This is a genomic window from Enterococcus sp. AZ126 (assembly GCF_051714545.1).
Classification (GTDB): domain Bacteria; phylum Bacillota; class Bacilli; order Lactobacillales; family Enterococcaceae; genus Enterococcus_L.
In genome coordinates, this window is record NZ_JBIOSB010000001.1 from 2191510 (window position 1) to 2249180 (window position 57671).

The window sequence follows — 57671 nt, forward strand, 5'->3', positions numbered from 1 at the left end:
CAATTTCTTTGACATGGGATACAATCACTACACCATTACGCATCCAATACACCTGCTTCCATTAAAGATTGAAAGAAGTACAGACTGGACATCGCCCCTGGATCGATATGACCGATAGAACGTTCACCAACATAAGAAGCACGCCCTTTTGTTGCAGCGATATCTTTTGTTGCTTCTACAGCTGATTCCAATGTCGTTTCATTCAACTTATTATTCTTGATTGCTTCTATTACTGGCGCCCACTCATCCAACATCGTTTTTTCACCAGGTTTACTGTTCCCTCGCTTTTCGATCCCTGCTAACCCTGCTTCTAGAATAGGCAGTGCATCAGAAGTTGTCGCTGAGGCTTTAGCCATTTCCATCATCGCTGTTCCATAGAGCGGACCTGAAGCCCCGCCGACTTTGCTGATCAAAGCCATCGCTGTTAGTTTAAAAATATCTTGTATTGTTGCGGGTTCTTTACTCTGCAAACTCTCAGTCACGGCATCCATTCCTCGTGCCATATTATTTCCATGATCACCATCGCCGATCGGTGTATCTAATTCGCTTAAATATTCTTTATTCTTATCGATTTTTTCTTTGAATAGCTGTAATGATTTTTTTAAATTATCTACAGTAAACATTAAATTCCCCTCCGTTTTTCAAAATATAAACAACAACATCCAATCCATATCCGCCTTTACCAAGCTACTGTATCAACCTCTTCATTCAATGCTTCTATCCAATCAGCTTCTGCTTTCAATAACGTGACAGAAATGCCAGCCATTTCCAAAGAAGTCATATAATTCCCAACTTTTGAAAATGAAATCTCTACACCTTCTGCATCCAATAAACGCATTGCATCATCATAAAAAATATATTGTTCCATCAAGGGTGTTCCACCTAATCCATTGACCAAAATAGCAAAACGATCACCTTTATTCCAACTAAATGCTGCTGCTAATTTTGAAATCAATTCTTCTGCCATTTCTTTAGAAGGTTTGATTTTTTCCCGTTTGTAACCTGGTTCACCGTGAATCCCAACCCCAAATTCGATCTCATCATCTGCTAAAACAAATCCAGGTTTACCCACTTCTGGAACTGTTGCTCCTGTTAAAGCAACACCGATCGTTTTTAAATTTTTAACCACTCGTTCACCTAGCGCAACTAACTCTTCCACTGAGGCACCTTTACGTGCCGCTGCTCCTAAAATTTTATGAACCAAAATCGTCCCGGCTACCCCGCGTTTACCTTGAGTATAGGTGCTATCTTCAACCGCAATATCATCGTCTACAACAACTGTACCCACTTTGATATCTTCCATTTCAGCCAAGTCTTTCGCCATATCAAAATTCATAATATCGCCAGAATAATTTTTTACGACCATCACAACGCCTTGCCCCTGGTCAATAGCTTTGATTCCTTCAAAGATCTGATCTGGTGTTGGAGAGGTAAAGACTTGCCCACAAACAGCCGCCTGCAGCATTCCTGAGCCAACAAATCCTGCATGAGCTGGTTCATGACCACTACCGCCTCCACTGATCAACCCAACTTGTTTGGTTATTTCTTTTTGTTTCAAAACGAATGTTTCTGGTACTTGCTCAATCGTTTCGTGATGAGCACGAACAAATCCTTGTACCATCTCTGGAACTACATTTTGAGCTTGATTGATAATTTTTTTCATGACATTCCCTCCTGTTTTATCTCTGTTTGATGAGTAAGTTCATTTAGCTCTCACCATTTGTATACGTTTACAATACTCGCATCTGAAAAAAGTTGCAACGGACAAACAAGTTTATGTGTCCGCTTTCATTTTAATCTTTCACCAAACTATAGTTTTCACTAGAAAGACAGCGTATAATAAAAATAGATATTACGTAAAAGGAGCACGCCTAGATGAAACAATTGATCAATTCCAGTAGACACATTCGTCAACAATTATTGGCTGGCCTCACGTATACATATAATGACAGACTAGATTGGCAAAGAGAAACTGGCATCATCACTAAAAAAACGATTGCAGATGACAAAGTTGTCCTAATCAGCGGTGGCGGCTGTGGACACGAGCCAGCCCACGTCGGATATATCGGAGAAAATATGTTGGACTGCGCTGTGATGGGACCTATCTTTGAGCCGCCTGCCAGTAACGAAATTCTTCAAGCTATTGAACAAACATACAATGGACATGGGACATTACTGATCATCAAAAATTTTGAAAAAGATTTAGCTAGTTTTCTAGAAGCTGAACGCTTAGCCAAAGAAAAAGGATTAATGGTGACGCACATAATTGTTGATGATGATTGCTCTATCGAAATTGGTACATTTGAAAAACGTCGTCGTGGTGTTGCCGGGACAGTTTTTGTCCACAAAATTCTTGGGGCAGCAGCCTCTGCTGGTAAATCATTGAGTGAACTGCATGAACTAGGTCAAGAGTTGGTTCCAATGATCAAAACATTAGGTGTCGCTTTTTCACCTGCCTCTCCAATCGGTCTTATTCCACAACAATACGAATTGGCAGAAGATGAAATGTACTTTGGCATCGGCATTCACGGAGAACCAGGGTATCGCATTGAAACAATGCAATCTTCTGAACGAATTGCAATCGAGTTAGTCAATAAATTAAAACAGCAATATACACGAAAAACGTTCACTAAAGCAGCTGTTTTAGTGAACGGGCTAGGGGGAATCCCTCTCCTTGAACTTGGGATTTTCATGAATGATGTCCAACAGTTACTAGATATTGAAGATATTGAAGTGGTTTATAAACGAATGGGCAATTTCTTAACTGCTTACAATACAAACGGCCTTTCTTTAACGTTATTACTAGTCAAAGATGAAAATTGGCTAAAATACTTAAATGCACCGACTGACGCCTTTGGCTGGAAATAAGAACAAAGGAATGCAGTATCCAGCTCTTGAGCAAATTAAAAACGATCTATAAAGGCGTTCTTTGTCTTTACAGATCGTTGTCTACTTGATGATCAAACTGCTTCATGTAGCTGTGTTATAAACTCGTTCAGCTCTGACGAAAGAATTAAACAAAGATAATGAATACCTGTGCCGCTCCCGCTTACACACAAGTACTCATTATCTTTCTTCAAAACCCATTAAAAATGCGATTTTCATTTGTTCTGCAAAACGCTGTGAATCCACCTTACATCCGCCAATGATCCATTTTGTCGTTAAGGAAACCAATGCGTTCGCATAAAATTCTTCTAAAAACAAATGATCAGATTCTTTAAGTAACACTTTAGGTTCACTCTTTACAACAAGAACGTGACGGATCAACACTTTTAAATGCTGCGTATAAGATTCTTGAAATGAATTTTGACCTTCAAAAAGCAGAATATTTCGGTAAAATAGTTGATTTTCTTCAAAATAGACAAACAAATTTTCTAAAATGACCTTCCAGCCTTCATAGGCAAGATTATCTTCTATTTTTTCGATTGCCTCTTGTTGAAAAATCCAGTCCACTAAATCATATTTATCCTGAAAATAATCATAAAAAGTTTGGCGCCGTATGTGACTTTCCTGCATTATTTTTGCAATCGTTACTTTTTCAAAACCGATTTGGGCAACAAGTTTTTTAAATGTTTTAGCAATTTTCTTTTTTGTAATCAACGATCCGGTCATTTGCTTACACCTTTAATTTCTTTAGTCCTTTTATTGTACCAGTTAATCCGTATTTAGAAAAATAAAGATTCAAAAAATGAGAGAGGAAGCTGGACTTAGTCTGCCAGCCTTCTCTCTCATTTTTTTTACAAATTTTGTCTTTCTAATGTTCTTAACGAAATATAGCCAAAAACAACTATCGATAAAATCGTCAAGAATAATTGGAAAATATAACTTCCAGTTGTACTAAAATCAAATGAATAAGCTAACGTTTGTAATATTCCAGTTATCATACTGCTCAGAATATTGAAACCGATGAACAATAGAAATGAGAGATTTTTACCTTTCATGATGATACAAGACGTCGCAATCACCATCAGCATATTCAAGTAACCCAATAATCCAGAAACAATAAATTTCCCAAAACTCAAATCAGTATAATAAAAAGCCGAATTAAACCCTTCCGCAAAACTATCCCACACATCTAATTGGACTAATTTTACCAGAAACAATATCGTAGGAATCAATGCGATCATCAGCATCAACGCAATCGTACAGATAAATATAGCGCCTATTTTTGCAAAGAATAATTTTCTTCTGTTTACGCCAGAAGCGACCATCATCGCCATAACATTGTTTTTGTAATCCATAGAAATCATGTGAAATGGATAAACATAAGCAAAAATAACATTCCCAAAAAAGACAATTGCGCCAACGATTGCAACTGTTCCTATTAGCGATGCAGCAGCATTTGATTCATAATATGAATCCGAAAAATTTGACGCTAGACTTAAAGAAATCAGTGTTAAAACAATATTCAACACCCCTATAACTCCAGCGGTGATCAAAAAACTTTTATCTCGTAAAAATTTAAATAACTCCATTTTAAATATTAATTTTCCAGTCATTTTCGCCCCTCCTAATTCAATTTCTCATCTAAAATTTTCACTTTAGATAATTCAGAAATTTCAATTGATTCCTCTGTCAAACATTGTTTCACAAGTGCCCAACGTTTATCAGAGATGTCCAATTTAACGCCACCATCATCTTCTACCTGATAATAATAATTAGCGTCATCTAAAATTTCTATCAGACGACTATTATTTGTCGTATCAATACGGCGAATTTGTTTTTCTTTTTCAGCATTGATATCGATTGTTTCAGAAATTCGACCGCGATCGATCACATACACAATATCACACAATGCTTCTAAATCATTTTGGACATGACTGGAAATTACCAATGTTAATCCTTCTTCTGTCAATTGTTTCAAATAATGTTTAAACCATTTAACTGTGTCGATATCTAAACCACGAAATGGTTCATCTAGAATCAAAACTTCTGGTTTATGCATCAAAGCAATCAACAAAATCAACTTTTTCTGCATACCATAAGAATAAGTTTTTACTTTTTGATCCAACACGACATATAAATCCAATTCTCTCGCCAAATCTTTTGCTTTTTCTTCATCAAACATCCCACGTAAACCAGAAAAATACTGGATGTTGAACCAGCCTGAACGATTCGAATAGACAGACATGCCGTCTAAAACGATTCCTACATTCAGTAATACTTCGTTATGCTGTTTTACAGAAGTATCATCAATCAAAATATCTCCTTGATAATTAGAGATAATATTCGTCATACATTTAAATAACGTCGTTTTACCCGCACCATTGTGTCCAACTAAACCATATGAAGTACCTTTTTCAAAGTCTAATGAACGAATGTTCAAAACTTCAGCACGACCATAGCGCATAACCAGATCCCTTACTTTAATTTCCATAGTAAACTCCTTTAAATTTTTTGTTGTCTTTTTCACATTCAGAATGCTTAATGTGAAAAAAGATGAACAATATTAGTTTATCATGTTTTTTCTTATATATGGGGGTCGATTGAAAATAAATTTTTTTGCTAGCATGCTACTAAATTTAAGGATCCTGGCATATAAGAATAGAGAAGTTCCATATTTTCTTCTAAAAAAACTGTTACTAAATTATATCGATTTAGTTCCTAGAATTTGCTTTACTATTTTTAATTAACGCTCAGACTTCATTAAATTCAATTATTTATGTTTCAATTCAAATATAATATTACAATTTTTTAGAGTAACTAAATTTTTATTTTTTACATTTTTTATTAAATAGAAAAACTTTATAAAATTAATATCAAATTATCAAGGCTTTTATTTTTTAAATATATATTAATGATGTTATATTTAACTTGTCAAAAAAAAAAATTCAAGTGAAGGACGTGTTTTTTATGTGTACGAGTATTTTTACCGAAACCAAAGATAACAAACATTTACTGGCTAGAACAATGGATTTTTCATTTACGTTGGATCCCAACGTTTTATACCTTCCAAGAAATTATGAGTGGGTATCTGAAGCAGATAAAGAAAAACATCAGTCTAAATATGGACTTTTGGGAGCTGGTCGTTTACTAGGAACTTCTTATTTTGTTGCTGATGGTGTAAATGAACATGGTTTAGCTATCGCAGAATTATACTTACCTCAAAAAGCAGTTTATCAAAAAGAACTTGAAGATGACAAAATTAATTTAGCACCACACGAATTTATCACATGGGCTTTAGGGAAATTCAAATCCATCTCAGATTTAAAAAAAGAACTTTCTAAAGTTAATCTTTTTGAAGTTCCTGCACCACTTATAGATACCGTTACCCCTTTACACTGGATTCTAACAGATACAACTGGAAATTGTATGGTGATTGAACCAACTGGAAAAATGCTTCATCTTAAAGAAAATCCAGTCGGTGTTATGACAAATACACCTCTTTTAGAATGGCATATTGAAAATTTAAGTAATTATTTGAATGTTCGTCCTAAACAATACGATCCTGTACAATTTGGAACCTACACTTCTCACGCATTCTCTCAAGGAACAGGAACATTAGGATTACCTGGTGGTTATACTCCTCCTGAAAGATTTATTCGGGCAGCTTTCTTTAAAGAAAATATCGATCAACCAGCAATTGAAGTTGAAGCGGTAACAAACGCTGTCAAAATTTTAGCAACGGTTCAAATTCCTAAAGGGATTGTTGTTACAACTGAAGATAAAGAAGACTATTCTCAATATATTGGCATGATGTGTAATGAAAGTAAAACCTACTATTACACCGATTACAACAATACGCGTATTTCTCAAGTAACATTGACTAAAGAATTACTAGAAAGAGAAACACCAAAAGTGTTTGTGACTAAAAAGGCAGAGGATATCAGTATTCTTAACCAAGAAACTATATCACCAGAAGAAAAAGTTTCTAATCTTGAACAAAAAGAGTCAGCTGGACTAAATACATTAGATATGCTTCGTCAAGAACTAGCATTGGGCTTAAAAGCCGCAAGTGATGGCAGTTTGGATAATGATGCACATCAAACAATCGATCAAGCGATAGAACAACTAAAGCAATTAAAAAATAATATCTAGACTTATCTGACCGACTGTAACATTCAAATCTTTTCCCACAATTCCTAATGGGATAGTCTGAATAAGGCAGTTATATAACTGCCTTATTCAACTTAAAACAACCGAAAAAGCCGAAAAATTCATTTTTTTTAGCTTTTTTATAACATCCTAGCATCTATTTATGAAGTATTAAATATAGGAAATACATTAATTTTTTGTATTTAAAATAAATAAACTGGTCTATCTATTAGAGTTTTAAAACAAAAAAATTTGAAAGATTAAAAATATTAAATAAGGGGGGAATGAAAAGTGGATAAAAAGAGAAACATTTCCGCATTTGGTTTTTTCGCGATGACAGCTTCGTTGTTTATTACAGTTTATGAATATCCGACTTTCGCTGATTCAGGTAAAACATTAATTTTTTTCTTATTACTTTGTGGAGTATTTTGGTTTTTACCTGTTGCGTTAAGCTCGGCTGAACTTGCAACCATAGAAGGTTATCAAGAAGGTGGGATTTTTAGTTGGGTTGGTGAGCCGTTAGGCGAAAAATTTGGTTTTGCAGCTATCTTTTTTCAATGGTTTCAAATTACAGTTGGTTTTGTAACGATGATTTATTTTATTATCGGAACAGTATCAGATGTTTTGAACATCCCTATTTTAAATAATAATGTCGCTGTAAAATTTCTTTTTGTCATTTCAATATTTTGGTTACTGACTGTTCTTCAATTTAAGGGAACAAAGATAACCGAACGAGTAGCAAAATATGGCTTTTCTATTGGGATTGTCGTTCCAGTATTGCTCATGTTAGTTTTAGCAATCAAATATATTGCCTCTGGAAATCCGATTTCAACAAATTTTACGGATTCCCACTTTTTACCTGATAAAAGTAATATTGCCGCACTCGTTTCATTTGTACTCGCATATATGGGTGTTGAAGCGTCTGCTCCACACATTACTGATTTAGATAACCCTAAGAAAAATTATCCTAAAATCATGTTTGCTTTAGTTATTGTTGGGGTTGTTCTTAGTACAATCGGCGGTAGCGTTGTAGCCATGGTTTTACATGGAAATATTTCAGCCAATACAGGCGTTGTAGATGCACTAAAACAAATGATTTCACCAGGGAAAGAATCTCCCCTAGTCATTATTTTGGGTTTACTCGTCTCATTTGGTGTCATGGCACAGGTAAGCTCATGGATCGTTAGTCCCACAGAAGGATTGCAATTCGTTGCTTCAAAGGGTTTATTACCAAAAAAATATGAAGAAACAAATGAGCATGATGTTCCAGTCCCACTATTAATGGTTCAAGGACTCGTTGTAACTGCTTGGGCGGCTATTTTGACCTTTGGTTCTGGTAGTTCAGGAGGCAATGTTTCATTTCAAACTGCAATTTCATTAACGGTAATCATTTATCTAAGTGCCTATATTTTATTTTTCATCGCTTATCTAGTTGTCGTTTTCAAAAAGAAAGAACTGAAAAGAGATTACCAAATACCTGGTGGTCAAAAAGTTAAAATTTTTGTTGCCAGTGCAGGTCTATTGGTTTCGATCGCTGCTATTGTCACTGCATTCATAATACCTGATACAATGACAAAATCAGAAGGTAAAACGTATATAACCACATTGATTTTTAGCTACATCGTAACTGTCGTTGCTCCTTTTCTATTTTATCAGTTCTATAGCAAGAAAAATAAATTGAAAGGAGTGGTACATCATGAAGATGGCCAAACAAGAATGGATTAATTTATTCCGTAATAAAATATTATTAATTTCAGTCATCGCGATTACATTTATACCGATCTTATATTCATCTATTTTTGATAAGTCTGTTTGGGACCCTTATGGTCGGGCGAAAGATTTACCGGTAGCAGTCGTAAATGAAGATAAACCGACAGAATTATTAGGACAAAAAATGAATGTTGGTCAACAAGTTGTTGATAATTTAAAAAAAGATCATCAGTTAGATTGGCATTTTGTTTCAAAAGAAGAAGCCGAAAAAGGCATGAAGGATTTAAAATACTACATGATCGTTACAATCACTGAAGATTTTTCAAAAAATGCGGCTAGTATCATTAATCAAACGCCAGAAAAAATGGAAATTATTTATACAACGAATGACTCATTAAATTATATCGCCAATGAAATTTCAACAGTAGGTGCTACTGCTCTGGAAACGCAAGTTAGAGAACAAGTTGTTACAGCTTATGCAACTGCCGTTGTAGAGGCGGGAGAAAAATTAGTTGGTGCGCTTGGGCAAGCCGCTGATGGTGCAAATCAACTTGCAGGTGGTGGCAGTCAACTTCAAACAGGACTAAAACAATATACTGACGGTGTCTCTCAAGCAGATGACGGTTCTAATCAGTTAGCCGATGGAACAGGTCAATTAGCGAATAGTATTGGGCCATTAGCTTCAGGGGTCTCACAATTGGATTCAGGTGCGAATCAATTAAGCTCTGCCTTGAATCAAGCAAATGATGCTTTAGCTCCAGTCCAAAACAATATTACAGGTATTGACGCTGGTTTAACTCAATTGGCTGCTGGTACTCAGGATTTGGCCAATGCTTTGACCACATTCGAAAATAATTTAGATCCAAATGTAAAAGCCGTTCTAGACAATGATTTACAAAATATTCGTAATGAAATCAACTCCATTATTACAAATAAAGATAAACTATTAGGTATTTCCGGTGAAGCAACAGCTGTAGCGGATCAAGCAACAGTGGCTAGTAATAGTTTGAGTGGTGCCAATTTGGAGATTCAAAAAATACAAACGGATATTGATTCTTATGTCGCTGGATTACTTGCCAACACCACGATTCCAGAGGATGAAAAAGCCAATATCGTAAGTTCGATCACGAATAAAGTTGATACAATTTTAAATGAACAGATCGCTTCAGCAACAGCACAAATCAACACTTCTTTAGCAACAGTTGAATCCGAACTAGCTACTTTAAGTGCTAGAGCCGCAGAGTTATCCGCTTCAGCAAACGATATAAGCAATATAACAAATGCTATGGCAGCTTCTGCACAACAATTATCTGCTTCTGAAGCAAGTATCCAAGCTGGCGTCAATACGTTTGATTCCTTATTGAATCAAGTGCCAGGTTCATCAAATGCCGTAGGATTAACGAATGGTTTGTATGCCATCAGCTCTGATTTAAATCTTGTGGCTACTAAGCTACCTACTGCTTTAGCGGGAGTCAATCAATTAACAACAGGAAGCGGACAATTATCTTCTGGTTTAGATCAATTGCAAAGCCAAATCCCAACACTTTCAAGTGGGGTCAATCAATTAAATACAGGTGCCGATCAACTGCAAGCAGGATTAGCAGAATTAAATGAAAACTCACCTGAACTAATGAGTGGCATCGGTCAGCTAGAAGGTGGCGCAAAAGAATTAGCCTCCGCTTTAGATGAAGGAGTTAATGAAAGTTCAACTCTAAAAATTACGAAGAAAAATATTGATCAATTCGCTGCACCTACTTCGTTGAAAAATGATGAATATAGTAAAGTAGCAAATTACGGTGAAGCATTAGCTCCTTATATCATGTCACTTGCGCTATTTGTCGGCTCTATGTTGTTCAACTTTATCTATCCAATTAGAAAAATTTCTATAGCAGGACAATCCAGTGGAGCATGGTGGTTGAGTAAAGTCAGTCTAGGTTTTGGTGTTTCAAGTATGATGGCAATCATCCAAGCAAGTGTGATGTTATTGATTGGATTACACGTTGATAATGTTTTCCAATTTTTCTTAACAGCATTTGTTAGTGCCTGGTCATATATGGCTATTACAATGTTCTTAGCAATGACCTTCGACAACCCAGGGCGATTCGTAGCGATGATTCTCTTAGTGTTACAACTAGGCGGTGCCGGCGGAACATTCCCGATTCAATTACAAGCACCATTCTTTAGTATGATCCATCCTTATCTTCCAATGTCTTACTCCGTTTATGCGTTTAGAGAAGCCATCTCTGGCGGGATCGGGGCTCCATTATTTATAAAGAGTATCTTGATTTTAGTCGTATTGATGATCGTATTTGTCGCACTATTGCGCTATTCAATGCATATACTACAAAAGAAACACCTGCAAAATGTTTCTGAATTGAATGATAATCAAAAATTACAAGGTCTAGAAAATTAAAAGTGCCAATAAAATTTCGAATTGTAAATAATCGAGTTGATGAATTAAAATCTAACAAGTTACTAGTTTGTACTGTGCAAAGTTTATAAAAATAAACAGAGAATAGGATGGATTATTATGACAAACAAAGATTTTTCTACTCAAAAATTACCTTCAAAAACATTTTTTGAAGATGGTATTGGCTCTGAAGTTGCGTATGATGCGATTAAAAGTTACTTAATCGATGAAGGGAATTCAAGACAAAACTTAGCAACCTTTTGCCAAACTTACATGGATGATGAAGCAATCAAGTTGATGTCTGAAACCTTAGATAAAAATGCTATCGACAAGTCTGAATATCCAAGAACAGCTAAAGTCGAAGCCTCTTGCGTAAATATGTTGGCAAATCTCTGGAATGCACCGAGTGAGAATTTTATTGGTACTTCAACCGTTGGTTCAAGTGAAGCGTGTATGCTAGGTGGAATGGCTATGAAGTTTAGATGGCGCAATCTAGCAGAGAAAAAAGGAATTGACGTCACAAAAAGAAAACCAAACTTAGTTATTTCATCAGGTTTTCAAGTTTGCTGGGAAAAATTCGGTGTTTATTGGGATGTTGAACTTAGAGAAGTTCCTGTCGATCCCGAGCATTTAAGTTTAGATTTAGATCGAGTGTTTGATTATGTTGATGAGTATACGATCGGTATTGTAGGGATTTTAGGGATTACGTATACAGGTAAATTTGATGACATTCAAACACTAGACAAGATGGTCGAAGACTATAATGCAAAAAACAATGTTGACCTCGTTATTCATATTGATGGCGCAAGTGGCGGAATGTTTGTTCCTTTTGTCAATCCAGAATTAGTTTGGGATTTCCGCTTGAAAAACGTCGTTTCAATTAATACCTCTGGTCATAAATATGGATTAGTCTATCCAGGTGTTGGTTGGGTCATTTGGAAAGATCGTGAATATCTTCCAGAAGAGCTGATCTTCGATGTTAGCTATTTAGGTGGGCATATGCCAACAATGGCAATCAATTTCTCAAGAAGTGCCAGCCAAATTATTGGACAATATTATATGTTTTTAAAATTAGGTTATAATGGGTATCGTCAAGTTCATACTGAAACGAAAGACGTCGCTATGTATCTCGCTAAATCCGTTGAAGAAACAGGATTGTTTGAAATTTATAACGACGGTTCAAATATCCCGATTGTTTGTTATACCTTAAAAGAAGACGCTCAAGTGAAATGGACACTGTATGATTTAGCTGATCGTTTACTCATGAAAGGTTGGCAAGTTCCAGCATATCCATTGCCAAAAGATATGGACAATGTCATCATCCAACGCTTTGTCTGTCGTGCAGACTTAACTATGCCGATGGCAGAAGAAATGGTTGAAGATTTTAAAGAAGCAATCAAAGAGCTAGCAACTGCTACTGTTTTAGGTCATGATAGCGGTGAAAAAGTTCATGGATTTACCCACTAGTCATAAAATGTCTAACAGGATTTATTTTCTTTAAGTCCTTAAGTTATAAGCTTCTTTTAGAAATTTAGATGCTTTATCAATTAATACTGAGCGCCCATTATAATAGACACAAGGAAAAACAACCATTTTTCTAGTCTAATATAGTGGGGGTTTTTTATATTGTGTATAAAGCTTATGTTCATCAAAAAATTATAACTAGCATAAATTAAATTCTACTAAAATACGACGACCTAACGCCAGTAGAACTCTGGGTTATAGTCGTCGAATGATCCTCTTTATTTCATTTGAAAAGCATCGTTTTGTACTTTATTTAAACGTAACCTTGAATAATTCTTTTTCCAATGTCAACTTGCTAAAGTGTGATCCACTACTATCCTTCATTTTGTCGTGCAAGATACGCCTCCAGATATTCACTCAATAATTTATATCCTTCCATCTTTTGTTCCACTTCTTTAGGACAATAAATCCACTTACCCATAACTTTTCGTTTCTTGGACAGTATTTCTACTTCCTCTAAGAAGTCATTCAGATCGTCGATCAGCTGTTGACTACTTAATTCATTACCCAACAAAATATCTTTCTTTTCACGTTCATATACTGATGCCCACAAATACGGCAATACTTCTATTTTTCGAATATTCGCATAAAAAGAATCTTTAGGCATCATCCCTTTATGTCCCATCCCTCGTCCTTGTTGGAAAAACGAATGGATATCCCACTCTAATTTCTTCAAATGACGTAAAGACAATCCTTGTGCCTCTTCGGATTCATGACTATTTTGATTATATCCATCCTCTAATGCCCATGAACTTCTAGTTCCCACTGTCTGAGGATGCTTTTCTGAAACTCGATCAAGCATTTCTTCGATTGCTAGCGTAACGGTTGGCCTTTCCTCGTCTACCATAGGTCTTGTTGGTCGGTTTGCTTGTAGAAAAGCCTCTTTACTTGGGAAACTTCTGCTTTCTTGCACACTGGGCTTTTGCTGTGACGCTGTTGGAAGCGTTGGCTTAACAGCAGGTGGTGGTCCTATTATCGTGTTGTTCGTTCTTGCTACAGGAGTTTGCTGAACGATTGGAGCTGGTTCTTGTTTTGCGATTGGCGCCGCTTTTGTTGTTTGGCGCATTTTTTGTTCTAATTCAGCAATTTTTTGATGCGCTTTGATCAATTGAATATCAACTTTACCAACTGTTTGCGTTAATTTTTTTATTTCTGTAGCATTTGATTTTAATTGCTCTTGATCTTTTTGATGTTGTTCAGCTAATTTTTTAGCTGAATCACTTTTTGTTAGTCTGACTGTTGGTACTTTTTTCTTTTCATTTTTGATTGTTGTAAGCTCAGTTTCAACGGTCTGCAGTTTCATTGTTAATTGATTTATCACTTGATTTAATTTAACAGTCTCTGATGCTGTTTCTTGTAGTTGTCCATGATCTTTTTCTATTCTTGCCAATGCTTCAGCATCCGATTTTGTTTCAACTGTTGATTCAACAACGTTCAGTTTATCGTTTATCTGCTGTAATTGTTGGGCAATAGTTATAACTTCTTCATTTGTTGTCGCTAATTTATCCGCAAGCTTACTTTGTTCATCGATTGTCTTTTTAGCAATAGAAAAATTTAATTTCGGTCTTTTCACTTGTTTATTTTTATCGATTGTTTTATTCAGTTCTTTGACTTTTTGATCTGAAAATGCTAATTCTTGCGCTAATGCATCGATTCTCTTTATGGCGTCTTCTAAACGAGTTTCCATAGTCGGTCCTGATTCTTCACCTGAGCCAAATGTGATTTTGAATTTAGGTGGGATTTTGGGCTTGGGAATGGTCGCTAGTTTATTATTTACATGGGCTTTGAATAGTGAAAATTCTTCCGCTAATTGGGTAATTTTTTTAGTTGCCAAAGTTAGTTTTTGGGCATTTTCGGATTCCAATGCCTCTTTAGCAGCAACTTTACTCTGTATTACTTTGACTACTGGCGGTGTTCTCTTGTCTTTGACTGATTGAACTTCTTTGTAAACATCATTTAAGTTTTCACTAAATTGATTCATCATTTCTGTTAAAAGTAAGACTTCACTATTTGTTTCCTGCAGCCCTTTTATCATTTCGAGTGGAACTTCTTCAGTTACACTGGACACATGCTCTAAAGGCAATTCAGGCACTTCTAAGCTACTGATCCAAGTCCTTAGATCGCTGATTTGCAACTTACTTAGCGGATGTGCCAAGGCCAATAGTAGTGTGACATAAACGGCTTTTTGTGTCATACGTACATATAGATTTTTCGCAACACAATCTTCAAATTCATGATTAAACTCTTCTGGAAGCACTGTTAAAAGTGCTTCAAACTGTTCAGGTTGCTCATAATCTTCTGATAACTCAAATTTTCTTATCAGATAAACTGAATATTGACTCAGCACTTCATCTGAATAAATCTCTTCCCCTAATCGATTTGCTTCAATTTCTTTTCTTAAAAATACTTTTTTATTTACTGTTGTATTTTTTGTAAGATTCAACTTTTCCATATGTACTAACGGCCCCTTTTTATCTTGTACCTTACCTTTTTATTTTGAAACGCTCTTTTTCATTCAAAGAGGCTGAAACCAACGTATCGTTTTAAAAATCAAAACCCTCAACTTAATTATCATTCGCTTAACAGTCGATTAGATTAAATGAGTCATAAAGTGTCAAAACAATTTTCGCAGTAACAGTTTGATTGGATTGAAGCAACTACAAATAGCGCTATGCTACATATGTTCCAATTCCCTCTGCATCCTTTTTTTAATTATATGTTTATTACGTTCATTTTTTAACAATCATTTTTAATTTTACCTTAAAAACAACTGGATTTGTTTTCATAAAATGTCAGAATATCATAAAAAATTGAGAATAACCATAAAAAATCGATGCAGAATTTTTTTTAATGTCGGTTTATCTATTTATTTAACAAAATAAGGCTGGATTAACATTCCTGCTATCAATAAAATCTCCGACCTAAGCAATGGTAAATAAAATGACAATGCCCGTCTAAAGGTGGAGAGAAAATCAGCCTAAAGGTGGATTCCGTGTTCAAGAATTCTTGCTATACTTTATTCATAGAGAACAAGAAAAAATGGAGGATTTAAAAAATGAGACAACAATCAATGGTAATGAATATCGTAATGGTCATCGGGTTATTTTTTGTAGGAAGTATTGTTTTAAGTATTGTGCTTGGGCTTTTAGGTAGTCTATTGTGGTTTGCTATCAAAATCATGATTCCTGTAGCAATCGCCGTTTGGTTGGTTCGTGTGATTTCAGTTCCGTCAAATAACCGTCGTAGATATTATTAATCGTAGTAGTCAATTCAACTTTTTAGGTTTCATTATAAATCAAAAACGATTCCATTCTTAAATGAACGGAATCGTTTTTGATTTTATTTATACAGATTTCCACGGAAAGCTTGTTCCAGGCTATCAAAGTAATTGATCGATCCTTTTGTTTGAATTTCCATCTTCCCTTAACATTTGTTATTCTACTACAGTGGGGAGCCTGTTTTGTCTCAATCTTCTTGGGATTGGTGTAATTTTTTGAGAATTTAAGTTGATTTGTTGATTTTTTTTGCATACATTTTATCTCGATGAAGTAAAAGTTGCTGCTCTTTAATGTTTTCAATTGCCTGAACTGCATAAGCTACACCGCTATGATAGTCTTTATGAACTTGCTTAGAAACGGTTAAAAGGTTTGCTTCATGATCACTTCCACCTGCTGACACTAACACTAAGTGATGGATTTCCAGTTGTTGATTACTTGCTGGTATTCTGACGCCAAAACGATTTATCATTGCTAGATCTTCGCCTGTCACTCTACAATAAAATCGATCTCTGCTCGCAATCCTATAAGGTAACGTAGAAATTCCCCGTTTGAAAAACGTCGCTTTGCCATAATTACGACTACAACGGTCCGAACAAAAGGATCTTCTTCGTCCTTCTAAGGGGCGATTACACCATTTGCATAGTCCTATATCTTCTCGAAAATCAATCGTTTCAAAGCCGATTTTTTCACCAAAAACTTTTTCATATTCATATAGACTTAACCATCGTCTTACATAAGTATCTGATTTTTCTTCTAAACGTAATTGACTACCCTTCGCCTTATAAATGTATTTATCTGGTATTTCTTCCACTATTTCCTGAATTTCTTTTTTTCGTTCAATCGTAAAAGCCGAAAAATCATTTGTTGATAATTCTCCTACACCGAATTGCCCGATGGTCTTACATTTAAAGCAAATATAAAATTGCGGCGATAGTGAAGATTCTTCTGAAAAAAGTAGTTCGACTTTTCTGGAACATTTTGGACAATAGGCCTTAGGCAATTTAAAGCGATGATAGTTCATAGTGTCATTCCTTTATGTTTTTTTCTATTATAACGTACTTTTGAAATCAAAAGAGGCTAGCACATAACTCTACGAGTTATATCCTAGCCTTAAGGAATCCAAATAAACGGTGGGAGCAGAAGCAACTCCTTCGGAAATAGAGATTTCTGTCCCATCCTCCACTTGTATACTATTCAATCAAGAATCAGATATTAGCCTAATTCTTCTGTTTTTTTAACGATTTTTTTAATTTCATGAATAGCTTTCTTTTGTTCCAAGTAGCTTTTCACTTTATTTTCGTCTCCATCGATTTTACCTAAAGTTGTATCTAGTTTGTCGATTTCAGCATTGATTTGATAAACTAATGACTCTTGATCATCAATCCAGTTTTCAGCATTTTTAACTGCTTTATCTTCTGCTTTTTGTTCTTCTTTTTCGATTTTATTTTCTTTACGGATAATTGATTTCACTTCATGCAATGCTTTTTCTTGTTCAAAAAAATGTTTGACTTTGCTATCAGTGTCTTCCATTTTTCCAAGAGTAGTATCTAATTTATCAATTTCTTTACCGATTTTTTCTACTAATTTTACTTCTTTTTCTGCATAATTTGTCATGTTTATTTCCTCCTAATTTTTTATCTAAATGCATAAACGATATGCGTAATACCAAAAAGCATAAAATAAAATCCAACTAAAAAACTTAATGTTAGTGCAGAAGATAAGGGATTCATCAATAACATGATTCCTAAAATGATTCCTAAAACATCCACGACTAATGTAAACCAAAAATAACCAGTACTAACTGATTTCGCCAAATCTAAGGCGAATAGACCAAAAACAGAATCCAAGATAAACCAAATCGCAAATATGAATGGTAACGCTGCAACACCGATATTTAGGTTAAATAAAAAATATACCCCAATAATAATATCGATTACACCTAAAACGATTGGTGCATATGCTTTATACCCTGTTAATTCCTTCATTCTGTTACGAGCAAAAATTTCAAAAATTCCTTTTAAAATCGCAAAAATGGCAAACACCATCACGATTGCAATTAAGTTTCCGGCTGGATCTTGAAAAGATAGTAATGCTGTTAGAACAAATAGAATTCCCAGAATCAAAGATCCCCAGTCTATACCTTTTCTGCTTGTTTCGTTCATAATATTACACTCCTTTGTCATTCTCTCTACATTTTTATGGTACTCCTAAACTCTAATATAATCAAAAGATAACACTTAAATATCAAAATTCTAAACATTCTAAAATGATTTTGTTAAAAATATCATACTTAAGTTTTTAACAACTATTTCTAAGAAGATACCTTCAGGTCGATTACACCATTGGTTGACCATTTTAGGTGCCTCCATTTTGATAGGTTGGAATAGAAAAAAGCCTGGCAATATAACACGCCAGACTTTTTTATACCTATCCTTTTTTCTTACCCAACGAAAGAAACGCACGCTTGATCACATCAAAAAATCCTAAAGACTGCACCATATGATCCGGTGCTACATATTCCTGTATTTCCCGAAGCACTTTTTTTGGCTTTTTAGAAGAGAACGTAAACGTTCCATTTTTCTTTGTTTGGATTGCGTAGCGTGGAATCCATTTTCCCTTAAACATCACCGAAGCGATCACATAATCGACTTCTTCCCACGGAATTTGAACAAATTTTCGGCTATCACGAGAATTGTAAAATTCAAAACCTTTGTCACCGATCATAATTTTCCCATAATCCGTAAGTCCTGTAAAAGCGGTGGCATCCGTTATGAAATCTACTTTTGTATTTAGTGATTGAACCATTTTATTTGCCTCATTTCTTCAGTGATTTATCTTGTTCATTATACGTTTTTTCAAACAATTAAGCTATGTAAAAGAACTTAGGGCAAAACTGGGGAATCTTTTGCCCTAAGTTTAAAATTCAGATTATATTATAGTAAGCCAACGACATGACCAAGTACGCCGACTACGAACAAACCAAGAATAATAACGATCGGTGAAACTTTTTTCTTCAATAACCACATACAAAAGAATGTTAATAGTAATGCTGCTAGACCAGGAATCAATTGATCCAAGTTATCTTGTAAAGTCGTCACTTTCATTGCTGAGAGTGCTTTACCTGAGCCAACTTCTTCAAAAGCTTTTTGTAGTCCATCTCCACCAGCCGGAAGTTTGTCCCACTCTATATAGGCACCTTTGTCCAATTTAACAGTAGAAACGATTGGGAGAAACTTGATGGATACCCACCGTTGTACTAATGCTGCCAGTACAAACATCCCCAAAATAGAAGCACCTTTTGTTACATCTTGCAATAATCCGCCAGAAAGATCTTCTGTGATTTTAGAACCTGCTTTATAGCCAAATTCTTGTGTATACCACATAAATGACCAACGAATAATATTCCAAGCTAGGAAGAAAATGATTGGACCAAGAATGTTACCACCAATTGCAAGGGAAGCACCTAAGGCACCCAACATCGGACGAATCGTAAACCAGAATACTGGATCACCAACACCCGCTAAAGGTCCCATCATCCCAACTTTTACCCCTTGAATCGCTACATCGTCAACAGGAGCCCCATTGGCACGTTCTTCTTCCAAGGCTAAGGTTACACCAAGAATCGGTGACGCAATATATGGGTGCGTATTAAAGAACTCTAAGTGACGTTTTAAAGCTGCTGATTGATCTTCTTTTGATTTGTATAATTTTCGAATCGCTGGGATCATTGAGAAAGCCCAACCACCATTTTGCATACGTTCATAGTTCCAAGAGCCCTGAATGAATGTAGAGCGCCATGCAACGGCTAAACGATCTTTTTTGGATAATTCAATTTTTTCTGCCATGTCTCTTCTCTCCTCCTTCAGGATTAATAATCATTTAAAATATCGCCAAGTGGATCACCAGTATTGCTTCCACCGCCGCTACCATTTGAAGAACCGCCCATTTTAGAAAGATTCAAGTAGATCAACGCTAAAGCTACACCTAAAGCACCTAATGCGATTAATGTTAATTGAGAAATTGCTGCTACGACAAAACCAATGATAAAGAATGGCCATACTTCTTTTGTTGCCATCATATTGATTACTAAGGCATACCCTACAGCCACAACCATACCACCACCGATAGCCATACCTTCTGTCAACCATGCAGGCATTGATTCTAATGCTGATTGAACCGTTTCTGCTGGAATGAATAAAAGTGCTGCTGCTGGAATCGCAATCCGAATCCCTTGCATACATACAGCTAAAATATGAAGCATTTCGATTTTTCTAATGTCACCTTTTTCAGCTGCCGCATCCATCATGTGTACGATTGGGACAGCAAGTGTACGAACGATCATTGTTAAGAAAAGGCCTGCTACTGCAAGTGGTACAGCAATCGCGATTGCTGATGGAACACCTTTAACGCCTTGTCCACCTAATACTAAAATAATTGCTGATGCAACAGATGCTAATGCAGCATCTGGTGCTACTGCGGCTCCAATGTTCGCCCAACCAAGTGCGATCATTTGTAACGTTCCGCCAAGAACGATTCCGGCTTCTAAATTACCTGTTACTAAACCGATCAAGGTACACGCCACTAACGGTTGATGAAACTGGAATTCATCTAGAATCCCTTCCATACCAGCTAGAAAGGCAACTAAGATTACTAAAATAATTGATATAATAGACATGATAAGCCTCCTATTTTCATTTAAGATTTTGTGTTATTTTGAATGTGCTTGTGCTAACTCATGCTTTGCTTTTTTAAGGATTTCATCCATGTTGGCACTAGAATCATTCGGCACTTTACGAACATCAAATTTAATACCCAAATCTTCTAATTTTTCAAATGCCTCAACATCTTCTTGTCCCATTGACAAGACTTTACTTACGACTACTTTGCCGACTGAATGCGCCATAGAACCAACGTTTACTTCTTTGATCTCTACGCCTGCTTCAACTACTTTCACCACATCTTCTGGGTTTTCAAACAATAATAAAGCTTTCGTATTTCCAAAGCGTGGATCTTTCGCGATCTCAATCATTTTGCTGATTGGGATAACGTTTGCTTTTACGCCAGGAGGAGCTGCTTGTTCAATCAATTTTTTACGGAGATCATCTTTTGCTACTGCATCTGAAACAACGATGATTCGATTTGGTAAAACGGATTTTGTCCAAGCTGTCGCTACTTGACCATGTAATAGACGAGAATCGACACGTGTTAAAACAAACTTGATTTTGCCATCACCGACAACAGTTCCAGCAGGTAGCGCACCTTTTGGTTGTTTGTCTTCAACAACTGCTTTAGGCGCTTCTGTAGGTTCTAGTTCTTCTGGCTTGATTCTCACGCCTTCTTTGGCAGTTTCAAGGATATGTGTAGCGATTTCTTGCGCCGAATTCATTGAGAAACGTGATGCATAAGCTTCAATCAACATTGGTAAATTCAATCCGCTAACAATTGCCCATTTGTCTTTATGTTCTTCAAAAAGGCTATTTGCTTGGTTAAACGGTGTTCCTCCCCATAAATCGACTAAGAATAGTACTTCGTCTTCTTCATCAAACGTTGCGATTGCTGCTTTTAACTTTGCTTTTAAATCATCTGGGCCTTCGCTGGGCATCAATACAACTGCTTGTACTTTTTCCTGTTCACCAAAAATCATGGAACCGGATTGTAAAATGCCTTGCGCAAATTCTCCATGGCTAGCAATAATAATTCCTACCATAATTTGATACCTCCTATATTTTTTTCAATTACTTTGTCATGACTATTATCAACAGATGAAAACACTTACTAAAAAAATAGAAAAAGAAAAAATGCGTTACTCACCTTGTGTTATCAATCACTTCTTGCGATCTGTCAGATAATTTTTGATGACCACCTACTACTCAACGATCATTTCACGTATCAACTTTGATCGATCGGACCACTCCTTCCAATTTCTATGCATAAGATACGACAATCGATATTAAGCTAATCCGTCATGCCATTTATATAGAAGCTGAAAAAGAATCATACTAACTGTTCTTTTTTCAGCAATTCCATCAAATCTACTTGGTTGTCTGCAACCACTTTGCGAATTTCTAATGTAATACCTTGGTCATGTAAGTACTTGAATGCCATGATATCCTCTTCATTTACAGCAACAGCATTTGTGATCATACGCTTGCCGCTGGTAAAACTCATTCCACCAATATTGACAGAACTGAATACTACATTGCCTTCAATCACACGTTTTACATCTTTAGGATTCGTAAACAATAACATTACTTTTAAGCGATCGAAACGTTCATCCGAAAAAATTTCGATCATCTTTTCAACTGTAATAACATTTACTTTTACTCCAGGTGGCGCTGCTTGTACAAGCAATGCTTTTCTTAATGTATCGTGTGCAACAGCATCGCTAATGACTAAGATACGATTTACATTAGTACTTTTGGTCCAGACAGTCGCAACTTGTCCATGGATCAAACGATCATCGATTCGCACTAAACGAATATCCATCATGTATTGTGCTCCTCCTCTTGGTTAGTCGGATCAGTAAATGCTGGACTCGTTATTAATAAAATACTATGCCCTGACATTTATTGCCAAAATAACGACTAGCATCATAGCCAAATCATTACAAATGGACTGATTGAATAATAGACAGATTTTGTCTTGTGACTTATTTAAAGCAATTTCCGTGCCAAAATTAGTGTATTGCTAAAATAAATAGAAATCTAAGGGTTTTTTTAAGAAAATACACAAAGAAGATACACTAAAATAGTGTATCTTCTTTGTGTATTGGAGCTAGTGTATCTTCTGTATTTTGCGCTTGATTCAATTGTGTATTTTTGATCAGCTGAATAATATAATAAACTTCTTCCGGAGGTAACTCTAGTTTAAAGAGTTGTTTTAGATAGCGTGCTGCTTTCATTATGATTTCATAACTAGGTTCTATTGTGATTTGTCCTTGTTCTTCTTCCGTGATCGTTAGTGTATCGCGCTGTACTATTCTTTCTAGCATACCGGCTAGATGCATGACTAAATTAACATAAAACGAATAGTCCAACTGCAACTTAAGCTTCGTTCTGATAATGTCCGCAAATTCCCACAGAGGCTCGATCACTTTTTTAGGATTAATGAAGGTAAAACTTTCTTCCATATAATCAATACAGATTTTTTTGGCGACAGCTTCATCCATTTCTTGTATTTCTATATGAATTTCGCTATCCATCAATAGCTGATTGATCACAGACTCCGCTTCGCCAGAGAAAAAGGTTTCCATTGGAATAAATGGTCCTGAAATTTTTGGATCGGTGATTCCAGTTGTCGCGATCACACGGTATTCTTCTTGAATCGTAACGAGCTGGTCTTTCATATCAATAATGGATAACGGTAATACTTCTAATTCTAAGCCTAATTGCGGTGGAACAGCCGCTTCAATCATTTCTTTCATTCGTTTAGCTGTTCCTTCACCAGAAGCACAAATTGCAATGATTGCCCGTTTTTTCCAAGAAGACGAAGAATCAACTTCTCTTTCTTGATGGATATCCGCATATCCTTGAAAGTTTTTCAATGAATCATATAAGGTATCTAGCTGTGTATCGATTAGTGTCGTTTTTCTTGCTGTTTCTAAAACAATAGGGGTCGTGACCATATCGACGGTTCGTACTTCAATTCCAGTTTGGCGTGTGATTTCATCTGAAAAAGTAGCTAAAGAACCCATATCTACTAAAAGAATCACGCCACTGTCTTCATTGACTTCTTTCACTGCATTGATGATTTGACGCAGTGCTTCTTTTGGCTGCATCTCCAGCGGCATGTCAATCGCTCTTAAATTGTCGACATTCAACAGCTGAGATACCACTTGTACCATACTTGTGGCTGTACTTTTCCCATGAGCTGCAACGACGATCCCGATCCGTCCTGCATCTTTGTTTTCTCTCAGTGAGATTAGTAACACAGCTAGATAATACGTTTCAAATTCTGGAATCTTCATTTGATAATTGATTTCTATAATGCGTTTTATTTCTTGTGCTGTCTCAAATTCTACTGGATAATCCAACACCATATTCCGAATATTTTCGTTTAATTGATGCTGACGCTCTTCGCCATTTTGGATTCGTTTCAAAAATGAGCTAATGTGTAAGCTCATCGCGTAAATAAAATTGGACTGAAAATTGTAATTTAATTTTTGTTTGGCGAAATTGTAGATCTCTTTAGTGACATCGATAATACGCTGATCTACGATTTCTGCTAATTTGTTTTCAGTATCAAATGTAAAACCGTGATCTTTATAAAAAGATTTTAAATGGACATTAATGTCTGTCGTTATAAAATTATTGATCACTTCTTGTTCCAGTCCGTCTGCTTTTAACAGGGCTGCTTTATCTCCAATGATTTCATATAAATTATATGGTAGTTCATAAGAATCCGATTGTATCTTCACTAAAGGTTCGTTTGGCGTAACGATCATTTGTGGTTCTAAATATTTTGATAGTTCGGCCAACGCGTCACGATTACTTGCCAATTGCATCATGCCTTCTTTAATGCTATCCGTCAATTCATCGATCGTGATCGTCAGTTCATCTTGGTCAATATGGTTTAAAAAACCTCTAGCTGTCACTAGCTGAACATTCGACTTCAACTGCCCTACATTTCCATATGAAACACTCCCGATCAAGGCTTTCACTACATCCTCTGATAACGATATTTTTTTCTGGATACGAGAAGCTTCCATTGAAATCATCACTCTAAGTAAATCGATTTTCTCTTTTGCCGGCCGATCGATAAAATTAGGCAACTGAATGATGATCGGAATTCTACGGACAAATGTGTTCAATAACGAAGATGTTGGATTTTCAGTTGTTGCACAAATGATTCGTACTTCTGCACGGCGATTCTTAACGGTTTCACCTAACCTTGAATAGGTCCCATGATCCATAAAATAAAAGACCATCTCTTGTCCTTCTGGTGGTAAACGATGAACCTCGTCAAGAAATAGAATACTTCCATCTGCTTCATGGATGATCCCTTCTTTGGCTTTGGTTGCACCTGTAAATGCGCCTTCTGCATAGCCGAAAAGGTGAGACATCAATAGTTCTGGATTATGGGCATAATCTGCACAATTAAAAACAATAAGCTTTTTATCTGAGTCGATCACATGGTTAAGTAGCGCAAATTGGAACATCGCATGAGCAAAATAGGTTTTCCCAGAGCCAGTTGGTCCAGTAATCAAACAATTCAAGCCTTTGGGTGGGTATAAGATTGCAGCTTTCGCTTGTTCAACAGGCGTTCTCATACTACCAGTTGAACCAATCATGCCTTTAAAAATATCTTCTCCGGCAAACTTTTTAACTGGTTTATGCGTGCGAGTCACAGATGTGGAATGGTCTTCAATTAGGCTCTGTTCTCGGTAACTTTTTACAGGTTTCGTCAATGGTTGGTATTTGAAAATGGCTTGATCGACATATTTGACTGGACGTCCTTCTATCTTCTCCAATAATCCTTCACGAACCAGCTGATTCAAGTCTTTACTGGCATTCGTTCGTTGAATAGTCAAAGCATTGGAGACATCTTCTGTCGTCACACCGCTTCCAAAAGAAACATCATTTGATGTCAGATTTTCTGTCTGCTCTTTCACATAAAGATAAATTCGTTCGATGCGCTTCACCTATTATGTCTCCTTTCAAATTTAAAAGCTGAATAACAATAAACGATACACTAATTTTATGTGTATCATACAGTGTATCGTTTTAAAAGTACACTAATAACCTTTTATTAAATTGTTTCACATGAAACACTGTTTTCTTAAAAAGTCAGCTCATTTTGATAAAATCCATAAGGTATTTCTGAAAAAGTCTGAAATTCCTTGAAATATATAGCTTTCCTCGCTATAATGCAGAGAGGTTTAACTATTCTATATGAAGTGAGGAAATCAATTGATTACTGTAAATGATGTAAGTTTGCTATTTTCAGACCGCAAACTTTTTGATGATGTAAATATTAAATTCACCCCTGGCAACTGTTATGGGTTGATTGGCGCTAATGGTGCAGGTAAATCAACATTCTTAAAGATTTTATCTGGCGATATCCAACCAACGACGGGTAATGTTGCTTTAGGCCCTGATGAACGTTTGGCTATTTTAAAACAAAATCATTTTGATTTTGAAGATAATACTGTTTTAGAGACAGTTATTATGGGACATAAACGTTTGTATGAAGTCATGAAAGAAAAAGATGCTGTCTACATGAAAGAGGATTTCACTGATGAAGATGGAATCAAAGCGGCAGAACTTGAAGGTGAATTTGCAGAGTTGAACGGTTGGGAAGCTGAACCTGAAGCAGCTGTTTTACTGCAAGGTTTAAACATTCCTGAAAGTCTACATGACCAAAAAATGAGTGAATTAACTGCTGGTCAAAAAGTCAAAGTGTTGCTTGCGCAATCACTATTCGGCAAACCAGATGTTCTACTACTAGATGAGCCGACCAATGGTTTGGACACTCGTTCGATCAATTGGTTAGAAGAATTCTTGATCAATTTTGAAAACACTGTTATCGTTGTTTCCCATGACCGTCACTTTTTAAACAAAGTATGCACACACATGGCCGATCTTGATTTTGGTAAAATCAAATTATATGTCGGGAACTATGATTTCTGGTTAGAATCAAGCCAATTAGCGGCAAAATTACAATCGAATGCAAACGCGAAAAAAGAAGAGCAAATCAAAGAATTACAAGACTTTATCGCTCGTTTCAGCGCGAATGCATCGAAATCAAAACAAGCGACTTCTCGTAAAAAAATGTTGGATAAAATTACATTAGATGACATTCAGCCATCTTCTCGTCGTTATCCATTTGTTGGATTTACTCCAGATAGAGAAATCGGAAACGATCTACTTCATGTAGAGAATGTTTCAGTAACGATCGATGGCAAGAAGATTTTGGACAACATCTCATTCTCTTTAAATAACGTTGATAAAGTAGCCTTCATTGCAGATAATGATATCGTTACGACAACTTTATTCAAAGTGATCATGGGTGAAATCACACCGGATACAGGTAGCGTACGTTGGGGTGTTACAACAACTCAAGCTTATCTGCCAAAAGACAACAGCAAAGACTTTGATACTGATCTAACCATTTTAGATTGGTTACGTCAATTTGCAAGTAAGGAAGAAGATGACAATACATTCTTACGTGGTTTCTTAGGAAGAATGTTATTCTCTGGTGAAGACGTACTGAAATCAGTAAACGTACTTTCAGGGGGCGAAAAAGTTCGCGTAATGCTTTCTAAATTGATGCTATCTAAATCAAATGTGCTTGTTTTGGACGATCCAACCAATCACTTAGATTTAGAATCGATCACTGCTTTGAATGATGGATTGATGGCATTTACTGGTGCAATTTTATTTGCTTCACATGACCACCAATTTATTCAAACATTAGCAAACCGAATTATTGCTGTTTCTGACAAAGGTGTGGTTGACCGTGCAGATACAACTTATGATGAATTCTTAGAAAACAAAGACGTTCAAAAACAATTGGATGAATTGTTTTCTGGTGAGTATTAATCACTATTACTGTCTAAAAAATGAGAGGGTGAGACAAAAGTACTTTTTACTTTTGTCCCACCCTCTTATTTCGTTTATCCATTTAAATCCTTTTTTTCCCCTACATATTTTTTTCATACCCATATAATTTTAATTTTCCTGAGAGATACTCACCTAGATAGATTTCATTGATTCCTTTATACGCTTCATTTTGAACTTGTTCTGTTAGCCAATCAATATCTTTGTTGATCAATTCCAATACATCATAATTTGCTTGACCATCTACAATGATTGGATATCTAATATTTTCATCGCCGAATTCTATGATCGTCAGTTGACCATTTTGTTCTAAAACAGCTCTCTTCACATTCTCAACTTCGTAAATAGCATTTGCTCTTAATTTAAACATCAATTCATTCGCTGAGATACCACATCTTAAACACTCATTCACATCCACTTTTCCATCTTTGATCAATGTGATGGGTCTGCCGTCCACAATATACTTCACATAGCGATTATGCTCTTTTGCAAACTTAACAGTCAAGACAAGCAAAGTCCAAATAATCAACACTAAAACAAACTGTAAAACACCAATCGATTCATTATAAATCACGCCGCCGATAATTCCACCAAGTACATAATTTTGAACTTGATCCATTGCTGAAGAAGGTGCTAAATTGCCTTTTCCCATTAAGTTGATTTGGATGATTAAACAAATAATCCCCAAACCAAGTTTGATAATAATTGGACTATAAAGTTGCATGTTATCTTCCTTTCTATTCTATTATTTCGTAATTGAAATATCCGGGTTCATCAAATGAGCTTCTTCTAAAATGTATGAGTTTTGATCGGCACTTAATGTCGTTTTATAATAGTTGTCTTCGATTTTTATAAGTGTTCCGTCAACTAATTGCGTTGAATTTACAAGAATATCCTTTTTATCGACACCTTTTTCTTTTGATATTTGTTTCACAAAATTAACCATTTGAGAGGATTGTGAATTTTTGCTTTGATTCAGTGTGTAATCAGAGTACTGAACGCCAAGTAAAAACAGTAACAGCAAAAAGGTGATAATACTCAAGTCACGATATTTGGTTTGAATACGATGACGCATATACAAACTAAATGCAATGATCAAAACGATCAAAGCACCAAAAATAAAAAAATATTTGATATAATCATTTAAATTCGATTGTGTCTCTAAATAGTCTATACCGTAAAAATTCAATAAAAACGCCTCCCAAGAATTAGTCCCTAGAATAGGTAGTAGTCTACCTTATTTTTTAAGAGTTCGATATCAGGTAATACTTACTTCCAATTCATTACTGACCTAAACAAAACATACCTCTTACAAAAAATGTAAAAGGTTTGTATCAAATACTGTTTTAATTATCTTTTTTTCCCTCTAGAAAATACTGCAATGCAGCCATTTCCTGTATGACTAGTAATGGTTGGTCCAAGTGGATGTAAACGAATCTCTTTGACTTGAATTTTTTCTTCGATCAACGATTTTACTTTCTCAGCACTTTCTAAATCACCCGCATAAGCAATGAATACTGTTTGCTTGGTTGGTTCAATCATTCCTTGAACGGTTTCATCAGCGATCTTTTTCAGCGCCTTACCGCGGCCGCGAACTTTACTAATATTTTGCAGCTTTCCTTGTTTATCTACTACAATGATTGGTTTAACATTCATTAGTCCACCGATTGCAGCAGCTGCTTTAGAAATTCTACCTCCACGTTCTAAATGCTTCAAATCATCCACCGTGACCCAAGAATGAACGGTCATTTTATTTTCAGATAACCACAATAAAACATCTTCTAGCGAATGGCCATTATCCTTCAATTGAATAACTTCACTGACTAACAGACCTTCACCTAAACTAGCCGCTTTCGTATCGATCACAAAAATTTCGGCGTCCTTATATTCTTCTTTCAATATATCAACAGCTTGCATGGCACTTTGATAAGAGCCGCTTAAACCAGAAGAAAAAGCTAAGTACAATATCGGTATTTTTTTTTCAACAAATGGTTTAAAAAATTCTATATAGCGCCCCACGTTTACCTGAGAGGTGGTCGGCATACCACCTTTTTTTATTTCTTGTAAAAACCAATCATAATCAAATGTTTTCCCTAAATCGTCGACTAATTCTTTCCCATTTAATTGAATGGTCATACTGATAAAATCAACATCATTTGCTTCTAAATATGTATAGGGTAAATCACAGCATGAATCTGTCATTAATTTGAATGTCATTTAAAATCTCTCCTAACTATTTTTCTATTTTAACACATAATCATTTGATACTCATTCTTTATTAGGTAAACCAATGACGGTAAAAAAATAAGTTCGATTTTGACACTACTCATCAAAACCGAACTTATTTTTCCACAAAAGACGATTGTCCCAAAATCTATTGATTTTAATGCCTCTTGATCTTTACTTCCAAAACCGAGTCATATCGTTCACTAGGGAAGGATATGCGTAAATTTGTTTTTTCAAATCATCTTTTGTCCACTCTGCATGTAGCGCCATTGTTATATAATTAATAAAAATATCCGCTTCTTGGCTCATCACCGCAGCACCTGCAACCCGATCATCGCTCCGTCTCGTAACAATTTTAAGCAGTGCAGTGTTCTCACTTTTTCTTTTTGCATCCATCCACTTACTAATATCCATTTCCTCGACCGCATATTCTTCTGGCTTTGCCAATGCTTGTTCAGTTGAAACACCTACTTGAGCAATCCTTGGTTCGCTGAAGATCGACATAGAAGCCATTGGATAGTGAATCGGGGCCAATTCTTTTTTAAGTAGATAGGAAACAAGATAATCCGCTTGATAAGCAGCAAAGGTAGCTAATTTAGGAACTTTAGCATTAGAGCAATCGCCACAAGCAAATATATGTGACTGATTTGTTTGCAAGTATTCATTCGTATCGATCCCATGAGCATCATATAGAACTTGTGCATTCTCAAGTTTTAATGAATCAATCAATGGAACTCGTCCAGCAACATTATATACTTGGTCTACTTCAAATACTTCACCTGCTTCTGTCTGCACGCGTAATAGGCCCTTTTCGGTCTTTTCTATTTTTTTCACGCTCTCATTAAAATGAAAAGAAACGGCTCTCTTTTTATTGATTTCTATTAACTGACTGACAAATTCTTGATCAAAATTCTTCAAGGCCTGTGAATCATGCTGCAACACAATCACGTTACATCCAAAAGCTGCAGCAATCGTAGTAAAGGCAAATGAAATAATTCCTGCACCAATAAAAAGCGCTGTTTTAGGCAACTCCTTTTGTGTTAAAAATGCAGCACTATCCGATAAATAGTTGCTTCCTTCAAAAGTAAATGGACGATCTGCACCACCACTTGCTATAACAAACTGTTCTGCCGAATAAACGATACCATCTACCTTCACTTCATTTGGCGAAACGAATGTGGCTGTTCCAAATATCGTTGTAATACCTGCTTCTTTTAATGCCAACTGATGTTGATTATCTTCGTCTCCTTCAATGCTATCGATCCAGTTCATCGTATCTTGCCAATCCAATTCAACTGGCGTCGTGATACCATGTGCTTCAAAACGTTGATTTTGCAATGCATGCTGTGCAATCGTTACTAATTCTTTTTTTCGAGTACTGCCGACATTATAAACGACACCACCAAAAAAAGTAGACTCAATAACGGCAACTTTTTTACCGCCTTTACTAAGACCAAACGCAGTAGTCAAACCAGCGACACCACTGCCAATCACAATAACATCAAAAACCATGTTTTCTCCCCCTACTAATTTGGATCAATCGTAATTACTTTGTTTTCGACTTTGATCACTTTCGAATAAAACGCGATACAGACTAAAACAACGGCAGTAAACCATAATGATTTTTCTCCATAAGCAGACGTCAAAACAGTTCCAATCAAGCCGCCGCCTGCAAATCCAATCAATACAGAAAAATATAACCAGCTATTTTTCCAGGCATCTTTCGCACCGACGATCGCTTGAATAATATAATTGAACGCCAATTGCACGACTAGCGTAACAGCAACATTTCCATAAAGCATTCCATCAATTTTATGAAAAGCATTTCCTTGCATACCCGCAAGAAATGAAATCAACATACATAAGTGCACAACACTAAAATACCCATTGATCGGGGCAAAACCCAGTCCAACCAAAATCAATGCTTCTACGAGTAAGATTTCAAAAGCCCAGATTTTTTTCTTTTTAATTCCTAACACTTCGATAATTCCTGTAACCATGGCTCCTAGGCCAAAACATAAAATAGTCAACGCAACTGTAGCAAAATGGCTCCAATTTTTTGTGGCGATCGTCTGGCCTAACAAAATAATATTCCCAGATTGTACGGTACTAAATGCTTTTCCTACAAAAAACGTATATCCATCCATAGAACCTGCTGCAATTGCTAAAAAGAACGCGATCCATGGCAATTCCATGACGGGATATGTTGGTACTTTCCGATTTTCCATCTATGATCTCTCCCTTTTATCATCATAAAAAAGCCTAGAAAAATTTTTTCTTTTCATTTTCTAGGCAATTACTGAACATTATTCAGGTTTTTTATACCAGACAACTGGTTCAGGTTTTTCAGGGTTTGGTAGTGATTCAGCAAATTGTTTGGTCACATTCAAGTGGTCAGCGACCATTTGAGCTGGAGAAGTTCCTAACCATTTATTTAATGAAATATCTGAATAATCAGCTGTTTTAAACACTTCAACGAAGCGTAATGGTTCGTCTCCAGTATTTTGAACATAGTGTCCTGCTACGATTGGAACAACACCTACATCTCCTGCTTTAAAATCAAAGGTACGTGCCAATCCTGCTGAATTAAAGACTGTCATTTTTGCCTGTCCTTGAATGTAATATTGCCATTCTGCAGCTTTTGGATGCCAATGTAACTCTCTCATCCCACCTGGTTCTACTTCAACAAAAGCTGCTGAAATTGTTTTAGCCACTGGGAACACATTTTGATCCACAATTTTTACTTTACCCGCTTCTGAAATAACAGGATCTAATGTGTCGATATGGAAAGTAAATGGTGACGGTACTTCACCATTATTACTTGGACGATCAACTGCTTCAATTGAATCTGGTACATTTGCTTTAAAAATATATTTTTCAGATTTAGGGAAGCTTTCCAAATCACTAATTTGTTTTTTGAAGTTTGCTGCCACAATGTCTTTTGGTGTATGTGCCAACCAATCTGATAAAAGGAATGTGTTATTTTCAGAAAAATCAGGTTCACTGAATACCAGTAAAAACTCGCACCCTTGATCCAATGCTTGAATAGAATGTGGAATTCCTGCTTCAAAGTTCCAGATATCCCCTTCTTTTACGTCATCAATGAAACTACGTCCATGTTCATCGATCGCTGTAACACGCGCATTTCCATAAAGCATTAAGCCCCATTCTGCTTCTTTGTGCCAATGCATTTCACGATAAGCACCAGGTTCTAAACTCATGTTTACCCCTGCAACATCTTCAGAAATTGGTAATTCACGATTCGTGATCTCTCTTGTCCAGCCACCTTCTTCTAATCGTTGATGAGCATCAGAATAACTGAAGCGTAAGTTATTCACCGTTCCATGGTCAGTTGCTGGCGGTACTAAAATATCTGGATTTTCTTGATCTCGAGAAAGATTACGAGGACCATGATCTATCCAACCTTTGCCATCTGATTCTCTAAATGGTTCAACTCTGTTTTCCGTCATAAAAAACTCTCCCCTCGCTATTAAGTACACTTTAATAGTAGGACAAAGATTTATAAAAATCAAAAATATATGCTCATTATCTTGTGATTATTCAATTTATATATCTATATTATATAACTTATAAAAAAGGCTTGATCTATTTTTCGAACATCTAGTCATGTTATTTTAAGTTAAAATTACTTTTTTGTACAGAAAGAGGCTATGACATAACTTTACAAGTTATATCCATAGCCTTGAGAAATCTAAATAGACGGTGGGAACTGAAGCAACTCCTTTTAGTTCTCGGAGTTAAACGCTGCTGTCCTAACCTTTTTCATACTTAAATTTGCGCCCAAACGCTTTCCAATACATTTGTTTGGTTACGGTCTGGACCGACTGAAAATGTTGAAATACGCACGCCAACTAATTCAGAAATGCGGTGTACATAGTTTCTTGCATTCGCTGGAAGTTCCGCTAACGTTTTACATCCTGTAATGTCTTCTGACCAGCCTGGTAATTCTTCATAAACTGGTTTACAACGACTCAACTCTTTCAAACTAGCTGGGTAATGATAGATCAATTCGCCATCTAATTCATAAGCTGTACAGATTTTCACTGTGTCTAAGCCACTTAAAACATCGATAGAATTCAATGATAAATTCGTGATTCCTGATACACGTTTAGAATGACGCATCACAACAGTATCAAACCAACCTACACGGCGTGGACGACCTGTTGTTGTACCGTATTCCTTCCCAACTCTGCGAATCGTTTCTCCTGTTTCATCAAACAATTCTGTAGGGAAGGGACCATCACCAACACGTGATGTATAGGCTTTACAAACGCCAACAACTTTATTGATCTTAGAAGGACCAACACCGCTACCGATCGTAACCCCTCCAGCGACTGGATTTGATGACGTAACAAATGGATAAGTTCCTTGGTCGATATCTAGCATAACGCCTTGTGCACCTTCAAATAATACGCGTTTGCCTGCATCTAATGCATCATTTAAAATGACAGAAGTATCTGTCACATATTGCTTGATTTGTTGGCCATATTCATAATATTCTTCAAAAATATCTTCAAAAGCAATAGGTTCACTGTCGAACATTTTGACAAATTGACGATTTTTTTCTTCTAAATTGATTTTTAAACGTTCTTCAAAAATTTCTTTATCTAATAAATCTGCTATACGAATCCCTACACGAGCGGCTTTATCCATGTATGCAGGTCCAATTCCTTTGATTGTTGTACCGATTTTATTCTCACCTTTTGCATCTTCTTGCAATTGATCCAATTGGATATGGTACGGTAAAATCACATGAGCGCGATCTGAGATACGTAAATTATCTGTTGTGACATTATTTTCTTTTAAATAAGCGAGTTCTTTTACTAAAGATTTTGGATTAACTACAACGCCATTTCCAATCACGCTAATTTTGTCTTTGTAAAAGATACCTGAAGGAATCAAGTGTAGTTTATAAGTAACACCATCAAATTTAATGGTATGACCTGCATTATCTCCGCCTTGATAACGTGCGATGACCTCTGCATTCTCACTTAAAAAATCTGTGATCTTTCCTTTTCCTTCATCGCCCCACTGGGTTCCGACTACTACAACTGATGACATTCGAACACCTCGTTCTAAATTATTTTGTCCTGATTCATTGTACCAAGAAAGCAGAATGTGTACAAGCAAAAATCGAATGTTGTTTTTTTTGAAAATAAAAAAAAGAGTAAAACACGAACATTATTTTGGAAATCATTTTATATCAGATAAAAAAAGCGAAAATTTATTTATTCTCTGGTAAAGAAATTTCATTTTGTTATAATCTTAAACAATACATTATGAACCTTAATAGGAGGTATATACGGGATATGAAACATTCTTTTAGTTTAGAAATTGACGACTCTTTATCTTTAGTCCAGCCAACACTTGAGATGGCACACGATCTTTTTGAAGTTGTTGATTCAGATCGGGATCATTTAAGGAAGTACCTTGATTTTGTGGATTCTTCAACATCTTTTGAATCGCAAGAACAATATATCAAGATGAAATTAGAGGGCTATATCAATGGAACAGATCGTTTATTTTTAATTGCTTTTGATCATAAAATAATCGGCTGTATTGATTTACATTTTATTGATACTGATCATAAAAAAGCCGAACTTGGTTACTGGCTTCATTCGTCCCAAACCAATAAAGGCATTATGGCAAAAGTAGTTAAAAATGTTTGTGCAATTGCATTTGAAAACATGAACTTAAATAAATTAAGTATCAGAGCTGACACTGAAAATATAGCGAGTAATACGGTTGCGGTTAAAAATGGTTTCTCCTTTGTTGGAACGGATAAATCCGAAATTCTTATGTATGACGAATTTAGGAACCTAAATAAATATTCTCTGCTAAAAGCGGATTTTAACTAAAAAGATAGCTCAAGTAAGTTTTTAGTAGACACTTACTTGAGCTATCCTTTCACAATTAAAACTCTTCTCTTGTTGATAGTGAAGCGAATTTATTGAACTCTTTAATAAACAACAGTTCCACAGTTCCACGAGCACCACTACGGTTTTTCTCAATAATAACTTCAATCACGTTGTCGATTTCCGGCTCCTCACGAGCACCATCTTCGCCTTCCTCACCACGATCATAATAATCATCACGATAAAGGAAAGCCACGATATCCGCATCTTGCTCAATAGATCCAGACTCACGGATATCACTTAGGACAGGACGTTTATCCTGACGCTGCTCTACACCACGAGATAACTGAGACAATGCAATTACTGGTACTTTTAATTCTTTCGCTAATTTTTTTAATTGACGGGAAATTTCAGATACTTCTTGTTGACGACTTTCACGCCCAGTCCCTTCAATCAGTTGTAGATAATCGATCAATATCAATCCAAGATTTCCACGTTCTTGTGCTAGTTTACGACATTTTGCCCGAATTTCTGTGATTTTAATACCAGGTGTATCATCGATATAGATTTGCGCTCTGGATAAACTTCCCATCGCAATAATCAAATTTTGCCACTCTTCTTCTGACAACTGACCTGTCCGTAAGTGTCCAGCTTCAATTGAACCTTCCGCACAAAGCATCCGATTAACTAAGGATTCTGCTCCCATTTCCAAACTGAAAATAGCCACAGAGCGATCTGTCTTAGTCCCAATATTCTGCGCAATATTTAAGGCAAAGGCTGTTTTCCCTACGGCTGGACGAGCCGCTAAGATGATCAACTCTTCTGCTTGTAGTCCCGCTGTCATTTTATCTAATGCTGGATAACCAGTAGGTAAACCAGTAATTTCCTCATCATTTTGATAAAGTTGGTCTATATTTGCAATCGACGTATTCAATACATCTGCGATCGATAAAAAACCACTTCGATTTCTTTTTTCTGAAACCTCTAAAATGCTGCGCTCTGCATCGTCTAGTATTGTTTCAACATCTTCACCTTGCTCAAATCCTTTAGTAACGATCTCTGTAGCCGTTTGAATCAGGTTACGAAGCAACGATTTTTGCTCAACGATTTTCGCATAGTACACAATGTTAGCGGCTGTCGGTACAGCTAACGCTAAGTCTGACAGGTAGCTTAAACCACCCACATCTTCCAGTAAATTTTCTTGCTCTAAACGATCTTTGATCGTAATAACATCAATTGCTTCATTTCGATCATTCAAGGTAAGCATAGTCTGAAAAATCAATTGATGATTACGGCGATAAAAATCTTTTGGTTCTATGTATTCTAAAGCATCGATAATAACCTCAGCATCTAAAAAAACCGACCCTAAAACGGCTTGCTCTGCTTCCATACTTTGGGGCGGTACTCGATCTTGCCATACTTCATTCATTTTTTTCTCTCCTATAGCTATAGTTACGCTTTTCAGTCTTTCTATTTTAACAAGAAACAACCGAAATGTACAATGACAATATTAAGTCATTTCTTCTTATTTGATAAGCAAGAAGAGGCTAGGACATCACTCTACGAGTTATGTCCTAGCCTTAAGGAATCTGAATAAACGGTGGGAGCAGAAGCAATTCCCTCTTATTTCTCAGAGTTAAACGCTTCTATCCCAACCTCTTTTACTACTTTATTCTTCCACAACATGAACGTTGATGGTTGCTGTTACTTCATGATGTAATTTCACAGGAACTTTTGTAAATCCTAATGAGCGAATCGGTTGAGATAGTTCTAGCTTACGTTTGTCTAATTTGACCTTATATTGCTTGTTTAAGGCTTCTGCGATTTGTTTTGAAGGAATAGACCCAAATAGACGTCCGTCTTCACCAGCCTTCGCTTTAAGCTCTACAACCGTATCTTCTTTTTCTAAGAACTCCTGCATCTTTTTCGCTTCTGCTAAAATTTCAGCTTCGTGCTTATCTTGGGCTTTTTTTTGTCCAGCAAGCGCACTGATACTTCCTTTATTTGCTTCTTGTGCGTAGCCATTTTTGATTAAAAAATTTTGTGCGTATCCTGTAGGTACTTCTTTTACTTCCCCTTTTTTCCCTTTACCTTTAACATCTTGTAAAAAAATGACTTTCATACTATAATTCCTCCTCGATTAGTACTTAATATAATAAACATAGATAGACAAACTTTCAATTCCTCTGAAAAACTAGCCTAATGAATCTGAATTATACATCACATCTATATTTTGATGAATCACTTTTAGCAACTGCTCTTTTACCTCAGCTACTGTTACATTAGATAATTGTACCGCAGCGTTCGTAAAATGACCACCTCCGCCCAAGTTTTCCATGATTAGTTGGACGTTTATCGACCCGTTACTTCGTGCGCTAATGCCTATCTGTTTATCTGTACGCTTCGTTATAACAAAGGCTGCATTGATTCCAACCATTGATAATAAAGTATCTGCTGTTTTAGCCGCTGTCACACTATCATATTCTTTCTCTTCACTACCTGTCACGATGACCGTATCTGGTGTCACATATTCACTTTGAGCAATCAAACTATTCATTTCCAGATAACTGGTTAAATCAGAACTTAATAAATATTGTACTAAAGATGAATCTGCGCCACAAGTCCTTAAATAACTAGCTACATCAAAGGTACGTGCGGTTGTGCGAACACTGAAACTTTTAGTGTCAACAACAATTCCTGCAAGTAATAAGGTGGCATCAAATTTATCTAGCTGTTTTTGTGCATTACTTTGATATTCAATTAATTCTGTCACCAGCTCTGAAGCTGATGAAGCTGATGATTCAATATATGAAAGTAATGGTTTAGCTGGAAACTCATCACCACGGCGATGATGATCAATGATCACAACTTTATCAAATTGTTCATATAACTCCTGTGAAATAGACAATGATGGCTTATGATAATCTACCATGATCAATAAACTGCTATCCGTTTTTCTTTTCATTGCTTCTTTAGGTGTAATGATTTTTTTAGCAAATTCTGGATATTTTTCCAATGCTGACATCACTCGTTCAACATCTGGTATACTTTCATTTTTCTCTAACACAACCCAGGCATCTTTATTATGAAACTTGGCTAACCTTGCCATACCAAATGCCGAACCAATCGCATCCATATCAGGAAAGCGATGTCCCATGATATAAACATCTGAGGACTCAGAAAAAATCCCTTGAATAGCTGTGCTCATCGCACGAGAGCGAACGCGCGTTCTTTTTGCTACAGATGCCGTTCTACCACCATAAAAAATAGGCTTAGCATTATCTTTCGCTTCTTTTACAACGACTTGGTCACCACCTCTAACCAACGCTGTATCTAAATTCGTTTGTGCTGTGTTACCTGTCTGACTCAATGTTTCACCGCCATAAGAGATCCCCATACTTAATGTAATCGCTATCTCTCTTGTATGAGATTCTTTTCTGATTTTATCTAAAATTTGAAATTTAGACTCCATCATCTTTTTTACATCCTCTAATTGAGCAATGAAAAAATAACGCTCGGCGTTTAATCTTTTGTAAAAAACTTGATACTCATCCATCCAATCAGAAACCATTGTTGTAATAAAACTATTTAAGTAAGATATTTCTTTTTCGTCCATACTATCAGTAATATCATCATAATTATCAACGGAAACAATCCCGATAGCTGTTTGCATTTCTACTTTTTCATGATATAGATTACTTTCTTCTGTAATATCTCTAAAGGTAATTGTATTTTGTTTTATATCAACATTGAAACGATAAACATGATCCCCAACTTTAAAAATATCTTTACCCTTTTCAGCTAATGTTACATAGGTTTCTATTAATTCTGAACTAATAAGCGTTTGACCATCTTTATGAAAAATATCTTCTGCAAACGGATTTAACCACTTGGCTTCTTTTGTATCTGGATCGTAATTTATGATTCCAACAGATACTTCATTAAAAGCATAATCCAATGATTTTTCTGCAATCGTACTTGCTTCTCTAATTTTTTCTGTATTAGATATCTCAATTTTTTTGATCAAGTAAACTATTCGATTGATCAATAAAAGATTGAGTATCAGTAATGCAGCTATAAATATATATTTATTAGATATGTAGAAAAATAACATTACTTCTACTAAAAAGAGAACGAATACAGAACTCAAAATCCGTTTCATTCCATTCTTTTTCATTATAAAGACTCCTCCATGTTCTATAGATAAAGATATTTTAGCATAAAAAAAGGTTTTCTGCGAATCACAAAATGTTTCACGTGAAACATCTGAAAAATGATTCTATGTTTAAGCGATGAGTAAAAACACTTGATTTTTATTATTCTATTTTAAAAAAAACAATGATAATATCAAAAAAGAGATCAAAGAAACTAGTCCTTTGATCTCTAAACAAACTTTATATTATTGCTCTTCACCAACAAATGGTAATAAGCCCATGATACGCGCGCGTTTGATTGCAATTGTTAATTTGCGTTGGTTCTTAGCGCCAGTACCTGTTACACGACGTGGTAAAATTTTTCCACGTTCAGAAATGAATTTTTTTAGTAATTCGATATCTTTATAGTCAATATATTCAATATGGTTTGCTGCAATATAATCAACTTTACGACGTTTACGTCCGCCTCTTCTTTGTTGTGCCATTCTTATTCCCTCCTATCAAATTCGTTTAGAATGGTAAATCATCATCTGAAATGTCAATAGTAGAACCTGTTCCACCGAATGGATCAGAATCTCTATCAAAATCAGGCATACCGTTATTGTTAGACTGAGAGGATGATTGATTAAAATTGTTTTGTCCTGAAAAATTATTATTCTGTGGTTGGAAACTTCCGCCGCCAGCATTATTATAGGTCGGAGTTGAATCTGATCCTTCTGTCGTTTGTCTTTGTTCTGAAGCAGAACGAGACTCTAACAACTGGAAATTCTCACATACAACTTCAGTTACGTATACACGTTGACCTTGTTGATTTTCATAATTTCTAGTTTGAATACGACCAGTAACGCCTAATAATGTACCTTTACGCGCATAGTTAGCCATTGTTTCAGCAGGTTTACGCCAAATCACACAGTTAATAAAATCTGCTTCACGATTTCCATTTGCATTCGTAAAGTTACGGTTTACCGCTAAGGTAAATGTCGCAACTGCTGAACCACTAGATGTATATCGTAAATCCGGATCTTTTGTTAGTCTTCCAACTAATACAACGTTGTTAATCATTTGAACATCTCCTTTCGTCAATCAAATGTTTCACGTGAAACATTTGGTTATGCTTCTTCCTTGATAATCATGTGACGAATAATATCATCATTGATTTTAGCAAGACGATCAAATTCATTGATTGCTCCTGCAGTTGATGGAGAAGATACTTTAACGATATGATAGATGCCTTCACGGAATCCGTTCATTTCATATGCTAAGCGGCGTTTTTCCCAATCTTTTGATTCGATAACTTCTGCTCCGTTATCTTTCAAGATTGTGTCGAAACGTTCTACTAAAGCAGTTTTTGCTTCTTCATCAATGTTCGGACGAATAATGTACATAATTTCATAATTCGTAGCTTGACTCATTGACTTTCACCTCCCTATGGACTTTAGGCTCTTAGATTGCTAAGAGCAAGGAGAGTTATCTAAAATATATAGACTACTCACAAGTTTTAATTATACAGCTAAAAGCTGATAAAATCAAGCGTTCTTCACAATTTTTGATCATCTTTTTAATCAATACCATTTTCTCTCATGTCTTACTTTAATATACGTATAAATCGACGCTTTTCATTTTTTTACTATTTATTTAGGTTATTTATTTTTCATGGTATACTATTCCTTGTTCGATATTACACAAATACTTAAACATAGTTTGAAAGGATGCTGTCACATTGAATCAATTGTTAGAATACAAACCACTTAACTTGTACACTAATTATCTTGAAGCTGCACTTACCAACCCTGAAACGGCCATTATTCATGACGAATCTTTACCAGCTTTTCCTGAACTTGGAACGAATCATACGTATCAACTAAGTCATGAGGCGATTTTAAATCGTGCCTATCAATTGGCAAGCCTCGGGGTACAAGCAGAAGACAAAATCATTATTTTCAAAAGTTCAAAATTTGATACGTATTTGTTAGCAGTTGCTGCTTCTTATTTAGGCGCTGTTCCAGCAATGATTTCTTATCATTTTCCAGCTGAAACAATTGAGGTTTTTGTTGATCGTTTGGAAAATCCATTTATTTTATTTGATGATGAAACTGCTGAAAAAATTGCGACCGTTAAAAATAGTTCCCCAGAAAAACAAATTTCCGTGACAAAACTTTTACAAGCTCCAGCTAAAAAAGTACCACAAGTAGAATTACCTAAAGATACTATTGCTTACATGACACATACCTCTGGAACGACTGGCATCCCTAAATTGATTTGTCACTCAGCTAATTCGATGGGCTGGCGTACAAAGTGGCAAAAAACAATTTTTACAAAAATTGCCGAGAAAAAACTGGTAGGATTCCATATTTCGCCTGTTCACTCTCGCTTTAATATCGGGATTTCTTCATTGATGGCTATGGGTTTTCCGATGATGCCATTATCGATTTCAACGAGTGATTCTGTTTCAAAAATGCTTATCAGCCACCAACCAATTGCACTTGAAACACATCCAAATAATTTTGTTCAATGGACAACTTTGGCAAAAAAAGAGCCTGAAGCTTTCGCAAGCATCCGTTATTACCATTCTACGTTTGATGCGATCAACAATGCAACGATGGCTAGTTTCTTAAACGCATCAAAGAAGAACGACCCGATTTTCCTTCAAGTCTACGGTCAAAGTGAATGTGGTCCAATGATCTTAAAAGCTCATACTTTAGCGTCTCTTAAAACGTCCGATGCTCGTGATATGGGGGTTGGTTTGGAAGGATTGACTGAAGCACGTATCGCAGATAAAGAAGGCCATGTTTTACCGCCTATGACAGATGGACATATCCAATTCTTATCTAAAGGACGCGCGCTAACATATTACAAAGAGGACGTTCGTTTTCAAGAAACAGTCTTTGGCCCTTGGTGGGATAGCGGTGATTATGGTTTTATGGATGAGAATGGTCATTTATTCCTTAAAGATCGTCAGGTTGATCTGATTGATAAAATCGATAGCAATTTGGCCATCGAGGACCATTTGTTGGATGCCCTTGATTTCCTTCAAGAAGTAATTGTTGTTAGAGCAAAAGATAATTCTCCTCAACCAATCCTGGCAGTTGATCCAAAGCAGGGGATGAACTGGGATGCTTGGTGGGAGCAAGTCGCTGATTTACCTCATCTAAACAAACCGATTATTATGGATTGGGACGAGATTCCTCGCACAGCTACTATGAAAGTACAACGATTACAGATTGAAAAAGCATTAAAAGAAGATTAATGAGCTGATACAAAAAGAATCAAAGGCTAGAAAATAGTCTTTGATTCTTTTTATTTAATAAATAGTGTGTCATAAAGACCATATTTTAATAACGTTTCTTGAGATAAAGAAACACCGATCCCAAAGCCATTGGGTACACTGATTTTACCTTTTTGAATTTCAATAGGATCCGTCAAGATATCTTCATAATAATAACGATCAGAAGCTGAAATATCTCCAGGAAATTTGAAGACTTTTTGAGAAGCAAACTGCAGATTCAAAGCCCGTCCTACACCAGATTCAAACATTCCACCAAGCCAAACAAGCAAGTCTCTTTCTTTACAGAAATCCACTATTTTCATTGCTTCTGTAATTCCACCCACTCTAGGAATCTTTAAATTGATACTTCTGCAACTCCCCAAAGAAAATGCTAACTCACAATCTTTAAGCGTTCGAATATTTTCATCTAAACAAATATCTGTTTGCATTTCTTTTTGTAATTGCGCATGATCCAGAAAATCATTCGCAGCAAAAGGTTGTTCGATCATTGCTAAATCATAGCGATCTAATTGTTTTAAGTAGGATATATCTTTAATCGTATATGCTGAATTGGCATCGACCATCAGCAGAATATCTGGGAATTTATTACGAATCGCGTCAATTGGTTTCAAATCGTAGCCTGGGCGAATTTTTAATTTGATTCTTTGGTAACCTTGAACTACATATTCATTAATTTGATCTATTAGTTTAGCTAAATCAGTCTGAATACCAACACTGACGCCAACTGGAATTTTAGTTCTAGTTTCATTAAAATAAGTTTTTAGACTGGTGCCATTACGTTTGGCATATAAGTCCCAAATTGCTGTCTCAAGACTGGATTTAGCCATTTGATTGCCTTTTACTTCGTTGAAAAGCAGGGATACTTCTTTAGGATGGTGGATATCTGCATCTTTTATTAAAGGAATCAAATGGTTTTCTATGATAATTCGGGCTGTAGCGATTGTTTCCTCTATGTAATCGGGCTGCTCAAAAGGCACTAGTTCCCCTATCCCTTGATTACCTAATTCATCTGTTACTAACAAAATATCAAAGGCTTTCTCTGTTAGGCGACCATAACTTGTTTCAAAAGGAATCCTTAAAGGCAGCCGAACACGGTAACGATCGATGCGGTGAATTTTCAATGTGGTGTCCTCCTTTTAAAAGCGAATCTAGATACTATTTTAAACAAAATAATTCACGTAATTCTTTAGAAAATTAGCATCAAAATTCTTGTTCTTCGATAATTTATCTATTTGGGTAGCTAAATAAAAATGTATGAACAAGATTCGAAAATATTTCTGGTTTTTCCAAATGAACACAATGCCCTGTATCGCATACAATTTTAATAGATACATCTGGTTTATTAGTTTTTATTTTTTTTGCAATTTTTTGAAATTTAAAGTCGAGTTCTCCCACTATCAAAAGTATAGGAACTTCTATATCGGACAACGCTTGCCAAAAACTAGGCTGAACGCCTGTCCCCATAAACCATAAACTACAAGCAAGGCCAAAAGAGCTTTGGGATAACCGTTCATTACGAAGCGTTTCTTTGATTTTAGTTGGTAATCTTTTTTGGCTATCAAAAAGAGACAAGTTCTCCCACTTATCAACAAAGGCTTCAAGCGTATGGCTCATGATAAAACCAGCTAAATGCTCATCAGAATTTTTCCGTCTCATTCGCTCTGCCTTACTCTCTAAGCCAGGCGAACCACTCTCTAAGATTAAATACTGCACTTTCTTAGGAAATAGACAGGCGAAAGCTAAAGCTGCTCTAGCACCCATTGAATAGCCTAGTAAAGAAAAATCAACTATCCCCAATCGTTCGGTCAACAATGCTATATCCTGACATAAACACTCTATCTGATAACGATATGGATGGACATAACAATCCGTTTTACCATGGCCAAGTAAATCGATTGCTAAAATATTGATATCATTTTCTTTTTGAAAAACTGGTGCAAAAGTCTGACTAGTACCAGTAAATCCATGAAAACAAACCAACGTCTGACGATTTGGTTCATAGTCCGAAAGCCATTCATAATAATAATTTACACCGTTTATGTTTGAATTCATTTATTTTTTCCTAACTTTTCTTTTAAACCAGCCATTAGTCGTTCATACAATAAAACATTTTCCTGACGATCACCGACTACTTCAATTATTTGAAATTTTGGTTTCCTTTGTGTCGCTTCCAGCAATAATCCTAATTGTTCTAAACTTTCAGCTTTTACGTATTCTGCCTCGTATAATTGAGCAACCAAAGAAAAATCTAAATCGATTGGTGTACCAAAAAGAGGTTCGAAATCCTCTACCTCCAATTGACGTTGTGAGAGAAAAGAAAAAATACCGCCACCATTATTGTTTAGTAAAACAATCGTCAAGGGTAAGTTATATCGTTTGGCCAACAATAAGCCATTCATATCATGGTACATAGCCAAATCACCGATCAACAATATATTTTGACAAGCTGGATGAGTCGCACACATTCCTAATGCTGTTGAAACAATACCATCAATTCCGTTAATACCACGATTGCCGAATAACTGATAGTGATTATTTTCAGGTGTTGAAAATCGGTCTAAAAAACGAATCGCATTACTGTTCGAGACAAATAATTGGCCATTTTTTGTCATTTTTTTATGAACAAGAATGCTTGCGGACGTTTCACATAGTGTATTCATTTCGCTAAGTTTCATTAAATGTTGGTCCGTTGTTTCTTGCCAGTCCATCCACTGACTACACCACAAGTCTGAGGTTTGTACTGTAGCTCTCTTTATGATTGCCTTAGCAAAAGTTTGTTCTTCTGCCTGAATAGCTACTTGCGTTTGTTTTAATTGATCTTGCCATTCACCCGTTTCATCAACGAAATAAATCTTTGTCATTTCATTAAGCGAGTGTAGCCAGAACATCGTATTTTTTGAAATTGGCAACATTCCAAACCGTACCACGACTTCAGGGTATTGGATCATTTCGACTTCTTGGATAAACAAGTCAGCATAACTCATGATCAAAGGACTATTTTTACTGCACGAAGTAATATTTGCTAATGGATCACTAAGGACCGGCCAATTTAGTGTTTCTGCCAATTCAATAAATACTTCAGCTTCTTCTGGCGTATGGCTTCCACCAACAATTAAAACGCCTTTTTTTCCTTGCCATGCATCGACGAACTTGATTAATTGTTCTTCTGATAATTGCTGTTTACCTGAGATAATTTCTGTTGTTTTTTCAGTAGTCAATGATCGGTTTAAATCAGGCAATAATGGTTCACGTAATGGAAAATTCAAGTGAACAGGACCTTTCGGTGTTTGACAAGCAGTATCCGTTGCACGCATTCCTTGCCAATAGGCATAGTCTAACATCATCTTCGTTCCTTCTGGAATTGCCATCTCTATGAATTCTTTTACATGGTTTTGGAATAAATGTAATTGATCCATTGCTTGAGGTGCACCTACTTGCCGCAATTCAGGTGGTCGATCCGTTGTTAAAATGATCAATGGAATGTAACTCGCTTTGGCTTCGCAAATCGCTGGATAATAATTTGCGGCGGCAGTTCCTGATGTGCACAACAATACAACTGGTTTAAGACTGGCTTTACTTAATCCTAGGGCAAAAAAAGCTGCCGAACGTTCATCTACTTCAATAAATGTATCGATTTTTTCTTGTCGATGCAATAATAATGCTAGTGGCGTAGAACGAGAACCAGGGCTTATCACAGCTTGTTCGACTCCACTGCTGATCATTCCTTCAACAAAGGTTTGTAAATAATTAGTCATTTCACTTTGATTTGTCATGAGCATCCCCGCCTATTCCTCTTAACATCGGTTGAAATTTTATTTTTGTCTCGATTCTTTCTTGTTCTGCTTGAGAATCTTTAACGATCCCACATCCTGCATATAAATAGCCTAAATTTCCAGAAAGTACAGCTGACCGAATTCCTACTGCAAATTCGCCAATATCTTCTTTAATAGCGATCCAGCCAATAGGAGCGCCGTACAAACCTCGATCTAACTTTTCATGCTCTCTAAGCCAGTTCAATGCTAAATCTTTTGGTTCTCCGCCTAATGCTGGCGTTGGATGAAGTTGCTGAATTCCTTTTAAAAAACGATATTCTTTTTGTCGTCGTCCTTCTATAGGTAGATGTAAATGTTGAATATCGCGATTTTTTAATAGTTTGGGGGTTTGAGCTTGTATAGATGTTCCTGTCATCTTTTCTAATTCTTTGATGATTCTGTCTACAACAATTTTATGCTCTTGCTTGTTTTTCATATCATTCAATAAATAATTACCAAGCTCATCATCCTCAATTTCAGTTGTTCCACGTGAAACAGAACCTGCAATACTTGCTGTTGAAAAAGTCTCTGTAGAAGCTTTCAATAAACGCTCCGGTGTAGCCCCGATAAAGATATGTTCATGAGACTCTAACACGAAAAAGTACGTATTTGTTTGTTGTTGTTGAAGATTTTTTAAAATAGTGTCAGCGTTAAATAGATGTTCACTTCTCACTTCCATTCGTCTTGCTAAAACAACTTTTTCTAATGGTCCTGCTTCTCTTAGTTTTGCTACAGTTTCTTCAACTACCATCATCCATTCTGAAACAGCGATTTCTTCCGCTTTGATCTGTGCAATGTCTTTCTTTTCTATCACTTGAGTATTTATCACTTCTACGAATCGTGCTGTAAGTTTTTGCCACTTGGACTGTAAAATTTCTTTATTTTCTGCACTGAAATTGATCGTAAGGTATTGTTTGCCATCGGTTTCTGTAAGCAAAAAGGTCGGCAAATGAAACAAACCTTGTTCCATAGCGCCCCAGTCATTTTGTTTCGTTTGTTTGCTATCAAAAGCAAATCCACCAAATAAAATTGCACCTGTTCCTGGAATCGATTGGTTTTGATAAATTTTTTCTTTTTCCTCTATTATAAATTCATCCACCTGCTCAAACGAAGCCCGTTCATAGGCTAATTCTGCTTCTTTACCGAAACCTACTAAAGTAAAATCATTTTCAGGTGTTTGCCAATAAAAGCGCTCACTGCTGTATTTTTTTTGCCCCTTCTCAAATAAAGTACGCAAAGAATCTAGATTTTCATTTATTTCTTTAACCCAGCTAAATTGACGATAGCCGTTTTCGTAAGCTTGCTCTAATTTTTTAGGAATGCTCATTTGCTTAAAAAAGCCTCCCTTTCTATTGATGTTAAGCGGTGTTTCGCTAATTTTCCATTAGCTGTTTTGGGTAGAGAGTGGCATAAATAAATCCGTTTAGGTAATTTGTATCTTGCTAAATATTTTTTTGCAAATTTATTTATGTTTTCTACCGTGATCTTCGTTTCTCCAACGATATATGCTACTGGAACAGCGCCCCATTTTTCATCAGACTCACCAACGACTGCAACTTCTTTTACACCGGGAAACTCTTGGAGTACGTGCTCGATTTCTGTAGGATAGATATTTTCGCCACCTGATATGATCAACTCACTTAAACGGCTGACTAAATACAGATATCCGTCTTCGTCCAGATATCCCATATCACCCGTTTTAAACCAACCATCTGTCGTCCATTTCACCGCTCGCCATCGCTCGCCGTTCAAATATTGGCGAATGACATTTTTGCCTTTTAACAGAATTTCTCCAACTTCATTTGGCAGTCGATTTTTCTCTTCCTCATCCACGATTTTAAGTGTCATTCCCAGCAATGGTCTACCCGCCGAACCCATTTTTTTCGCAGCATCCTCAAAGCTTAATGCCACGACTTGAGAACAGGTTTCAGTCATTCCATACGATTGAATCACAGGAATACCATAACTTTCGCATTTTTCCAACGCTTTAGGAGAAATTGGTCCACCACCAAGCAACATCGCTTTAAACTTTTCACTGTAGCCTTTATTAGGATAGTTCTCCAGTAATTCTTGCAGCATGATCGACACGACAGAAATCACCGTTCCTCGATTTTCAGCTAGATCATTTGTCACTATTTCTGCATCAAATTTATTGTATAGACGTAAACTACATCCCAATGCTAATTGACGAATAATGATCGATAAACCACTAATATGAAATAATGGTACCGGACAAAGCCAGCAATCTTCCTCTGTGATAGCCATATTTTCTTGTGTTGCCAATGCACTAGCCAAATGATTACTGAAACACTGTACAACGCCTTTAGGGTTTCCTGTTGTACCTGATGTGTACATGATGGAAGCTGTGGCATCTAGTTGGTATCCAGACAGGTGTTCAAATGAGCTTGATCCTGTTATATTCGGCTGTGTCATTTCGATCAGCGTTATCTGATTCAATTCAGAAAGACGCGATATATTTTCAGTAGAAACTACTACCATATTTACCTTAGCATCTGTCAATTGATAGTGAAGTTCTTGCAAGCTCAAATGCGTATTTAATAAAACTAACTCTTTTCCTAATTCCCACAAAGCTAGAATTGAAAAATACATTTCTTTTGAATTGCGGCTGAATAGACCGACTCGTTTTTCTTTACTTGGAATCTCTATAGAAAATAAGGATGTCCATCGTTTGATTTCTTGTGCTACTTCAGCAAACGACCAAACTTCATCCTCCCAGTAAAAGGCAGGATGATCGGGCTGTTCATTCACTTGTTTTTGTAGCCAACTACTCATGTTCTTCACCCTTTTATTTTATGGAAATTTAGGAAATTGATCAAAATCAGGATCACGTTTTTCTTTAAATGAATCGCGTCCTTCTTTAGCTTCATCCATTGTGTAATATAGTAATGTTGCATCCCCTGCTAATTGCTGAATTCCAGCCAGTCCATCTGTGTCAGCATTTAAAGACGCTTTGATCATACGCAATGCAAGTGGGCTTTTCTTCAACATCTCTTCAGCCCATTCCATTGTCACATCTTCTACTTTGTCTAAAGGGACAACCGTATTGATCCAGCCCATGTCCAGTGCTTCTTCCGCTGAATACTGTTTACATAAGAACCACACTTCTTTGGCTTTTTTATGACCGACCACACGTGCTAAATAACCAGATCCATAGCCACCATCAAAACTACCAACATTCGGTCCAGTTTGACCAAATTTAGCATTGTCCGCTGCAATTGTTAAGTCACACACAAGTTGAAGTACATTGCCGCCACCGATCGAATATCCTTTGACCATTGCAATAACAGGTTTTGGAATCACACGAATCAAACGTTGTAAATCTAATACATTTAAACGAGGAACACTATCTTCCCCAACATAACCACCATGTCCGCGGACTTTTTGATCTCCGCCAGAACAAAATGCTTTGTCTCCTGCACCTGTTAAAATAATTACGCCAACATCTTGTTTATCACGACTAATGTTGAATGCATCGATCATTTCCATGACTGTTTTTGGTGTAAAGGCATTATGCACCTGCGGGCGATTAATCGTGATTTTTGCCACTTTACCTTCTTGTTCAAATAAAATTTCTTCGTATTCTTTGATCGTTGTCCAGTTTCTCATGAGGAAACCTCCTTATAATTTTAAAAGCTGAGCAGGCTCGTCTAACCTCGACAGAAAAATAGGAAATGATGACTGAGGAGCTTTTTGCCTCATTCTTCATTTTTCTTTTTACCGAGAGGTTAGCCTGCAAAGCTAGATAATTTTAAAAGCTGAGCAGGCTCGTTCAACCTCGACAGGAAAATAGGAAATGATGACTGAGGAGCTTTTTGCCTCATTCTTCATTTTTCTTTTTACCGAGAGGGGGCCTGTTAAAGTTAAATTAGTTTTCAATGTTTCTATTATACACAAATATACTGATTTTAGAATGATAGACGTTTTAGAGTGTGGTGAAAGATTATGCGAAAAAAATCTAGAAAATATAGCCGCAATTCATTTTTCTTACTTACCTATTTAGCATGTAGTACAACTAGCAACACTTTTTTTCTTTTGATCATCTGCTGACTACATTTGTACAATATCCAAACTGCAGTGTTTGATTCTCTCCCTAAAGATTCAAACGTAATTTTGCTGTACGTTTAAAATCCTATCATTGTAAGACTTTACATCTAAATTTTATTAGACATATATGCATAAACCCATCAAAAATCTCAACTAGCAGACTTTTGATGGGTTTTATATTTAATCATTTACATTGTTATCAATGTGCTAACATCTCTTGTGCAATATCAAATCCAGTCATCTCAACAGGATAGTAAGTTGGCCAATTATCCATTTCATCCAATAATTTTTGTTGACTTTCATTACCAAAATAGATATGGAAGTGTGCTGTTTTTGAAGGTGCGATTCCATGATCTGAAAATTGAACATACTTATATGGCGTGTCTTCTGTTGCTTCAAATAAATAGCGAACCCCACGATTTCCTGCTTTGTAGGTTAGAATTTCTTTTCCTGCGTATTTATATTTCGACGTGTACTTTTTATCACCTACTATAAAAGTCATAGCATCACTGCTAATGTCGATTCGATCCACGTCCGTTTGATACCCTTTTTGATAATAGTCTTTGTATTCTTCAGCAGTCATTTTTTTCGTTAATTTCTCTTTGTAATCAAATACTTGGTCAAACGTGCCGTCTTCTAAATAAGGAAATACCGATTGCCACTCACCTGAATAATCAGAAAGGTCACGATCTTTAATATCCTTATCATCAAAATAGCCATTTGAGATAGTCTTATTTACTACTGGCTCAGCTACTTCTTTTTTAGGTGTAACCTCGGTTGATTTTTCTAATGCTTCTAAATTTTCTTTCATCACACTGATATACGTTTTACCTGCTTTCATGTCTTCTTTAGTAAGACCTTCTAACGGATTTAAAACAAGTAATTCTACGCCTGTTTCGTTTGCCAAGGTTTTCGCTACTCGATCATTTGCATTTTCTTCAAAATAAATATAGTTGATTCCTGTTTCTTCAACCAATTTTTTCAGTTCCGCAATTCGAGAAGGCTTTGGTTCTTGATCTGGAGAAATCCCCGCAATCGGCACTTGTTTTAGATTGTAATCTAGAGCTAGATAAGAAAAAGCTGTGTGTTGGGTAATAAAATTCTTTTGTTTGGCATTCATTAACGTTGTTTCATATAGTTCGTGAAGCTCTGTTAATTGTTCAATATAATCCGCCGCATTTTTAGTAAATGTTGTTTTTTGCTCTGGAAAATTCTCAATCAATCCATCTCTGATTATTTCAACTTCTTTGATTGCTCGAAAAGGGCTTAACCATAAATGGGGATCATAGTCATGAGAATGCCCATCATGATTTTCCTCTGCAGAATGGTCATGATCTTCACTCCCAGGTAAAAGAACCAGTCCGTCACTTGCTTTGATACTCGTGATATTCTTTAGTGATTTTTCCATTTTAGGAACCCAGGTTTCCATATATTCACTATTATAAACAAAGGCATCCGCATCTTGTAATTTGGCAATTTCCTTTGCTGAAGGTTCATAATCATGTGCTTCAGTTCCAGCTGGCACCATCAAGGTAACCTCACCAACGTCACCAACAATATTTCTTGTAAATTCATACATTGGATAAAAAGAAGTGACAATCGTTAGCTGTTTTTTATCTTCATTCGTTTTTGTTTCAGTTTTTGGCTTAGTACAAGCCGTTAAAATAGCTGTTAGTAAAAATAAACCCGTAATCATTAGTATAATCTTTTTCTTCATCCCTAATCTCCTCAATCGCTATAGTTATGTGCTCATTATCAGTATGAAAAATGCATTCTTTTCCATCGTTTATTTGTTTATCTGAATACTCCTTTCCGATTCATGGTAAACAAAACGTAATGATTACGTTTTAACCACATGAGAATATACCAATTTTTTTTATCGTTGTCAAGAGACGAATAAAAGACCAAGAAAAAAACAATTACGTTTTTCTTGGTCTTTCTATTTTTCTAATTTTTTTACTATTATTCCATATAAACACTATTCGATGGCACCACTTGCGCTCCAAACGGCATCAACGCCAACTTAGCCAACTTAAATGACTGCATCCCAAATGGAATTCCAATAATCGTCACACACAGAATAATTCCGCTAAAACAATGTCCAATTGCTAGCCAAAAACCACTGAAAACAAGCCAAAGAATATTCACTAAAAATGAAGTTGTACTTGTACTATAAACAACTCTTTTACCGAACGGCCAAAAACTCAATCCTGCAAGTTTGAAACATTGCAAACCAATCGGAATCCCAACAATCGTGATACACCAAAGAACTCCAGCCAAAAGCCAAGCCAAACCACCAACGAAACCACCAAAAATAAACCAAATAATATTTCCTAGACAACCCATCTTTGAACCCTCTACTTTCTTCCTGATCATATGAAAATAAATTATACTACAAAAGTAGAAAACAAACTATTTCTCATACTATAAATTTACTAAATCATATAGATTTCCTTGTGCATCTTTTAAAACTTAGTTACTATAATTATCTAAAGTCTTATTATGAATAGTAAAGGAGATTATTTTATGAGTACCGCAATTGTAGTCTATCAAAGTACACCTATGCTTGGGAAAAGTATCCTTCCAAATGGAAACATTCTAGGTATGTTTAATCAAAACAAGCTAATAACAAAACTAAATCAAGCACTGGAAAAAAGAAATAGTCACTGGCTTGCTGTTTTAGATGATTCAATAGCGGACATTGACGTTATTGCTCAAGAGGCGGATGCTATTATTTGTGTCCCTGGGTTGCAAAAACAGTTTGATATAAAAAATTTTCCCAAAGAAAAAGTATTCTACTTTGATTCTTTAAGCTATCATGAACTGAAACTGGATAATGTAATCAATTTTCTTGAGACGATTCAACAATGATTTTTCAGTAACATGAAAGGATTGATTTTCATGCATTTATTAGATTATTTAAAAATCGAAACAACAGAACTATCTAAAGAAAAAGTTATTTTAACGATGAAAGTGGAAGATTTCCACAAACAACCTTATGGTATTTTACACGGAGGAATGAATGGTATTTTGATTGAGACCGCCTGCAGTTTAGGTGCTAATGAGCAACTTGCTAAGGATTCTTATGCTGTTGGAGTAGATCTTCAAATCAATCATCTGAAAAGCGTTGCTGGCGGAATAGTGACGGTTATAGCGACTGCCGATCGTGTAGGGCAAGCAATCCAAGTTTGGGAAGGCCGTATAATTAATAATACTGGTGAACTCACAGCTGTTGGCCGTTGTACGTTAATGAATCAAACCATAAAAAAATAAAGAAAAACGCACGAGCTTAGTTTTCTGTTCGTGCGTTTTCAGTGTTCTATCTAGAGTATTTCACCTGTAATAACTTTTAAATTCATCAATAAAGAAGATATTACATCTAACTGTCTTTGATCCACCTCTGAGTATTTCTGATTCATTATTTTTTCTCTTTCCTTTTTGACAAGCAAATACATTAAATTCAATTCTTCTGCTGTTAATTTCGATAAATAAACATGATTGGGTTCAGAATATGCAGATGCTTCTATTTCAAATGTTTCTGGATTTCTTTTCAGGCTTGTTCTGATTTGAAAACCATTTGAAAAAGTAATCATCTCGACATAAAGATATTCTGAAAAAGTAATCGGTCTACGTTCATAAACAGTTGTTTTTCCACCGAATATTTCCAGTATATTTTCAATAAAGTTGGATAATGCCGTTCCAATATTTAATTGTTTTGAAAAAGTTTTAGATAGTAACAATTTCTCTTGTGTCATCATTTTTACCTCTCACTTCTTATTACTCTTATTATAATCATACTTTTTTCCAAAACAAAGCAAAATGATATTATAATTTTTTTGAATTTAAAATCAATAAAAAAAAACATCTCAGCATTTTGCCGAAATGTTCTTTTTAATTTATTGAGGACTCACGACTGCATCTATTTTTTTGCTGAATTGAACAGTCTAGTTTATGCATCTGATAAGCTCAAACCACTTTATCTGGATTTATTACTTTCATTGAGCTAACCTCTCCACACTTAGTACAAAAATCTTACTTCTAGAGCAGACCCATGTAATGAACTCTTTTTTTTCTTTATCTGCATAAATTGTACACCTTTTTCAAATGTATCATTGCCGCAGTTTTTACATTTTTCTGTCATTGTTATATCCTCCTTTATACAATGTTGACGCTGAACCAAAACATGATACAGAGCCCCATGTACCAGCAATTTCATTCATTTTCATTTGTTCTTCAATTAGAATTGATTTCGAAGTAGATAACGAATATTTATAAAATTTATATTGTCTTATTTATAACACATAAAAATAGTTAATAGCTATACAAATGTGAAAAATATTTTTTTATTTGATTTATTCAGAAGGGTAATTAGGTCTATAAATAACCACATAGTATCCAAATGTTAGCTTTGCTAAAAAAGTGGCTTGACTATTCAATAAGGTTCCACTATCTTCTTATTATTAAAAAACCCTCGATTCAGTCCATTGTTAGACTGAATCGAGGGTTTACTCTTATTCTTCTGTTGTTGGGTCAGTTTCAGTTATTTCCGTTTCAATAACTGTTTCTTCTACACTTTCAACTTCTTCAACAATTTCATCTGGTTCTGGCTCTACAACGGCCATCGTCACAACTTTCGCATCCTCTTCCATTCTCATTAAACGAACACCTAATGTCGCGCGCCCTGTTTGAGAAACGGAATCGACATTGAAACGAATAATGACCCCTTTATTGGTGATCACTAGAATATCTTCATCCCCACGAACAGTCGTAAGTCCTGCTAATGGACCATTTTTTGCTGTAATATTCGCAGTCTTGATTCCTTTACCGCCACGGCCCTTCACAGGGTACTCAGAAGCTTTTGTACGCTTCCCGTAACCATTTTCCGTCAACACTAGAACTTCCGTGTCAGCGTCCAGTAAAGAGGCTCCTACGACGTAATCTTCTTCTCGTAGACGAATACCGCGCACACCTGATGCTGTACGGCCCATATCACGGACTGCCGTTTCAGCAAATGTCACAGAATAACCATTGTGCGTTCCAATGATCATGTTTTGTTCGCCATTGGTCAAGACAACATTGACTAGCTCATCTTCTTCTTTTAGACCGATTGCGATCAAACCATTACTTCTAATGTTAGAGAATGCTTTGACAGCTGTACGTTTAACGGTACCTTTACGAGTCGTAAAGAATAGATAATGTCCTTCTTCAGCTTGACCTTCAACAGCAATGATTGCCTGGATCTTCTCACTAGAGTCGATACCCAGCATGTTGATTACAGGAATTCCTTTAGCTGTTCTGCCATATTCGGGAATTTCATATCCTTTGGCACGATAGACTTTTCCGTTATTCGTAAAGAATAATAGCGTATCATGGGTTGAACAAGAAACTAGATTTTTCACGAAGTCATCATCATGAACACCCATTCCTTGCACACCACGGCCACCTCGGCGCTGTGCTCTAAATTCACTGTTGGCTAAACGTTTGATATAGCCATTATTTGTTAGTGTAATAACAACTTCAGCTTCTTCGATCAAGTCTTCATCTTCTAAACTTAGGACTTCACCCACTAATAATTCTGTGCGGCGAGCATCGCCATATTTATCATGAATCTCACCTAACTCTGTTTTGATGATCTCAACGACACGTTCTGGTCGAGCTAAAATATCATTCAAATCAGCAATGAATTTCAATAATTCTTGGTACTCATTTTCGATCTTATCGCGTTCCAAACCTGTTAAACGGCGTAAACGCATATCCAAAATCGCTTGTGCTTGACGATCTGAAAATTCAAAACGTTCGATCAAAGAAGCTTTTGCTTCATCATCTGCTTTTGAATTTCGAATAATTGCGATGATCTCATCAATGTGATCTAGAGCAATTCGCAAACCTTCTAAGATATGTGCACGTGATTCAGCCTTTTTCTTATCAAATTCTGTACGACGTGTAATAACTTCTTTTTGATGCTCGATATAATTTTCAAGAATTTCTTTCAAGCTTAAAATCTTAGGAATCCCTTTTTCGATTGCCAACATATTAAAACCAAAAGAGGTTTGCAATGCCGTCATTTTATAAAGGTTATTCAAAATAACAGAGGCACTGACATCGCGGCGAACATCGATGACGATACGCATACCTTCACGAGAAGATTCATCACGTAAATCAGTGATTCCTTCGATTCTTTTTTCGCGATGCAATTCTGAAATTCGTTCGATCAAGCGCGCTTTATTAACCATATAAGGCAACTCAGATACTAAGATACGTTCTTTACCATTTGGCATATCAACGATTTCAACTTTCGCACGAATCGTAATGGATCCTCTACCTGTTTCATAGGCACGGCGAATACCTGATTTCCCCATAACTAAACCACCAGTTGGAAAGTCTGGTCCAGGCAATACTTCCATCAATTCATTAGTCGTTGCATCGGGATTTTCCATCAATAAGCTTGCAGCTTCAATTACTTCCGCTAAATTGTGTGGTGGAATATTTGTTGCCATCCCAACAGCGATCCCTGTTGTTCCATTCACTAAAAGGTTAGGAAAACGTGCAGGAAGTACATCTGGTTCTTGTTCTGAGTCATCATAGTTTCCATGGAAATCGACTGTATTTTTATTGATATCACGAAGCATTTCAAGAGCAATCTTACTCATTCTAGCTTCGGTATAACGCATGGCAGCAGCGCCATCACCATCGACAGAACCAAAGTTTCCGTGCCCATCGACTAACATACTACGGTA

52 protein-coding genes (2 of these 52 only partly in view) are annotated in these 57671 nt (G+C 36.0%); 11 read left to right on the forward strand and 41 right to left on the reverse strand.

What is annotated here, in order from left to right:
* The 3 genes in view from dhaM to dhaK are tightly spaced (at most 56 nt apart) and all read right to left on the reverse strand, a layout consistent with a single transcriptional unit that may run on beyond the window.
* On the reverse strand, positions 1–43 hold the start of the coding sequence (dhaM, locus tag IGI43_RS10390; RefSeq protein ID WP_438757728.1) for a dihydroxyacetone kinase phosphoryl donor subunit DhaM. The gene continues 326 nt to the left of window position 1, outside the view; only the first 43 of its 369 coding nucleotides appear in the window; the start codon lies at positions 41–43; its stop codon lies beyond the left edge, outside the window.
* A complete protein-coding gene (gene dhaL / locus IGI43_RS10395) occupies positions 36–623 on the reverse strand; it encodes a dihydroxyacetone kinase subunit DhaL (protein WP_438757729.1) in 588 nt (195 codons plus the stop codon). Before dhaL ends, dhaM begins: the two co-directional genes overlap by 8 nt.
* Before the next feature lie 56 nt (positions 624–679).
* Entirely contained in the window at positions 680–1663 is a 984-nt protein-coding gene (gene dhaK, locus IGI43_RS10400; protein ID WP_438757730.1) for a dihydroxyacetone kinase subunit DhaK, read from the reverse strand.
* 212 nt (positions 1664–1875) lie between these two features.
* On the opposite strand from dhaK, the gene IGI43_RS10405 reads away from it, so the two are divergent.
* On the forward strand, positions 1876–2868 hold the full coding sequence (locus IGI43_RS10405) for a dihydroxyacetone kinase subunit DhaK (RefSeq protein WP_438757731.1): 993 nt from the start codon (positions 1876–1878) through the stop codon (positions 2866–2868).
* A 198-nt stretch (positions 2869–3066) separates the two neighbouring features.
* Here IGI43_RS10405 and dhaS read toward each other — a convergent pair whose 3' ends face one another.
* From dhaS to IGI43_RS10420, 3 genes are all read right to left on the reverse strand, one after another.
* Complete coding sequence (dhaS, locus tag IGI43_RS10410) at positions 3067–3612, reverse strand: dihydroxyacetone kinase transcriptional activator DhaS (protein ID WP_438757732.1); 546 nt, start codon at positions 3610–3612, stop codon at positions 3067–3069.
* 125 nt (positions 3613–3737) lie between these two features.
* Positions 3738–4499, reverse strand: a complete 762-nt coding sequence (locus IGI43_RS10415; RefSeq protein ID WP_438757733.1) for a hypothetical protein — start codon at positions 4497–4499, stop codon at positions 3738–3740.
* Positions 4500–4510: 11 nt separating this feature from the next.
* Entirely contained in the window at positions 4511–5377 is an 867-nt protein-coding gene (locus tag IGI43_RS10420) for an ABC transporter ATP-binding protein (RefSeq protein WP_438757734.1), read from the reverse strand.
* Positions 5378–5853: 476 nt separating this feature from the next.
* Between IGI43_RS10420 and IGI43_RS10425 the strand changes: the two genes are divergently transcribed.
* The 4 genes from IGI43_RS10425 to IGI43_RS10440 all read left to right on the forward strand — a co-directional run bounded on the left by IGI43_RS10425 (position 5854) and on the right by IGI43_RS10440 (position 12622).
* Entirely contained in the window at positions 5854–7038 is a 1185-nt protein-coding gene (locus tag IGI43_RS10425; RefSeq protein WP_438757735.1) for a choloylglycine hydrolase family protein, read from the forward strand.
* A gap of 288 nt (positions 7039–7326) precedes the next feature.
* Positions 7327–8760, forward strand: a complete 1434-nt coding sequence (locus IGI43_RS10430; RefSeq protein WP_438757736.1) for an amino acid permease — start codon at positions 7327–7329, stop codon at positions 8758–8760.
* Entirely contained in the window at positions 8732–11158 is a 2427-nt protein-coding gene (locus IGI43_RS10435) for a YhgE/Pip family protein (RefSeq protein WP_438757737.1), read from the forward strand. Before IGI43_RS10430 ends, IGI43_RS10435 begins: the two co-directional genes overlap by 29 nt.
* A gap of 117 nt (positions 11159–11275) precedes the next feature.
* The gene (locus IGI43_RS10440) at positions 11276–12622 is read left to right on the forward strand and encodes a glutamate decarboxylase (protein ID WP_438757738.1); all 1347 of its coding nucleotides are present in this window, start codon (positions 11276–11278) and stop codon (positions 12620–12622) included.
* Between the two features lie 370 nt (positions 12623–12992).
* Here the strand turns inward: IGI43_RS10440 and IGI43_RS10445 are convergent, their stop codons facing one another.
* The gene (locus tag IGI43_RS10445; protein ID WP_438757739.1) at positions 12993–15131 is read right to left on the reverse strand and encodes a coiled-coil domain-containing protein; all 2139 of its coding nucleotides are present in this window, start codon (positions 15129–15131) and stop codon (positions 12993–12995) included.
* Between the two features lie 603 nt (positions 15132–15734).
* Here IGI43_RS10445 and IGI43_RS10450 point away from each other — a divergent pair.
* Positions 15735–15935 carry a hypothetical protein gene (locus IGI43_RS10450; RefSeq protein ID WP_438757740.1) on the forward strand — a complete coding sequence of 67 codons (201 nt, stop codon included), beginning with the start codon at positions 15735–15737 and terminating at the stop codon, positions 15933–15935.
* Between the two features lie 245 nt (positions 15936–16180).
* On the opposite strand, the gene IGI43_RS10455 is transcribed toward IGI43_RS10450, so the two are convergent.
* The 9 genes from IGI43_RS10455 to IGI43_RS10495 all read right to left on the reverse strand — a co-directional run bounded on the left by IGI43_RS10455 (position 16181) and on the right by IGI43_RS10495 (position 25597).
* The gene (locus tag IGI43_RS10455; protein WP_438757741.1) at positions 16181–16978 is read right to left on the reverse strand and encodes an HNH endonuclease; all 798 of its coding nucleotides are present in this window, start codon (positions 16976–16978) and stop codon (positions 16181–16183) included.
* A 191-nt stretch (positions 16979–17169) separates the two neighbouring features.
* Complete coding sequence (locus IGI43_RS10460) at positions 17170–17571, reverse strand: hypothetical protein (RefSeq protein WP_438757742.1); 402 nt, start codon at positions 17569–17571, stop codon at positions 17170–17172.
* Positions 17572–17591: 20 nt separating this feature from the next.
* On the reverse strand, positions 17592–18119 hold the full coding sequence (locus IGI43_RS10465; RefSeq protein ID WP_438757743.1) for an HdeD family acid-resistance protein: 528 nt from the start codon (positions 18117–18119) through the stop codon (positions 17592–17594).
* A gap of 265 nt (positions 18120–18384) precedes the next feature.
* Positions 18385–18762: a DUF956 family protein gene (locus IGI43_RS10470; protein WP_438757744.1), complete on the reverse strand. Its 378-nt coding sequence runs from the start codon at positions 18760–18762 to the stop codon at positions 18385–18387.
* Positions 18763–18890: 128 nt separating this feature from the next.
* A complete protein-coding gene (locus IGI43_RS10475; protein ID WP_438757745.1) occupies positions 18891–19802 on the reverse strand; it encodes a PTS system mannose/fructose/sorbose family transporter subunit IID in 912 nt (303 codons plus the stop codon).
* 23 nt (positions 19803–19825) lie between these two features.
* Positions 19826–20632 carry a PTS mannose/fructose/sorbose transporter subunit IIC gene (locus IGI43_RS10480; protein WP_438757746.1) on the reverse strand — a complete coding sequence of 269 codons (807 nt, stop codon included), beginning with the start codon at positions 20630–20632 and terminating at the stop codon, positions 19826–19828.
* A gap of 33 nt (positions 20633–20665) precedes the next feature.
* The gene (locus IGI43_RS10485; protein WP_438757747.1) at positions 20666–21664 is read right to left on the reverse strand and encodes a mannose/fructose/sorbose PTS transporter subunit IIA; all 999 of its coding nucleotides are present in this window, start codon (positions 21662–21664) and stop codon (positions 20666–20668) included.
* 287 nt (positions 21665–21951) lie between these two features.
* Positions 21952–22446: a mannose/fructose/sorbose PTS transporter subunit IIB gene (locus tag IGI43_RS10490; protein ID WP_438757748.1), complete on the reverse strand. Its 495-nt coding sequence runs from the start codon at positions 22444–22446 to the stop codon at positions 21952–21954.
* 253 nt (positions 22447–22699) lie between these two features.
* Positions 22700–25597, reverse strand: coding sequence for a sigma 54-interacting transcriptional regulator (locus IGI43_RS10495; protein ID WP_438757749.1), 2898 nt, complete (start codon positions 25595–25597; stop codon positions 22700–22702).
* Between the two features lie 268 nt (positions 25598–25865).
* Between IGI43_RS10495 and IGI43_RS10500 the strand changes: the two genes are divergently transcribed.
* Positions 25866–27497, forward strand: a complete 1632-nt coding sequence (locus IGI43_RS10500; protein WP_207113624.1) for an ABC-F family ATP-binding cassette domain-containing protein — start codon at positions 25866–25868, stop codon at positions 27495–27497.
* Between the two features lie 100 nt (positions 27498–27597).
* Here IGI43_RS10500 and IGI43_RS10505 read toward each other — a convergent pair whose 3' ends face one another.
* From IGI43_RS10505 to IGI43_RS10535, 7 genes are all read right to left on the reverse strand, one after another.
* The gene (locus IGI43_RS10505; RefSeq protein ID WP_438757750.1) at positions 27598–28239 is read right to left on the reverse strand and encodes a DUF421 domain-containing protein; all 642 of its coding nucleotides are present in this window, start codon (positions 28237–28239) and stop codon (positions 27598–27600) included.
* A gap of 21 nt (positions 28240–28260) precedes the next feature.
* Positions 28261–28704 carry a DUF3290 domain-containing protein gene (locus tag IGI43_RS10510; protein ID WP_438757751.1) on the reverse strand — a complete coding sequence of 148 codons (444 nt, stop codon included), beginning with the start codon at positions 28702–28704 and terminating at the stop codon, positions 28261–28263.
* 161 nt (positions 28705–28865) lie between these two features.
* Positions 28866–29732: a DegV family protein gene (locus IGI43_RS10515; RefSeq protein WP_438757752.1), complete on the reverse strand. Its 867-nt coding sequence runs from the start codon at positions 29730–29732 to the stop codon at positions 28866–28868.
* A gap of 183 nt (positions 29733–29915) precedes the next feature.
* The gene (locus IGI43_RS10520; RefSeq protein WP_438757753.1) at positions 29916–31253 is read right to left on the reverse strand and encodes a dihydrolipoyl dehydrogenase family protein; all 1338 of its coding nucleotides are present in this window, start codon (positions 31251–31253) and stop codon (positions 29916–29918) included.
* Positions 31254–31267: 14 nt separating this feature from the next.
* A complete protein-coding gene (locus IGI43_RS10525; protein WP_438757754.1) occupies positions 31268–31969 on the reverse strand; it encodes a YoaK family protein in 702 nt (233 codons plus the stop codon).
* Positions 31970–32047: 78 nt separating this feature from the next.
* Entirely contained in the window at positions 32048–33211 is a 1164-nt protein-coding gene (locus IGI43_RS10530) for a cupin domain-containing protein (RefSeq protein WP_438757755.1), read from the reverse strand.
* Between the two features lie 319 nt (positions 33212–33530).
* Complete coding sequence (locus tag IGI43_RS10535) at positions 33531–34823, reverse strand: adenylosuccinate synthase (protein WP_438757756.1); 1293 nt, start codon at positions 34821–34823, stop codon at positions 33531–33533.
* 248 nt (positions 34824–35071) lie between these two features.
* On the opposite strand from IGI43_RS10535, the gene IGI43_RS10540 reads away from it, so the two are divergent.
* Positions 35072–35620, forward strand: a complete 549-nt coding sequence (locus tag IGI43_RS10540) for a GNAT family N-acetyltransferase (RefSeq protein ID WP_438757757.1) — start codon at positions 35072–35074, stop codon at positions 35618–35620.
* A 55-nt stretch (positions 35621–35675) separates the two neighbouring features.
* Here the strand turns inward: IGI43_RS10540 and dnaB are convergent, their stop codons facing one another.
* The 6 genes from dnaB to rpsF all read right to left on the reverse strand — a co-directional run bounded on the left by dnaB (position 35676) and on the right by rpsF (position 41183).
* Positions 35676–37046, reverse strand: coding sequence for a replicative DNA helicase (gene dnaB, locus IGI43_RS10545; protein WP_438757758.1), 1371 nt, complete (start codon positions 37044–37046; stop codon positions 35676–35678).
* Between the two features lie 240 nt (positions 37047–37286).
* Entirely contained in the window at positions 37287–37739 is a 453-nt protein-coding gene (rplI, locus tag IGI43_RS10550) for a 50S ribosomal protein L9 (protein WP_438757759.1), read from the reverse strand.
* 72 nt (positions 37740–37811) lie between these two features.
* Positions 37812–39794, reverse strand: coding sequence for a DHH family phosphoesterase (locus tag IGI43_RS10555; RefSeq protein WP_438757760.1), 1983 nt, complete (start codon positions 39792–39794; stop codon positions 37812–37814).
* 222 nt (positions 39795–40016) lie between these two features.
* Positions 40017–40256 (reverse strand): 30S ribosomal protein S18, encoded by a 240-nt coding sequence (gene rpsR / locus IGI43_RS10560; protein WP_010762117.1) that lies wholly within the window; start codon positions 40254–40256, stop codon positions 40017–40019.
* A gap of 25 nt (positions 40257–40281) precedes the next feature.
* The gene (ssb, locus tag IGI43_RS10565) at positions 40282–40833 is read right to left on the reverse strand and encodes a single-stranded DNA-binding protein (protein WP_438757761.1); all 552 of its coding nucleotides are present in this window, start codon (positions 40831–40833) and stop codon (positions 40282–40284) included.
* A gap of 47 nt (positions 40834–40880) precedes the next feature.
* Positions 40881–41183, reverse strand: coding sequence for a 30S ribosomal protein S6 (gene rpsF / locus IGI43_RS10570; RefSeq protein ID WP_069663270.1), 303 nt, complete (start codon positions 41181–41183; stop codon positions 40881–40883).
* A gap of 308 nt (positions 41184–41491) precedes the next feature.
* On the opposite strand from rpsF, the gene IGI43_RS10575 reads away from it, so the two are divergent.
* Positions 41492–43018, forward strand: coding sequence for an AMP-binding protein (locus IGI43_RS10575; protein WP_438757762.1), 1527 nt, complete (start codon positions 41492–41494; stop codon positions 43016–43018).
* A 50-nt stretch (positions 43019–43068) separates the two neighbouring features.
* Here IGI43_RS10575 and menC read toward each other — a convergent pair whose 3' ends face one another.
* From menC to IGI43_RS10615, 8 genes are all read right to left on the reverse strand, one after another.
* Positions 43069–44178, reverse strand: a complete 1110-nt coding sequence (gene menC / locus IGI43_RS10580) for an o-succinylbenzoate synthase (protein ID WP_438757763.1) — start codon at positions 44176–44178, stop codon at positions 43069–43071.
* Positions 44179–44281: 103 nt separating this feature from the next.
* Complete coding sequence (gene menH / locus IGI43_RS10585) at positions 44282–45109, reverse strand: 2-succinyl-6-hydroxy-2,4-cyclohexadiene-1-carboxylate synthase (protein ID WP_438757764.1); 828 nt, start codon at positions 45107–45109, stop codon at positions 44282–44284.
* Entirely contained in the window at positions 45106–46830 is a 1725-nt protein-coding gene (gene menD, locus IGI43_RS10590; RefSeq protein WP_438757765.1) for a 2-succinyl-5-enolpyruvyl-6-hydroxy-3-cyclohexene-1-carboxylic-acid synthase, read from the reverse strand. The genes menH and menD overlap by 4 nt, the downstream gene beginning before the upstream one ends.
* Complete coding sequence (locus tag IGI43_RS10595) at positions 46814–48196, reverse strand: isochorismate synthase (protein ID WP_438757766.1); 1383 nt, start codon at positions 48194–48196, stop codon at positions 46814–46816. The genes menD and IGI43_RS10595 overlap by 17 nt, the downstream gene beginning before the upstream one ends.
* Positions 48193–49662, reverse strand: a complete 1470-nt coding sequence (locus IGI43_RS10600) for an o-succinylbenzoate--CoA ligase (RefSeq protein WP_438757767.1) — start codon at positions 49660–49662, stop codon at positions 48193–48195. The genes IGI43_RS10595 and IGI43_RS10600 overlap by 4 nt, the downstream gene beginning before the upstream one ends.
* 18 nt (positions 49663–49680) lie before the next feature.
* Entirely contained in the window at positions 49681–50496 is an 816-nt protein-coding gene (menB, locus tag IGI43_RS10605; RefSeq protein WP_438757768.1) for a 1,4-dihydroxy-2-naphthoyl-CoA synthase, read from the reverse strand.
* 637 nt (positions 50497–51133) lie between these two features.
* Entirely contained in the window at positions 51134–52651 is a 1518-nt protein-coding gene (locus IGI43_RS10610) for a zinc ABC transporter substrate-binding protein AdcA (RefSeq protein WP_438757769.1), read from the reverse strand.
* Between the two features lie 245 nt (positions 52652–52896).
* Positions 52897–53280: a YccF domain-containing protein gene (locus IGI43_RS10615; RefSeq protein WP_438757770.1), complete on the reverse strand. Its 384-nt coding sequence runs from the start codon at positions 53278–53280 to the stop codon at positions 52897–52899.
* Between the two features lie 180 nt (positions 53281–53460).
* Here IGI43_RS10615 and IGI43_RS10620 point away from each other — a divergent pair, with 180 nt between their 5' ends.
* Together IGI43_RS10620 and IGI43_RS10625 are read left to right on the forward strand one after the other, a co-directional pair.
* A complete protein-coding gene (locus IGI43_RS10620) occupies positions 53461–53805 on the forward strand; it encodes a hypothetical protein (protein ID WP_438757771.1) in 345 nt (114 codons plus the stop codon).
* Between the two features lie 30 nt (positions 53806–53835).
* Complete coding sequence (locus IGI43_RS10625; RefSeq protein ID WP_438757772.1) at positions 53836–54207, forward strand: PaaI family thioesterase; 372 nt, start codon at positions 53836–53838, stop codon at positions 54205–54207.
* A gap of 50 nt (positions 54208–54257) precedes the next feature.
* Here the strand turns inward: IGI43_RS10625 and IGI43_RS10630 are convergent, their stop codons facing one another.
* From IGI43_RS10630 to gyrA, 4 genes are all read right to left on the reverse strand, one after another.
* Positions 54258–54689, reverse strand: a complete 432-nt coding sequence (locus tag IGI43_RS10630) for a hypothetical protein (RefSeq protein ID WP_438757773.1) — start codon at positions 54687–54689, stop codon at positions 54258–54260.
* 263 nt (positions 54690–54952) lie between these two features.
* Positions 54953–55075 carry a hypothetical protein gene (locus IGI43_RS10635; protein WP_438757775.1) on the reverse strand — a complete coding sequence of 41 codons (123 nt, stop codon included), beginning with the start codon at positions 55073–55075 and terminating at the stop codon, positions 54953–54955.
* A complete protein-coding gene (locus IGI43_RS10640; RefSeq protein WP_438758848.1) occupies positions 55059–55226 on the reverse strand; it encodes a thiocillin family RiPP in 168 nt (55 codons plus the stop codon). Before IGI43_RS10640 ends, IGI43_RS10635 begins: the two co-directional genes overlap by 17 nt.
* Positions 55227–55445: 219 nt before the next feature.
* Positions 55446–57671: the 3' portion of a DNA gyrase subunit A gene (gene gyrA, locus IGI43_RS10645; protein WP_438757776.1), read on the reverse strand. It continues 294 nt past the right edge of the window; only the last 2226 of its 2520 coding nucleotides appear in the window; its start codon lies off the right edge, out of view — the gene reads right to left on this strand; its stop codon occupies positions 55446–55448.

What these genes read in the sequence shown, in the direction of transcription:
- dhaL (WP_438757729.1), bottom strand. Translation starts at nt 623, where the DNA reads ATGTTTACTGTAGATAATTTAAAAAAATCATTACAGCTATTCAAAGAA.
- dhaK (WP_438757730.1), bottom strand. Translation starts at nt 1,663, where the DNA reads ATGAAAAAAATTATCAATCAAGCTCAAAATGTAGTTCCAGAGATGGTA.
- IGI43_RS10405 (WP_438757731.1), top strand. Translation starts at nt 1,876, where the DNA reads ATGAAACAATTGATCAATTCCAGTAGACACATTCGTCAACAATTATTG.
- dhaS (WP_438757732.1), bottom strand. Translation starts at nt 3,612, where the DNA reads ATGACCGGATCGTTGATTACAAAAAAGAAAATTGCTAAAACATTTAAA.
- IGI43_RS10415 (WP_438757733.1), bottom strand. Translation starts at nt 4,499, where the DNA reads ATGACTGGAAAATTAATATTTAAAATGGAGTTATTTAAATTTTTACGA.
- IGI43_RS10420 (WP_438757734.1), bottom strand. Translation starts at nt 5,377, where the DNA reads ATGGAAATTAAAGTAAGGGATCTGGTTATGCGCTATGGTCGTGCTGAA.
- IGI43_RS10425 (WP_438757735.1), top strand. Translation starts at nt 5,854, where the DNA reads ATGTGTACGAGTATTTTTACCGAAACCAAAGATAACAAACATTTACTG.
- IGI43_RS10435 (WP_438757737.1), top strand. Translation starts at nt 8,732, where the DNA reads ATGAAGATGGCCAAACAAGAATGGATTAATTTATTCCGTAATAAAATA.
- IGI43_RS10440 (WP_438757738.1), top strand. Translation starts at nt 11,276, where the DNA reads ATGACAAACAAAGATTTTTCTACTCAAAAATTACCTTCAAAAACATTT.
- IGI43_RS10445 (WP_438757739.1), bottom strand. Translation starts at nt 15,131, where the DNA reads ATGGAAAAGTTGAATCTTACAAAAAATACAACAGTAAATAAAAAAGTA.
- IGI43_RS10450 (WP_438757740.1), top strand. Translation starts at nt 15,735, where the DNA reads ATGAGACAACAATCAATGGTAATGAATATCGTAATGGTCATCGGGTTA.
- IGI43_RS10455 (WP_438757741.1), bottom strand. Translation starts at nt 16,978, where the DNA reads ATGAACTATCATCGCTTTAAATTGCCTAAGGCCTATTGTCCAAAATGT.
- IGI43_RS10460 (WP_438757742.1), bottom strand. Translation starts at nt 17,571, where the DNA reads ATGACAAATTATGCAGAAAAAGAAGTAAAATTAGTAGAAAAAATCGGT.
- IGI43_RS10465 (WP_438757743.1), bottom strand. Translation starts at nt 18,119, where the DNA reads ATGAACGAAACAAGCAGAAAAGGTATAGACTGGGGATCTTTGATTCTG.
- IGI43_RS10470 (WP_438757744.1), bottom strand. Translation starts at nt 18,762, where the DNA reads ATGGTTCAATCACTAAATACAAAAGTAGATTTCATAACGGATGCCACC.
- IGI43_RS10475 (WP_438757745.1), bottom strand. Translation starts at nt 19,802, where the DNA reads ATGGCAGAAAAAATTGAATTATCCAAAAAAGATCGTTTAGCCGTTGCA.
- IGI43_RS10480 (WP_438757746.1), bottom strand. Translation starts at nt 20,632, where the DNA reads ATGTCTATTATATCAATTATTTTAGTAATCTTAGTTGCCTTTCTAGCT.
- IGI43_RS10485 (WP_438757747.1), bottom strand. Translation starts at nt 21,664, where the DNA reads ATGGTAGGAATTATTATTGCTAGCCATGGAGAATTTGCGCAAGGCATT.
- IGI43_RS10490 (WP_438757748.1), bottom strand. Translation starts at nt 22,446, where the DNA reads ATGATGGATATTCGTTTAGTGCGAATCGATGATCGTTTGATCCATGGA.
- IGI43_RS10505 (WP_438757750.1), bottom strand. Translation starts at nt 28,239, where the DNA reads ATGCAACTTTATAGTCCAATTATTATCAAACTTGGTTTGGGGATTATT.
- IGI43_RS10515 (WP_438757752.1), bottom strand. Translation starts at nt 29,732, where the DNA reads ATGACATTCAAATTAATGACAGATTCATGCTGTGATTTACCCTATACA.
- IGI43_RS10520 (WP_438757753.1), bottom strand. Translation starts at nt 31,253, where the DNA reads ATGGTTTTTGATGTTATTGTGATTGGCAGTGGTGTCGCTGGTTTGACT.
- IGI43_RS10525 (WP_438757754.1), bottom strand. Translation starts at nt 31,969, where the DNA reads ATGGAAAATCGGAAAGTACCAACATATCCCGTCATGGAATTGCCATGG.
- IGI43_RS10530 (WP_438757755.1), bottom strand. Translation starts at nt 33,211, where the DNA reads ATGACGGAAAACAGAGTTGAACCATTTAGAGAATCAGATGGCAAAGGT.
- IGI43_RS10535 (WP_438757756.1), bottom strand. Translation starts at nt 34,823, where the DNA reads ATGTCATCAGTTGTAGTAGTCGGAACCCAGTGGGGCGATGAAGGAAAA.
- IGI43_RS10540 (WP_438757757.1), top strand. Translation starts at nt 35,072, where the DNA reads ATGAAACATTCTTTTAGTTTAGAAATTGACGACTCTTTATCTTTAGTC.
- dnaB (WP_438757758.1), bottom strand. Translation starts at nt 37,046, where the DNA reads ATGAATGAAGTATGGCAAGATCGAGTACCGCCCCAAAGTATGGAAGCA.
- rplI (WP_438757759.1), bottom strand. Translation starts at nt 37,739, where the DNA reads ATGAAAGTCATTTTTTTACAAGATGTTAAAGGTAAAGGGAAAAAAGGG.
- IGI43_RS10555 (WP_438757760.1), bottom strand. Translation starts at nt 39,794, where the DNA reads ATGAAAAAGAATGGAATGAAACGGATTTTGAGTTCTGTATTCGTTCTC.
- rpsR (WP_010762117.1), bottom strand. Translation starts at nt 40,256, where the DNA reads ATGGCACAACAAAGAAGAGGCGGACGTAAACGTCGTAAAGTTGATTAT.
- ssb (WP_438757761.1), bottom strand. Translation starts at nt 40,833, where the DNA reads ATGATTAACAACGTTGTATTAGTTGGAAGACTAACAAAAGATCCGGAT.
- rpsF (WP_069663270.1), bottom strand. Translation starts at nt 41,183, where the DNA reads ATGAGTCAAGCTACGAATTATGAAATTATGTACATTATTCGTCCGAAC.
- menH (WP_438757764.1), bottom strand. Translation starts at nt 45,109, where the DNA reads ATGAATTCAAACATAAACGGTGTAAATTATTATTATGAATGGCTTTCG.
- menD (WP_438757765.1), bottom strand. Translation starts at nt 46,830, where the DNA reads ATGACAAATCAAAGTGAAATGACTAATTATTTACAAACCTTTGTTGAA.
- IGI43_RS10595 (WP_438757766.1), bottom strand. Translation starts at nt 48,196, where the DNA reads ATGAGCATTCCTAAAAAATTAGAGCAAGCTTACGAAAACGGCTATCGT.
- IGI43_RS10600 (WP_438757767.1), bottom strand. Translation starts at nt 49,662, where the DNA reads ATGAGTAGTTGGCTACAAAAACAAGTGAATGAACAGCCCGATCATCCT.
- menB (WP_438757768.1), bottom strand. Translation starts at nt 50,496, where the DNA reads ATGAGAAACTGGACAACGATCAAAGAATACGAAGAAATTTTATTTGAA.
- IGI43_RS10610 (WP_438757769.1), bottom strand. Translation starts at nt 52,651, where the DNA reads ATGAAGAAAAAGATTATACTAATGATTACGGGTTTATTTTTACTAACA.
- IGI43_RS10615 (WP_438757770.1), bottom strand. Translation starts at nt 53,280, where the DNA reads ATGGGTTGTCTAGGAAATATTATTTGGTTTATTTTTGGTGGTTTCGTT.
- IGI43_RS10620 (WP_438757771.1), top strand. Translation starts at nt 53,461, where the DNA reads ATGAGTACCGCAATTGTAGTCTATCAAAGTACACCTATGCTTGGGAAA.
- IGI43_RS10625 (WP_438757772.1), top strand. Translation starts at nt 53,836, where the DNA reads ATGCATTTATTAGATTATTTAAAAATCGAAACAACAGAACTATCTAAA.
- IGI43_RS10630 (WP_438757773.1), bottom strand. Translation starts at nt 54,689, where the DNA reads ATGACACAAGAGAAATTGTTACTATCTAAAACTTTTTCAAAACAATTA.
- IGI43_RS10635 (WP_438757775.1), bottom strand. Translation starts at nt 55,075, where the DNA reads ATGACAGAAAAATGTAAAAACTGCGGCAATGATACATTTGAAAAAGGT.